At 62.6% G+C, this 55,969-nt stretch carries 53 protein-coding genes, 1 tRNA gene, 2 pseudogenes and 1 riboswitch (1 of these 57 only partly in view); of the genes and pseudogenes, 21 read left to right on the top strand and 35 right to left on the bottom strand.

Going from position 1 to position 55,969, the window contains the following annotated elements; all coding sequences use genetic code 11:
- Positions 1–171 precede the first annotated feature (171 nt).
- Positions 172–256, bottom strand: a tRNA-Leu gene (locus QTJ18_RS12745).
- 185 nt (positions 257–441) lie between these two features.
- Here QTJ18_RS12745 and lipB point away from each other — a divergent pair.
- The 8 genes from lipB to sugE all read left to right on the top strand — a co-directional run bounded on the left by lipB (position 442) and on the right by sugE (position 7,440).
- Positions 442–1,167 (top strand): lipoyl(octanoyl) transferase LipB, encoded by a 726-nt coding sequence (lipB, locus tag QTJ18_RS12740; RefSeq protein ID WP_252754609.1) that lies wholly within the window; start codon positions 442–444, stop codon positions 1,165–1,167.
- A gap of 163 nt (positions 1,168–1,330) precedes the next feature.
- On the top strand, positions 1,331–2,260 hold the full coding sequence (locus QTJ18_RS12735; protein ID WP_252754610.1) for a DMT family transporter: 930 nt from the start codon (positions 1,331–1,333) through the stop codon (positions 2,258–2,260).
- Positions 2,261–2,346: 86 nt separating this feature from the next.
- Positions 2,347–3,474 (top strand): S-(hydroxymethyl)glutathione dehydrogenase/class III alcohol dehydrogenase, encoded by a 1,128-nt coding sequence (locus QTJ18_RS12730; RefSeq protein WP_252754611.1) that lies wholly within the window; start codon positions 2,347–2,349, stop codon positions 3,472–3,474.
- A gap of 107 nt (positions 3,475–3,581) precedes the next feature.
- Positions 3,582–4,811 carry a methyltransferase domain-containing protein gene (locus QTJ18_RS12725; RefSeq protein WP_252754612.1) on the top strand — a complete coding sequence of 410 codons (1,230 nt, stop codon included), beginning with the start codon at positions 3,582–3,584 and terminating at the stop codon, positions 4,809–4,811.
- Between the two features lie 4 nt (positions 4,812–4,815).
- Complete coding sequence (locus tag QTJ18_RS12720; protein ID WP_252754613.1) at positions 4,816–5,289, top strand: YaiI/YqxD family protein; 474 nt, start codon at positions 4,816–4,818, stop codon at positions 5,287–5,289.
- The gene (locus QTJ18_RS12715; RefSeq protein WP_252754614.1) at positions 5,286–5,948 is read left to right on the top strand and encodes a DUF1345 domain-containing protein; all 663 of its coding nucleotides are present in this window, start codon (positions 5,286–5,288) and stop codon (positions 5,946–5,948) included. Before QTJ18_RS12720 ends, QTJ18_RS12715 begins: the two co-directional genes overlap by 4 nt.
- A gap of 23 nt (positions 5,949–5,971) precedes the next feature.
- Positions 5,972–6,805: an S-formylglutathione hydrolase gene (gene fghA, locus QTJ18_RS12710; protein ID WP_252754615.1), complete on the top strand. Its 834-nt coding sequence runs from the start codon at positions 5,972–5,974 to the stop codon at positions 6,803–6,805.
- A gap of 320 nt (positions 6,806–7,125) precedes the next feature.
- Positions 7,126–7,440 (top strand): quaternary ammonium compound efflux SMR transporter SugE, encoded by a 315-nt coding sequence (gene sugE / locus QTJ18_RS12705; protein WP_252754616.1) that lies wholly within the window; start codon positions 7,126–7,128, stop codon positions 7,438–7,440.
- Positions 7,441–7,548: 108 nt separating this feature from the next.
- Here sugE and QTJ18_RS12700 read toward each other — a convergent pair whose 3' ends face one another.
- The 6 genes and pseudogenes from QTJ18_RS12700 to crcB form a co-directional block, all read right to left on the bottom strand.
- Positions 7,549–8,037: a hypothetical protein gene (locus tag QTJ18_RS12700; protein ID WP_252754617.1), complete on the bottom strand. Its 489-nt coding sequence runs from the start codon at positions 8,035–8,037 to the stop codon at positions 7,549–7,551.
- A 122-nt stretch (positions 8,038–8,159) separates the two neighbouring features.
- Entirely contained in the window at positions 8,160–8,948 is a 789-nt protein-coding gene (locus QTJ18_RS12695; RefSeq protein WP_252754618.1) for an ATP12 family chaperone protein, read from the bottom strand.
- Between the two features lie 10 nt (positions 8,949–8,958).
- Positions 8,959–9,618 carry an HAD-IA family hydrolase gene (locus QTJ18_RS12690; RefSeq protein ID WP_252754619.1) on the bottom strand — a complete coding sequence of 220 codons (660 nt, stop codon included), beginning with the start codon at positions 9,616–9,618 and terminating at the stop codon, positions 8,959–8,961.
- A pseudogene (locus QTJ18_RS12685) lies at positions 9,615–10,328 on the bottom strand (RluA family pseudouridine synthase); the annotation flags it as partial. The pseudogene QTJ18_RS12685 and the gene QTJ18_RS12690, both read right to left, overlap by 4 nt.
- 119 nt (positions 10,329–10,447) lie before the next feature.
- Positions 10,448–10,771: pseudogene (locus QTJ18_RS12680) on the bottom strand (RluA family pseudouridine synthase); the annotation flags it as partial.
- Between the two features lie 121 nt (positions 10,772–10,892).
- Entirely contained in the window at positions 10,893–11,270 is a 378-nt protein-coding gene (gene crcB, locus QTJ18_RS12675; protein WP_252754621.1) for a fluoride efflux transporter CrcB, read from the bottom strand.
- 113 nt (positions 11,271–11,383) lie between these two features.
- Here crcB and QTJ18_RS12670 point away from each other — a divergent pair, with 113 nt between their 5' ends.
- Positions 11,384–11,659: a hypothetical protein gene (locus tag QTJ18_RS12670; RefSeq protein ID WP_252754622.1), complete on the top strand. Its 276-nt coding sequence runs from the start codon at positions 11,384–11,386 to the stop codon at positions 11,657–11,659.
- A 38-nt stretch (positions 11,660–11,697) separates the two neighbouring features.
- Here QTJ18_RS12670 and QTJ18_RS12665 read toward each other — a convergent pair whose 3' ends face one another.
- Together QTJ18_RS12665 and QTJ18_RS12660 are read right to left on the bottom strand one after the other, a co-directional pair.
- Positions 11,698–12,714: a copper chaperone PCu(A)C domain-containing protein gene (locus tag QTJ18_RS12665; RefSeq protein WP_489667259.1), complete on the bottom strand. Its 1,017-nt coding sequence runs from the start codon at positions 12,712–12,714 to the stop codon at positions 11,698–11,700.
- A gap of 143 nt (positions 12,715–12,857) precedes the next feature.
- A complete protein-coding gene (locus tag QTJ18_RS12660) occupies positions 12,858–13,229 on the bottom strand; it encodes a hypothetical protein (protein ID WP_252754624.1) in 372 nt (123 codons plus the stop codon).
- 220 nt (positions 13,230–13,449) lie between these two features.
- Positions 13,450–13,537: riboswitch (glycine riboswitch) on the top strand.
- Between the two features lie 157 nt (positions 13,538–13,694).
- Here QTJ18_RS12660 and gcvT point away from each other — a divergent pair.
- The 4 genes from gcvT (at position 13,695) to QTJ18_RS12640 (ending at position 18,765) form a co-directional block, all read left to right on the top strand.
- Complete coding sequence (gene gcvT / locus QTJ18_RS12655; protein WP_489667254.1) at positions 13,695–14,846, top strand: glycine cleavage system aminomethyltransferase GcvT; 1,152 nt, start codon at positions 13,695–13,697, stop codon at positions 14,844–14,846.
- A gap of 77 nt (positions 14,847–14,923) precedes the next feature.
- Positions 14,924–15,286 (top strand): glycine cleavage system protein GcvH, encoded by a 363-nt coding sequence (gene gcvH, locus QTJ18_RS12650; protein ID WP_252754625.1) that lies wholly within the window; start codon positions 14,924–14,926, stop codon positions 15,284–15,286.
- Entirely contained in the window at positions 15,286–18,150 is a 2,865-nt protein-coding gene (gcvP, locus tag QTJ18_RS12645; protein ID WP_252754626.1) for an aminomethyl-transferring glycine dehydrogenase, read from the top strand. Before gcvH ends, gcvP begins: the two co-directional genes overlap by 1 nt.
- A 246-nt stretch (positions 18,151–18,396) precedes the next feature.
- Positions 18,397–18,765 carry a flagellar basal body protein gene (locus QTJ18_RS12640; protein WP_252754627.1) on the top strand — a complete coding sequence of 123 codons (369 nt, stop codon included), beginning with the start codon at positions 18,397–18,399 and terminating at the stop codon, positions 18,763–18,765.
- Between the two features lie 111 nt (positions 18,766–18,876).
- Here QTJ18_RS12640 and QTJ18_RS12635 read toward each other — a convergent pair whose 3' ends face one another.
- The 4 genes from QTJ18_RS12635 to QTJ18_RS12620 all read right to left on the bottom strand — a co-directional run bounded on the left by QTJ18_RS12635 (position 18,877) and on the right by QTJ18_RS12620 (position 22,369).
- Complete coding sequence (locus QTJ18_RS12635; protein WP_252754628.1) at positions 18,877–19,695, bottom strand: ferredoxin--NADP reductase; 819 nt, start codon at positions 19,693–19,695, stop codon at positions 18,877–18,879.
- A 160-nt stretch (positions 19,696–19,855) separates the two neighbouring features.
- Positions 19,856–20,359 (bottom strand): DUF934 domain-containing protein, encoded by a 504-nt coding sequence (locus QTJ18_RS12630; protein WP_252754629.1) that lies wholly within the window; start codon positions 20,357–20,359, stop codon positions 19,856–19,858.
- Between the two features lie 16 nt (positions 20,360–20,375).
- A complete protein-coding gene (locus QTJ18_RS12625) occupies positions 20,376–22,046 on the bottom strand; it encodes a nitrite/sulfite reductase (protein WP_252754630.1) in 1,671 nt (556 codons plus the stop codon).
- Between the two features lie 8 nt (positions 22,047–22,054).
- A complete protein-coding gene (locus QTJ18_RS12620) occupies positions 22,055–22,369 on the bottom strand; it encodes a DUF2849 domain-containing protein (RefSeq protein WP_252754631.1) in 315 nt (104 codons plus the stop codon).
- A gap of 295 nt (positions 22,370–22,664) precedes the next feature.
- Between QTJ18_RS12620 and QTJ18_RS12615 the strand changes: the two genes are divergently transcribed.
- The 3 genes from QTJ18_RS12615 to QTJ18_RS12605 are packed head-to-tail and all read left to right on the top strand — an operon-like array spanning position 22,665 to position 24,950.
- On the top strand, positions 22,665–23,252 hold the full coding sequence (locus tag QTJ18_RS12615; protein WP_252754632.1) for a deaminase: 588 nt from the start codon (positions 22,665–22,667) through the stop codon (positions 23,250–23,252).
- A 22-nt stretch (positions 23,253–23,274) separates the two neighbouring features.
- A complete protein-coding gene (gene mazG, locus QTJ18_RS12610; protein WP_252754633.1) occupies positions 23,275–24,171 on the top strand; it encodes a nucleoside triphosphate pyrophosphohydrolase in 897 nt (298 codons plus the stop codon).
- A complete protein-coding gene (locus QTJ18_RS12605) occupies positions 24,168–24,950 on the top strand; it encodes a hypothetical protein (RefSeq protein WP_252754634.1) in 783 nt (260 codons plus the stop codon). Before mazG ends, QTJ18_RS12605 begins: the two co-directional genes overlap by 4 nt.
- Before the next feature lie 40 nt (positions 24,951–24,990).
- On the opposite strand, the gene hflX is transcribed toward QTJ18_RS12605, so the two are convergent.
- The 6 genes from hflX to QTJ18_RS12575 form a co-directional block, all read right to left on the bottom strand.
- A complete protein-coding gene (gene hflX / locus QTJ18_RS12600; RefSeq protein ID WP_252754709.1) occupies positions 24,991–26,331 on the bottom strand; it encodes a GTPase HflX in 1,341 nt (446 codons plus the stop codon).
- 361 nt (positions 26,332–26,692) lie between these two features.
- On the bottom strand, positions 26,693–26,935 hold the full coding sequence (hfq, locus tag QTJ18_RS12595; RefSeq protein WP_046792193.1) for an RNA chaperone Hfq: 243 nt from the start codon (positions 26,933–26,935) through the stop codon (positions 26,693–26,695).
- Between the two features lie 165 nt (positions 26,936–27,100).
- Complete coding sequence (gene trkA, locus QTJ18_RS12590) at positions 27,101–28,477, bottom strand: Trk system potassium transporter TrkA (protein WP_252754635.1); 1,377 nt, start codon at positions 28,475–28,477, stop codon at positions 27,101–27,103.
- A 52-nt stretch (positions 28,478–28,529) separates the two neighbouring features.
- Positions 28,530–29,894, bottom strand: coding sequence for a nitrogen assimilation response regulator NtrX (gene ntrX, locus QTJ18_RS12585; RefSeq protein WP_252754636.1), 1,365 nt, complete (start codon positions 29,892–29,894; stop codon positions 28,530–28,532).
- Positions 29,884–32,151, bottom strand: a complete 2,268-nt coding sequence (locus tag QTJ18_RS12580) for a sensor histidine kinase NtrY-like (protein ID WP_252754637.1) — start codon at positions 32,149–32,151, stop codon at positions 29,884–29,886. Before QTJ18_RS12580 ends, ntrX begins: the two co-directional genes overlap by 11 nt.
- A gap of 358 nt (positions 32,152–32,509) precedes the next feature.
- Positions 32,510–33,394 carry a helix-turn-helix domain-containing protein gene (locus QTJ18_RS12575; RefSeq protein WP_252754638.1) on the bottom strand — a complete coding sequence of 295 codons (885 nt, stop codon included), beginning with the start codon at positions 33,392–33,394 and terminating at the stop codon, positions 32,510–32,512.
- A 241-nt stretch (positions 33,395–33,635) separates the two neighbouring features.
- Here QTJ18_RS12575 and QTJ18_RS12570 point away from each other — a divergent pair, with 241 nt between their 5' ends.
- The gene (locus QTJ18_RS12570; protein WP_252754639.1) at positions 33,636–35,429 is read left to right on the top strand and encodes a methyl-accepting chemotaxis protein; all 1,794 of its coding nucleotides are present in this window, start codon (positions 33,636–33,638) and stop codon (positions 35,427–35,429) included.
- A 75-nt stretch (positions 35,430–35,504) separates the two neighbouring features.
- On the opposite strand, the gene ntrC is transcribed toward QTJ18_RS12570, so the two are convergent.
- The 3 genes from ntrC to dusB are packed head-to-tail and all read right to left on the bottom strand — an operon-like array spanning position 35,505 to position 39,096.
- Positions 35,505–36,956, bottom strand: coding sequence for a nitrogen regulation protein NR(I) (gene ntrC / locus QTJ18_RS12565; RefSeq protein WP_252754640.1), 1,452 nt, complete (start codon positions 36,954–36,956; stop codon positions 35,505–35,507).
- The gene (locus QTJ18_RS12560; RefSeq protein WP_252754641.1) at positions 36,953–38,101 is read right to left on the bottom strand and encodes a two-component system sensor histidine kinase NtrB; all 1,149 of its coding nucleotides are present in this window, start codon (positions 38,099–38,101) and stop codon (positions 36,953–36,955) included. The genes ntrC and QTJ18_RS12560 overlap by 4 nt, the downstream gene beginning before the upstream one ends.
- Entirely contained in the window at positions 38,098–39,096 is a 999-nt protein-coding gene (dusB, locus tag QTJ18_RS12555; protein ID WP_252754642.1) for a tRNA dihydrouridine synthase DusB, read from the bottom strand. The genes QTJ18_RS12560 and dusB overlap by 4 nt, the downstream gene beginning before the upstream one ends.
- Before the next feature lie 326 nt (positions 39,097–39,422).
- Here dusB and QTJ18_RS12550 point away from each other — a divergent pair, with 326 nt between their 5' ends.
- Positions 39,423–40,619, top strand: a complete 1,197-nt coding sequence (locus QTJ18_RS12550; protein ID WP_252754643.1) for a bifunctional 2-C-methyl-D-erythritol 4-phosphate cytidylyltransferase/2-C-methyl-D-erythritol 2,4-cyclodiphosphate synthase — start codon at positions 39,423–39,425, stop codon at positions 40,617–40,619.
- A complete protein-coding gene (locus tag QTJ18_RS12545; protein ID WP_252754644.1) occupies positions 40,616–41,116 on the top strand; it encodes a CinA family protein in 501 nt (166 codons plus the stop codon). Before QTJ18_RS12550 ends, QTJ18_RS12545 begins: the two co-directional genes overlap by 4 nt.
- A gap of 62 nt (positions 41,117–41,178) precedes the next feature.
- Here the strand turns inward: QTJ18_RS12545 and QTJ18_RS12540 are convergent, their stop codons facing one another.
- Complete coding sequence (locus tag QTJ18_RS12540) at positions 41,179–41,631, bottom strand: type II toxin-antitoxin system RatA family toxin (protein WP_252754645.1); 453 nt, start codon at positions 41,629–41,631, stop codon at positions 41,179–41,181.
- A 243-nt stretch (positions 41,632–41,874) separates the two neighbouring features.
- Here QTJ18_RS12540 and QTJ18_RS12535 point away from each other — a divergent pair, with 243 nt between their 5' ends.
- Positions 41,875–42,045 (top strand): hypothetical protein, encoded by a 171-nt coding sequence (locus QTJ18_RS12535; protein ID WP_252754646.1) that lies wholly within the window; start codon positions 41,875–41,877, stop codon positions 42,043–42,045.
- Positions 42,046–42,168: 123 nt separating this feature from the next.
- Here the strand turns inward: QTJ18_RS12535 and lipA are convergent, their stop codons facing one another.
- The 11 genes from lipA to kdsA all read right to left on the bottom strand — a co-directional run bounded on the left by lipA (position 42,169) and on the right by kdsA (position 52,905).
- Positions 42,169–43,146, bottom strand: a complete 978-nt coding sequence (lipA, locus tag QTJ18_RS12530; protein WP_252754647.1) for a lipoyl synthase — start codon at positions 43,144–43,146, stop codon at positions 42,169–42,171.
- A 36-nt stretch (positions 43,147–43,182) separates the two neighbouring features.
- Positions 43,183–43,431, bottom strand: a complete 249-nt coding sequence (locus QTJ18_RS12525; RefSeq protein WP_252754648.1) for a GlsB/YeaQ/YmgE family stress response membrane protein — start codon at positions 43,429–43,431, stop codon at positions 43,183–43,185.
- 80 nt (positions 43,432–43,511) lie between these two features.
- Positions 43,512–44,957 (bottom strand): dihydrolipoyl dehydrogenase, encoded by a 1,446-nt coding sequence (gene lpdA, locus QTJ18_RS12520; protein WP_252754649.1) that lies wholly within the window; start codon positions 44,955–44,957, stop codon positions 43,512–43,514.
- A 90-nt stretch (positions 44,958–45,047) separates the two neighbouring features.
- On the bottom strand, positions 45,048–45,314 hold the full coding sequence (locus QTJ18_RS12515) for an HP1242/YdcH family protein (RefSeq protein WP_252754650.1): 267 nt from the start codon (positions 45,312–45,314) through the stop codon (positions 45,048–45,050).
- A 92-nt stretch (positions 45,315–45,406) separates the two neighbouring features.
- Complete coding sequence (locus QTJ18_RS12510) at positions 45,407–46,045, bottom strand: SGNH/GDSL hydrolase family protein (protein ID WP_252754651.1); 639 nt, start codon at positions 46,043–46,045, stop codon at positions 45,407–45,409.
- A 16-nt stretch (positions 46,046–46,061) separates the two neighbouring features.
- The gene (locus tag QTJ18_RS12505) at positions 46,062–47,471 is read right to left on the bottom strand and encodes a pyruvate dehydrogenase complex dihydrolipoamide acetyltransferase (protein ID WP_252754652.1); all 1,410 of its coding nucleotides are present in this window, start codon (positions 47,469–47,471) and stop codon (positions 46,062–46,064) included.
- Positions 47,472–47,486: 15 nt separating this feature from the next.
- Positions 47,487–48,941: a pyruvate dehydrogenase complex E1 component subunit beta gene (locus QTJ18_RS12500; RefSeq protein WP_252754653.1), complete on the bottom strand. Its 1,455-nt coding sequence runs from the start codon at positions 48,939–48,941 to the stop codon at positions 47,487–47,489.
- Between the two features lie 18 nt (positions 48,942–48,959).
- Positions 48,960–50,000, bottom strand: coding sequence for a pyruvate dehydrogenase (acetyl-transferring) E1 component subunit alpha (pdhA, locus tag QTJ18_RS12495; protein WP_252754654.1), 1,041 nt, complete (start codon positions 49,998–50,000; stop codon positions 48,960–48,962).
- 145 nt (positions 50,001–50,145) lie between these two features.
- Positions 50,146–50,463: an FtsB family cell division protein gene (locus tag QTJ18_RS12490; RefSeq protein ID WP_252754655.1), complete on the bottom strand. Its 318-nt coding sequence runs from the start codon at positions 50,461–50,463 to the stop codon at positions 50,146–50,148.
- A gap of 157 nt (positions 50,464–50,620) precedes the next feature.
- Positions 50,621–51,895 carry a phosphopyruvate hydratase gene (gene eno, locus QTJ18_RS12485; RefSeq protein ID WP_252754656.1) on the bottom strand — a complete coding sequence of 425 codons (1,275 nt, stop codon included), beginning with the start codon at positions 51,893–51,895 and terminating at the stop codon, positions 50,621–50,623.
- Positions 51,896–52,053: 158 nt separating this feature from the next.
- Positions 52,054–52,905 (bottom strand): 3-deoxy-8-phosphooctulonate synthase, encoded by an 852-nt coding sequence (kdsA, locus tag QTJ18_RS12480; protein WP_489667255.1) that lies wholly within the window; start codon positions 52,903–52,905, stop codon positions 52,054–52,056.
- A 263-nt stretch (positions 52,906–53,168) separates the two neighbouring features.
- On the opposite strand from kdsA, the gene lexA reads away from it, so the two are divergent.
- On the top strand, positions 53,169–53,888 hold the full coding sequence (lexA, locus tag QTJ18_RS12475; protein ID WP_252754657.1) for a transcriptional repressor LexA: 720 nt from the start codon (positions 53,169–53,171) through the stop codon (positions 53,886–53,888).
- Here the strand turns inward: lexA and QTJ18_RS12470 are convergent.
- Positions 53,869–55,969: the 3' portion of a ComEC/Rec2 family competence protein gene (locus tag QTJ18_RS12470; protein ID WP_252754658.1), read on the bottom strand. 554 nt of this gene lie beyond the right edge of the window; 2,101 of the gene's 2,655 nt are visible here — the last part of the coding sequence; its start codon lies off the right edge, out of view — the gene reads right to left on this strand; it ends in the stop codon at positions 53,869–53,871. The genes lexA and QTJ18_RS12470 overlap by 20 nt on opposite strands.

The raw sequence follows: 55,969 nt of genomic DNA, 5'->3' as shown, positions 1-55,969 counted from the left end.
CTCCATGGTGTCGACGACGGATCACCAGGCGGATGCCAGCCGGCCATCCAGGGTTGGAAATCACGCGCTTCAGCGGACCCATCTGCAAGATGCAGAGGCTGAGCCTGGGGACCCTAAATCCTTGGAAAATAACGTTGAGACAACAAAAAACCCGGCACGAGGCCGGGTTCTTGGTGCGGTCGAGAAGACTCGAACTTCCACGGGTTGCCCCACAGCGACCTCAACGCTGCGCGTCTACCAATTCCGCCACGACCGCATCGTGGTAGGCCGTCTTGCGTCGGCGAGGGAGCATCTAGCAAAGGGATTTCCCCCGCGCAAGTGCGCCGTGACAGTTTTTTGAAAGATAAAATTTCGCGAGGAAGTCCTATATAGGGAAAGTCTTGATTTGCAGGTGCTGCGCCTGTGGATAGATGCCTTGCCCATGACCGAAGAGTAGACCCCATGCTGACCCGCACCGACCTTGATCACACCATGTTCGCCTCCATCGGCTCGCCTGCGGTGCGCTGGCGCATTTCCGATTCCCTCATCCCCTATGACGAGGCCATGGCGGTGATGGATGCGGAGGTGGCGAAGATTGCCGATGGCACGGCCGATGAACTGGTCTGGCTGCTGGAGCATCCGCCGCTCTATACGGCCGGAACCAGTGCCGATTCGGCCGACCTGATCGAACCGGACCGGTTTCCCGTCTACGCCACCGGCCGCGGCGGCGAATATACCTATCATGGGCCGGGACAGCGCGTGGCCTATGTCATGCTGGATCTGAAGCGCCGGCGGCAGGATGTCCGCGCCTATGTCGCTGCCCTTGAGGAAGTCATCATCCGCTGTCTTGGCGCCATGAACGTGCGCGGCGAGCGGCGCGAGGATCGCGTCGGCGTCTGGGTCCGGCGGCCGGACAGGCCGCACCTGCCGGATGGCACGATGGCGGAGGACAAGATCGCGGCGCTGGGGATCCGCCTGCGCCGCTGGGTGAGCTTCCACGGTCTTTCGCTGAACGTCGATCCCGATCTTAGCCATTTTACCGGCATCGTCCCCTGCGGCATCTCGGCCTATGGCGTCACCAGCCTGATGGATCTCGGCCTGCCGGTCATGATGACCGATGTCGACATCAGGCTGCGCCAGGCTTTCGAAGAGGTCTTCGGTCCGACGGTCAGCGACGGCACGTCCTAGATCGGTTCCGCGCTCACACGTCCGCCATTTCCTTCGCCATTCCCTTCGGCATCCTTTTGTCAGTATTCGGCATGCGGGCGTACCGGCAAAGGCCGCGACGCCTTGTCGATGGCCGGCCCGCCGTGATTGATAGGGGCGCCGCAGGTGCCACAGGAATCGCATCATGACCATCGTCGCCCCCTCTGCCGAAACATCCGTCAAAGGCATGGCGATGATGGCGTCATGCATGATCGTCCTGCCGATGATGGATGCGATCGCCAAATACATGGCGACCTTCGAGACCATGTCGCCCGGCCAGGTCACCTTCTATCGATTCTTCGTCCAGCTCGTCGTGCTGGCGCCTCTGTTCTTCTGGACGGTCGGATCCTTTGACAAGGTCCGGCGCCCGTGGATGAACATGCTGCGCGGCGCGCTGCATGCCGCCGCCAGCCTGATGTTCTTCACGGCTGTGAAATACATGCCGCTGGCGGATGTCTTCGCGATCTATTTCGTCGAGCCCTTCATGCTGACCATCATGTCCGCGCTCTTCCTCGGCGAAAAGGTCGGCTGGCGACGCTGGCTGGCCATCCTGGTCGGCTTCGGCGGCGCCATGATCGTCATCCAGCCCAGCTTCGAGATCTTCGGCTGGACCTCGCTCCTGCCGATCGCCTGCGCCCTGCTCTTCACGCTCTACCTGTTTCTCAACCGCGCGCTCGGCGACGGCGATTCGCCGTTGACCATGCAGATGATGTCCGGCATCGGCGGCACGCTGTTGATGGGCGTGGTGCTGGTGGCCGGAAGCCGTCTCGGCACTGCCGATTTTGAGATGTCGCTGCCGGGATCGAGCCTCGGCCTGGTGCTGCTCCTCATCCTCGGCTCCCTGTCGGGCTACGTCCATCTCCTGGTCGTGAAGGCCTTCCGCATGGCATCGGTCTCGCTTCTGGCGCCGTTCCAGTATTTCGAAATCATCTCTGCCACCATTCTCGGCTACCTGCTGTTCGCCGATTTCCCGACGCCCTCGAAATGGCTGGGCATTTCGATTATAGTGGCTTCCGGCCTCTTCATCATCTGGCGCGAGCAAAGGCAGAACAGGCTGGTTGAAACGCCGGCATGACGCAACGTGATGCGTTCGTCACTTGAGACAGGCTGCAGCGCATGCCACAACCGGTGCCGGAATCACTGAACTGAGGGAGAAATTCCATGGATGTCCGCGCTGCTGTCGCCGTTCAAGCCGGCAAACCGCTTGAGATCATGACCGTACAGCTCGAAGGGCCGAAGGCCGGCGAAGTTCTGGTGGAGGTCAAGGCCACCGGCATCTGTCACACGGACGATTTCACCCTGTCCGGCGCCGATCCGGAAGGCCTGTTTCCAGCCATCCTCGGGCATGAAGGCGCCGGCATCGTCGTCGACGTCGGCCCGGGCGTCACCTCCGTGAAGAAGGGCGACCACGTCATTCCGCTCTACACGCCCGAATGCCGCGAATGCCCCTCCTGCCTGTCGCGCAAGACCAATCTGTGCACCGCCATCCGCTCGACGCAAGGCCAGGGCGTGATGCCGGACGGAACCTCGCGTTTCTCCATCGGCAAGGACAAGATCCATCACTATATGGGCTGCTCGACCTTCGCCAATTACACGGTCCTGCCGGAGATCGCGGTGGCCAAGGTCAATCCCGACGCGCCGTTCGACAAGATCTGCTATATCGGCTGCGGGGTCACCACGGGCATCGGCGCGGTGATCAATACCGCCAAGGTGGAGATAGGATCGACTGCGATCGTGTTCGGCCTCGGCGGCATCGGCCTCAACGTCATCCAGGGCCTGCGGCTGGCCGGGGCCGACATGATCATCGGTGTCGATCTCAACAATGACAAGAAGGAATGGGGCGAGCGCTTCGGCATGACGCATTTCGTCAATCCGAAAGAGGTCGGAGACGATATCGTGCCCTATCTCGTCAACATGACCAAGCGCGGTGCCGACCAGATCGGCGGCGCCGATTACACGTTCGACTGCACGGGCAATACCAAGGTCATGCGCCAGGCTCTGGAAGCCTCGCATCGCGGCTGGGGCAAATCGGTGGTGATCGGCGTGGCCGGCGCCGGCCAGGAAATCTCCACCCGCCCCTTCCAGCTCGTCACGGGGCGCAGCTGGATGGGCACGGCCTTCGGCGGCGCACGCGGCCGCACGGATGTGCCGAAGATCGTCGACTGGTATATGGAAGGCAAGATCGAGATCGACCCGATGATCACGCACACCATGCCGCTCGAGGACATCAACAAGGGCTTCGAGCTCATGCATGGCGGCGAGAGCATTCGCAGCGTCGTCCTCTACTGACAAGGCTCTGCGCTGGCGCCCGCGCTCTAAAGTGCGGGAGGTAGCGCAGGCGCCAAACGTCAGGGCAGCAGATGGCGTCGTTCAGGCGGCGCGCAACAGGAGCCGTCATGTCGGAGCGCATCGTATCAGGGTCGGTCAGGGGAGATGGAAGCACCGCGCAGGGCCATGGCTTTCACGTCTCCAGAAAATCCTGCGGGCACTATCTGGTGGTCTTCCAGCCGCCGCTGCACATCGTCAGGCGCGGCGACGTGCAGTTGATCGGCGATCGGCACGGCTCCTCCCTCTCCGCCGTGCTGCGCTCCTATGACGGGCTGCATGCTCTGATCGAAGTCGCGGCGGCGGACGGAGCGGCTCAGGATGCGGATTTTTCCTTCGTCTTCTGCGGTCAGGCCCATTCTGCGCGCGGCGATCTGGCGGGACAAGGCGTCGGCGGGACCATGAATGTGGTTGCCGATCCGGCGATCGGCAGCCCGCCTCCGGTGCTGAACTTCCCGCCGCATGACCGCTCGCCGCAAGCTTCGACCGGCGATCGCAGCTGGCCGGTCCATGCCGAACCCCTGGTTGCCGCCCAGCAGGAACAGATCGCCCGCCTGCAGGCAATGATGCGCGACGTCTTGCAGCCACTGCAGGCCGAGAACAAGATGCTGCGGTCACGTCTGTCGTTGCTCAAACAGCAGAAGGGCGAGGCACCGCCGCCGGCCAGCGATCGCCTGCCGGTAACCTATGGCCTGCCGGCGGCGCTCGCACTGGCGAAGCTCTTCGACAGATTCGAGTTTGAGACGGTTCTCGACCTGGGTCCAGGCTGGCAGGAGCGTGCCGCTGCCATGCTGGCAGCCGGCCGCGCGGTAACCACCGTCCTCCCGGAAGAGGCGGAGGCCGACGGTGCACCGCAGGCGCTGTCCATCCGGCGGGGCACGATCCATTCAGCGCTTCTGCCGGTCAGCTTCGATTGCATCATTGCCGCCCATGTCCTGCATCGCGAGCGCGATCCGCAGCGTTTCCTGCGCCGGCTGCACGATCTTCTGCCCGAGCGGTCCATCCTCGCCATCACGGTGCCGGCGCTGCGTTACCCGATGCTGCATGGCGAGCTGTCGATCTGGAGCGCCGGCCTGCTTCTCTACCACCTCATTCTCGCGGGCTTCAATTGCGGCGAGGCGAAGGTCCTGACGCAAGGTGAGGAGATTTCCGTGATCCTCGAGAAAGAGACGATCGAGGCTTGGGGGAACGGCGATCCGCTGCCGCCGCTTGCCAGCCTGCGCCGTTACCTGCCGTCCCGGGTCGATTTCGTTCTGGATCCCGCCTGTTTCAACGGCGATATCGTCAATCTGGACTGGTGACGCGATGATCTATGTCGATGCCGATGCCTGCCCGGTCAAGGCCGAGATCCTGAAGGTTGCCGAACGCCACGGCATTGCCGTGACCTTGGTTGCCAATTCCGGCCTGCGGCCAAGCCGTGACCCCATGGTGATCAACGTCATCGTCTCCGGCGCCTTCGACGCCGCCGACGACTGGATTGCCGAACGCGCAGGCGCGGGCGATATCGTCGTCACCGCAGACGTGCCGCTTGCATCGCGCTGCGTGGCCGCCGGTGCGCTCGTCACCGGTCCTTCCGGCCGCGTCTTCGACGAAACCAATATCGGCATGGCAAGCGCCATGCGCGATCTCGGCGCCCATCTGCGCGAGACCGGCGAAAGCAAGGGTTACAATGCCGCCTTCACGGCCCGCGACAGGTCAAGCTTCCTCTCCACGCTCGATCGCCTCTGCCGCCGGGCCAGATCCGTCTCCGGCGCGGCAAGCCCGGACCCACGTCCATGACCAATGTCCTCGGCCGCTTTCGTCATCGGCGGCAAAGCCCTTTCTACGCCGCCGGCCTGGCGGCAATTCTCGCCCTTCCCCTTCTGCTCGCGGTCACGCCGCGCTTTGCCGTTGAAATTGCCGCCATCCTGTTTTTCCTCGTCTACCTCTCCATTGTCGCCTTGCGCATGCCTCACCTGACAGCGGATCGGCTGAAGACGAGCCGGGAGCGCGACGATGCGCCGGCCTATTCCATCCTGGCGGTCACGGTGCTGGCCGTGGTGGTGGCGATCGGCGCCCTGTTCAACGCCATCAACAGGGCCAATCAGCGCAGCCTGTTCGAGGTCGCCCTCGCCTTTGTTTCGGTGATCGGCGGCTTTCTCACCATCCACATGATGTTCGCCATGCATTATGCCCATCATTATTGGCGCCACGTGGCGGATGAGACGGGGGGCCTGCATCTGCAGGGCGGCCTGAGCTTTCCGGAAACGCCCGAACCCTGCGGCTATGATTTCCTCTATTTCTCCTTCATCATCGGCATGACGGCACAGACCTCCGACGTCACGATCACCGCAACGGCGCTCCGGCGGATCAACCTGCTGCACAGCCTCCTGTCGTTTTTCTTCAATACCGTTCTTGTCGCTGCCGCCGTCAATGCGGTCATTTCGCTCGGCAGCTGATCACCAGAAGAGGACCTTCCACCATGAAAATCCTGTCGCAGAACACCGCCTTCGGCGGCATGCAGGGTGTCTTCCAGCACGATTCGCAGGCCTGCCATTGCGAGATGACATTCGCCGTCTTCGTGCCGCCGCAGGCGATCCACGAAAAGCGGCCGGTCCTGTGGTATCTGTCCGGCCTGACCTGCAGCCATGCCAATGTGATGGAAAAGGGCGAATATCGCCGGCTCGCCGCAGAGCTTGGCCTGATCATCGTCTGCCCGGATGTGAGCCCGCGCGGCGACGATGTGCCGGACGAGAAGACCAATTGGCAGATGGGCAAAGGCGCCGGCTTCTATCTCGATGCGACGCAGGCCCCATGGGCCGAACATTATCAGATGTATCGCTATGTCACGGAGGAACTGCCGGAGCTCGTGGCGCAGCAATTCCGGGTCGACATGGACCGCCAGGGCATATTCGGCCACTCCATGGGCGGTCATGGCGCGATGACGATCGCACTGAAGAACCCCGAGCGGTTCCGCAGCTGCTCCGCCTTCGCCCCGATCGTGGCGCCGATGACGGCCGACTGGTCGGAGCCGGCCTTCGAGAAATATCTGGGGCCGGACCGCAGCGCCTGGCGTGCCTATGACGCCTGCGCGCTGGTGGAAGATGGTGCCCGCTTCCCGGAATTCCTGATCGACCAGGGAACGGCGGACGGTTTCCTCGACAAGGGCCTGCGGCCCTGGCTGTTCGAGGAGGCGGTCAAGGATACGCAGATCAAGCTGACCTTGCGCATGCAGGAGCGCTACGATCACTCCTATTACTTCATCTCGACCTTCATGGACGACCATCTCCGCTACCACGCGGAACGGCTCGCCTAGGGACCGGTGGACACTTTGCCATCAGGGTCGGCATGAGCACGGCCACGCAGCCGGCCGGGGATGCAAGCGGGTAATGCCCAGCGGCTGATGACGGTTTCTGGCGGCGGCTGGCGGCGGCTGACGACAGGCGCTCCCTTCAAGCCCGAGCCGGCGGCGCCTGCCTTGCGCCGCCCAAAATTTTTCGCTCCGGCTCATCTTGAAGGCGGGAGCCGATGTCCCACATCAGGGGCACGCGGACGACCGCGGGCGCCGGAGAAATGCAATCCGGAGCAATCCTTCGGCGGGGACGACCCTGCTCCATCGAGACGGAGCACATGTTCATGCCCTGGTTTTATCTTATCGTCGCGGGACTTCTCGAAACGGGCTGGGCCATCGGCCTCAAATATACCGAAGGCTTTACCCGGCCGCTTCCCACCATCCTCACCATCACCGTCATGGCGGCCAGCATCGCCCTGCTCGGTATCGCGGTGCGCGATCTGCCGGTCGGAACCGCCTATGCCGTGTGGACGGGGATCGGCACGGTTGGCGCCGTCATCCTCGGAATGGTGCTTTTCGGCGATCCCGTACATCCGCTGCGCCTGGCTTGTCTCGGCCTGATCCTTGCGGGAATCATCGGCCTCAAACTCGCCGGCTGAGGATCGACAAGGAAGCTGCCGGATGCCTGTCCTCGCAATGCCGGGCATCCTCCTCAAAATCCATGGCCTCCGGCTTTCGTCGTGAGGCCAGCCCCTGCCGTTGAGGGATCAGGGAAACAGGGCGCTGGCGAGAGTGGATGAGGATGTCGTGTCCAGCCGGAACTCCCGCGCGACCCTTTCGGCAATCCGCTCGGCCAGCCGCTGATCGGCATGCTGCCCGCTGAAAGCAAAACTCGACACCGTGAAAGTGCCGGCGGCCAGCGGCTCTCCATTGCCGACGGCGGTCGCCTTGACGAAGATCTCGGCTTCGAACCGGCCGCCGATCACCAGGGGAACCTGCCGGGTCTTGAGAATGCGCACTGTCAGAATGGCGCGCAGCAGGAGATTTTGGCGGAAGGTCGCCCTGATCGCTTCGTCCACCAGTCGGTCGGTCCGGCCGATCAGGCCCGCCGACACGTCGGCCCGTGCCGTGACGAGAGCACCCCGCACATCATAAAGCAGAGGCTCTGCCGGGCGATCCCCTGCGGCCATGCGGAAGCTGCTCAGCAGCATGAGGCTCAGGACAAGGATGGTCGATCGGACGAGCAAGAGCGACATGGAGCACCTGGACAGGATTGTCCCGATGATCCGAAAACAGCGTTAGAATAGCGTTAAGATCGGCCCCAGCGCACACGACGCTGCGTTAATTCTCCGGCGGGCGGGCGTCCTTAACCGCAGCTTCAGCGCGCCGGGCGAAGCGCCGAGAAGACCGCGACGGCAGCCTGCAGTTCCAGCAGCCGCTTCTGCCGGCGCGCCTCCGCCTCCAGATCCGTTCCCCAGTGTTCGTTCGTCCAGTCTTCTTCCAGATGCGCCAGGTGCCAGACCTCGTCGGCCGACAGGAATCCTTTTGCAAAGGCAAGGGTCAGGAGGGCCGAGCCGGACAGGGTGGTGATCATGTGCAGGGCCGCAAGTTCCAGCGGCGTCGCGTAGGACTTCAAAGCTTCAGCCAGCGCCGCGACGGCCTCGGCAGGCTGTTCCTGCGGCATGACGCCCTCGATCAGGATGAAGCGGGCGCCCAAGGCCTCCGCCGCCCAGTCGAGCACGGGATCCCACATCTGTGCCTGCCTGGCCACAAGTTCGGCCGGAGTTTCGGCGCGGTAGCAGAGCATGTCGCTTCCCGAGAAGCGAACAATGTCGTCGAAGACAGACTGCGGATCATTGGCGACGCCATCCAGCGCCGTGTTGACGAGGCGCGTCACCGGCATGGTCAGCGGGTCGATCACCTCCGCCTGCGCGGCCCATTCGTCGACGAGGATCGCGCCAAGCTGCGACGTCGGAACGACAAGGGCGTTCTTGGCCGGCGTCTTCACCGGTTTGCCGTCGAGATGGATGGCATGCCCCTCGTCCAGCGCGCGAAGCGTGACATGGGTATAGAAGCGCTTGGGCAGCGGCTTGTGCATCTGTATCTGCGCCCGGCGCGTCGGATCGGGATGGCTCAGGCCCTGGGGCAGATCGAACAGGTCTCGCATGAGATCAAGATTATCCTTGCAGAATATGGCTCAAAAGGGCGCGGGGATGATCGACGATCGCGTCGGCGCCTGCATCTTGCAACTGCGCAACGGAGGCGTAACCCCAGGACACGCCAAGGGCGGTCGCGCCGGCTGCCTTGGCCATCTGCATATCGTAAATCGCATCGCCAATGACAAGGGTCTGTTTCGGACCGATGCCCATCTCCTCGCAGCATTCGCTGACCATTGCGGGGTGCGGCTTGGACGGGCAATCATCGGCCGTGCGCGCCACGACGAACCATTGGCCGAAGTCATGGGTCTTCAGCACCAGATCAAGCCCGCGGCGAGACTTGCCGGTCACCGCACCGACAATGATATCGTCTCGTGGCCCGATCGTCTCGATTACGTCCCGGATGCCGTTAAACAGCGGCTCGCGGAAATTCATGTCGGTGCGCACCGTTGCAAACAGCGACTTGTAATAGGCCATCATCCGCACGGCCTCGTCATCCGCATGCGGCTTGCCCTGCAGCCGCGCAATGGCGATGTCGAGCGTCAGGCCAATGATCGACTTGGTCTCCTCGATCTGCGGCGTGCGGTAGCCGAAATGGGCGAAGGTCCGGCACATGGTTTCGTGGATCAGGGCCGCACTATCGACCAGCGTGCCATCGCAGTCGAAAAGAACCAGTTTCATGCATCATCCCCCTCGCCCAGGCTCTGATCGAAACCGAGCAGGTTCCAGCTCTGCACCATGTGCGGCGGCAAAGGCGCGGTCACGCGCAGGCGTCCGCCGGAGGGGTGCGGGATATCGATATGGCGCGCGTGAAGATGCAGACGCTTCTGGATGCCGCCCGGAAAATCCCAGTTCGGGTCGTCGATGAAATATTTCGGATCGCCGATGATCGGATGGCCGAGATGCAGGGCATGCACACGCAGCTGATGGGTCCGCCCGGTATAGGGCTCCATTTCCAGCCAGGCCAGGCGCTGGGCCGCCGTCTCGAGGACGCGGTAATAGGACACGGCGTGATCGGCGCCCTCCTCGCCATGCTTTGCGATCCGCATGCGATCGCCGTCGGGCGTCTGCTCCTTCACCAGCCAGGTGGAGAGCTTGTCCTCATGCTTGCGAGGCACGCCGCGCACCAGCGACCAATAGGTCTTCTTCGTGTCGCGTTCGCGGAAGGCGGCCGTCAATTTCTGCGCAGCGCCGCGCGTGCGGGCGATGACGAGGACGCCGGACGTGTCGCGGTCGATGCGATGCACGAGCCTCGGCTTCTCGCCTTTCGGACTGACGAAGGCATCCAGCATCTGGTCGATATGCCGTGTCACGCCGGAACCGCCTTGCACCGCAAGGCCCGCCTTGTTGAGGACGATCACCTTGTCGTCCTCATGCAGGATCATCCGCGCGAAGTCGAAATGCGATGTTTCACGAGCCTCGGCTTCTCGCCTTTCGGACTGACGAAGGCATCCAGCATCTGGTCGATATGCCGTGTCACGCCGGAACCGCCTTGCACCGCAAGGCCCGCCGGCTTGTTGAGGACGATCACCTTGTCGTCCTCATGCAGGATCATCCGCGACAGAAGTTCGAAATCGCCGGAATGTTTCAGATCGCGCCCGGCAATCGGCCCGGTTTTCTTGGCATCCACATCGAGGGGCGGAACGCGCACGACCTGGCCCGGCTGAACCCGCGCATCGGATTTCACCCGTCCGCCATCGACACGCACCTGGCCGGAGCGCAGCAGTTTCTGCAAGGGTCCGAAACCGAGGCCCGGATAGTGCACCTTGAACCAGCGGTCGAGGCGCATGCCGGCTTCATCCGCCTCGACGCGAATATGCTCGATGCCTGCCATAAGATCTCTTTCGTTCTGGATTGGCCGTCTGGCGGCCTTGGGCCCAGCCTTTAGATGATTTTGCCGGCAAAGGGAAAGCAGAAATGCGCCCCGAACGGCCTGCCAACCCGACGGAACCGCGCTATAGCATGGCGCGGCCGACACCCAGACCGGCGAATGTTGCCAGAAGCGACAGGATAACGCTTGTCGCAATATAGGCGAATGCGGCCGTCGCGGCACCGCGCTCGATCAGTGCCACCGTATCCAACGAGAAGGAGGAGAACGTGGTGAACCCGCCCAGTACGCCGACGACGATGAAAAGGCGCATCTCCATCGAGGCGTTCAGCTTGCGCGCAATCAGTTCGCTCAGGAAGCCGATGGCGAAGGATCCGAGGATATTCACCGTCAGCGTGCCCCAGGGAAAGGACAGACCCAGGAGCCGCGTCATCAAAATTCCGGTCAGATAGCGGAAGACGGAGCCGATTGCCCCTCCGGCCGCCACGAGAAGAATGTTTACCATGATCTGACCCGGCACTGAAAAAAGCAGAGTTGTGTCGCATTCGAGCGATTGACTTAAGCCGCGCCCAAGACGCCGGCCTCTATCCTGTCTTATCGAAGGAGAAGAGAGATGTCATGACCCAGGTGCTGTCGGTATCGGCTTTCACGGCCGCCTATGCGATGGAAGCGGCCAAACCGGCCCGCCGCGTCTCGACGGCCGACCAGGTCAAGGATGCGCGCATCGAAGCCGAGAAGAACGAGATTCGCAAGGCGGGAGCCGATGCGGCCGATGTCGCGGGCCTGATCCCGGCCGTTGCCCTGGCGCTCGATGTGAGTGACAGCCGCAATGGAGCGACCCAGCAGCAGCATATGACGCCAAGGCAGGCGGAAGACGCCTATCGCGAGATTTGAGCGCGCGGCAGGCATGACCCCGCCGCGCGCTCCTTATGCTACTTGCGTGCCGGCCCTGCGGCTGAGACTGGAAGATCGACCTCGACCTGGCCGGCTTTTTCGAAGCTGAAGGTGACGGGAACGGTCTGCCCCTGCTGGAAAGCATCCTTCACCTTCATGAACATCATGTGCAGGCTGCCCGGCTTCAGTTCGACCGTGGCGCCGGCGGGGATTTCAATCCCCTTGTCCAGCTGGCGCATGACCATGACGTCGCCATTCATCGCCATTTCGTGCAGTTGCACCTCGCCGGCACGCGGAGAGGATGCGGCGACGAGGCGATCCGCCTCCTTGCCGCTATTGGTGATCGTCACATAGCCGCCGCCCACCGGCTGCCCCGGCAGCATGGCCTTGAGATAGCCGGCCGACAGGCTGAGCGCGCCGAGCTGCGTCACTGCCATGGCCGAGCCGGCCTCAGCAGCGGGAGCGGCCTTGTCCGTCGCCGCACCGTGATCCATGCCGGCATGGGCCGAATGATCCATGCCCGCATGCGGGTCGCTTTCGGCCGTGTCACCTGCGGCGATCATCAGAACCGGTGCCGGATCCTTCAGTGCATGCGGATCGGCGCCCGGTGCAGCAACCTCATCCCACCGCTCGGTCTCGGTTCCACAATATTGCACGGTCTTGAACGGCAGGGCGGTGCCCGCCGCCACGCCGGACAATTTGCCCTGGATCTGGAACACATCGTAATTGTCATCCGGCAGATTGCCGTTCTTCCACCGGATCTCGATGGGGCCGGAAGCGACCGACTTGCCGTGATTGTCATAGGGCTTGGCATAATCCCCCTTGACGATCTCGATCTCCCAGCCGGCCTTCGGCTGGGGCTTTGCGCCATAGAAGCCGTCGGGAAGGCTCACCCGAACCTCATTGGTGGGCTTGCCGGCGCAACCATGCGGCACCTGCAGCTGAATGACCACATAGCTCTCCGGCTTGGCCGGACCATTGGCAAGGGTGACATGCGCCGATGCGCTGCCGGCCATGCCAAGCACTGCCGTGCCGAGCGCCAGGGCCCGCTTCATCAGTGTCATCGTCTTTGGTGTCGTCGTCTTTGGTGTCATTGTCTGTAGGTTCATTGTCTGCGATTTCATTGTCTGTCCTCCGCGGCGAGGCGCACGGCCTCCAGCCGCTCTGATCCTGGTTTACTGTCGATTGAAAAGTCGGATCAGGCCGCAACAGGGGGCGCGCGGCAGCGGGGCGCGGGTATGGACGATCCGCCGATGACCGCGGCGATCTCCGGTAAGGCATTGAGAAGGCTCGAAGCATGGCAGGCCAGGCTCGCCTGCGTTGCTGGCGCCGGCAGCATGGCGGAAGCGCAAAGCAGGCAGACCTCGCACAGGACGCCCTTCAGCGGCCTGTCATCCTCCCCCGCCTGCGTGCAGAGGGTTGCGAAGCTGCCATCCGGCAGGGCGTAATCCGCATCCTGCGTGATGGCCGCGGCGAGCGGCGGCGCATGATGGGCAAGACCGAGCGACAGGAAGACGGCGGCGCATAAAAGCCGCAGCAAAATCTCCCATCTTCGAATCGTGATCCGCATCGTCATCCCCTTGAGACGAGACACCCTTAGGACAAAAAAATCGCGCATGCAAAGGCAGGAATGTCGCGCCCCCCAAGCGTCGCTGAGCTGCTCCCTGGGCCCGCTCGACGAGCCCTCTCCCGGCCCGCAAAATCGTCCAGGGCCTAGACGAGGAGCGGTGGAATTCGTGTCCGTGGCGGTTTTTGCCTCTTGCCAAGCCGGGGGCCTCTCCCATAATGAGCGCGACCCGCTGGGAGAAACCGCTTCGATGCGGCGCCGAAGGAGCAACCGCCCCGGAAACTCTCAGGCAAAAGGACCAGCGGGACGACAGGACTCTGGAGAGAAGCCCTTGAATTGCGGGGGGCTCGCCGAAGGGATAACAATCTCAGGCGCGAAGGACAGAGGGGGCTCACACCGAAGGCGCAGCCGCGCCAGACACTGAGCCCGTGCGACCTTCGAGGTGCGCACATGACCTGGAGGCGTTTCTTGACCGATCAAGGCCCACTCTCTGCCACTCCCCTTTCCACCACGCCTCTTCATGCGCTTCACCTGGCGCTCGGCGCGCGGATGGTGCCCTTTGCAGGCTATGACATGCCGGTGCAATATCCCGCCGGCGTTCTGAAGGAGCATTTGCAGACCAGAACCAAGGCCGGCCTGTTCGATGTGTCGCATATGGGCCAGGTCATCGTGAAGGCCGCATCGGGCTCCTATGCCGATGCCGCTCTGGCGCTGGAAAAGCTGGTGCCGGTCGATATTCTCGGTCTGCGGGAAGGCCGCCAGCGCTACGGCTTCTTCACCAATGAGACCGGCGGCATCCTGGACGATCTGATGATCACCAATCGCGGCGATCATCTTCTCGTCGTCGTCAACGCCGCCTGCAAAAGCGCCGATCTTGCCCATATGCAGGCCAACCTTGCCGGCTGTGCGGTGACGCTTCTCGAAGATCGGGCGCTGATCGCGCTTCAGGGTCCCGCGGCCGAGGCGGTGCTGGCCTCGCTTGCTCCCGAGATTGCCGCGATGAAGTTCATGGATGTGCGCGACGTGACGCTTGCCGGCGCGGCCTGCATCGTTTCCCGCTCCGGCTATTCCGGTGAAGACGGTTTCGAGATCTCCGCACCCTCCCATCAGGCCGAGGCGCTGGCCAGGGCCTTGCTGGATCATCAAGACTGCGAGGCGATCGGCCTTGGCGCCCGCGATTCGCTTCGCCTGGAAGCCGGACTGTGCCTCTATGGCAATGATATTGACGAGACGACGAGCCCGATCGAGGCGTCGCTGGAATGGGCGATCCAGAAGGTCCGTCGCGCGGGCGGCGAGCGCGCGGGCGGCTTTTCGGGTGCCGAGCGCATTCTCGCCGAGCTTGCCGATGGTCCGGCAAGGCGTCGGGTCGGTCTGCGGCCGGAGGGCAAGGCACCGGTGCGTGCGCATGCAAAGCTTTTCGCCGATGCCGAGGGCCGCGAGGAACTGGGCGAGGTCACGTCCGGCACCTTCGGGCCGTCAGTCGAAGCGCCCGTTGCCATGGGTTACGTGCCGGTGGCCTATTGCGAGACCGGCCGGCAGATTTTCGCCGAAGTTCGCGGCAAGTATCTACCGGTGACGGTTGCCGCTTTGCCCTTCATCACGCCGACATACAAGCGGTGACGACCCGGAAGGGTCCTGCCGCGGCTTGCTTCCTGCTCAACAAGACTACCGAATTTCCTTCAGAGAGGTCCCATATCATGCTGAAATTCACTGCGGAACACGAATGGCTGAAGCTTGAAGGCGATGTCGCAACCGTTGGCATTACGAGCCATGCGGCCGACCAGCTGGGCGATCTCGTTTTCGTCGAACTGCCGGAGGTCGGCGCGAGTTTCGACAAGGACGGCGAAGCTGCAACGGTGGAAAGCGTGAAGGCGGCCTCCGACGTCTATTGTCCGCTGGCTGGCGAGATCGTCGAAATCAACGAGGCGATCACCGCCGATCCGTCGCTGGTCAATTCCGATCCGCAGGGCAAGGGCTGGTTCTTCAAGCTGAAGCTCAACAATGTGGCCGATGCCGACAATCTCATGGATGAGGCCGCCTACAAGGAGTTGATCGGATAATGTCTGACACTCGCGATTTTCATTTCACCGACTACCAGCCCTATGACTTCGCCAACCGGCGTCATATCGGTCCCTCGCCGTCCGAAATGGCAGAGATGCTGAAGGTCATCGGCTATTCCTCGCTCGATGCCCTCATCGATGCCACGGTGCCCGCCTCTATCCGCCAGCGCGAGCCGCTGGCCTGGGGCGCGGCGCTGACGGAGCGCGAGGCGCTGGATCGGCTGCGCGAAACCGCCAACAAGAACCAGCCGCTCACCTCGCTGATCGGCCAGGGCTATTACGGGACCATCACGCCGCCGGTCATCCAGCGCAACATTCTGGAAAATCCCGCCTGGTACACGGCCTATACGCCCTATCAGCCGGAAATCAGCCAGGGCCGGCTGGAAGCGCTTCTGAACTTCCAGACGATGATCTGCGATCTCACCGGGCTTGACGTCGCCAATGCCTCGCTTCTCGATGAGGCGACGGCGGCGGCAGAAGCCATGGCGCTCTGCCAGCGCCAGGCCAAGTCGAAGGCCACCGCCTTCTTCGTGGATTCCGCCTGCCATCCGCAGACCATCGCGCTGATCGAGACCCGCGCGGCGCCGCTCGGCTGGACCGTGGTGGTCGGCAACCCGTTTACCGATCTCGATCCCGTCGACGTGTTCGGCGCCATCTTCCAATATCCGGGCACGCACGGGCACGCCCATGACTTTTCCGGGCTGATCGCCCGCCTGCACCAGACCGGTGCCGTCGCGGCCATGGCATCGGATCTTCTGGCCCTGACGCTTCTGAAGTCGCCGGGCGAAATGGGCGCCGATATTGCCATCGGCTCCTCGCAGCGCTTCGGCGTTCCCATGGGCTATGGTGGTCCGCATGCGGCCTTCATGGCCGTCAAGGATGCGCATAAACGCTCCATGCCGGGCCGTCTCGTCGGCGTTTCGGTGGATGCGCGTGGCAACCGCGCCTATCGTTTGTCGCTGCAGACGCGCGAACAGCATATCCGCCGCGAAAAGGCGACATCGAACATCTGCACGGCGCAGGTTCTGCTGGCGGTCATGGCCTCCATGTACGGCGTCTTCCATGGGCCGGAGGGCCTCAAGGCGATCGCCCAGCAGGTGCACCGCAAGGCGGTCCTGATGGCCAAGGGGCTGGAAAAGCTTGGCTATACCGTTGAGCCGGAAACCTTCTTCGACACGATCACCGTCGAGGTCGGCCATATGCAGGGCCTGATCCTGCGGGCGGCCGTGGCGGAGGGCGTGAATCTTCGCAAGGTGGGGACGACGAAGATCGGCATGGCGCTGGACGAGCGGACCCGGCCGGTCACGCTGGAAGCCGTGTGGCGCGCCTTTGGCGGCAATTTCAAGGTCTCCGATTTCGAGGCCGACTACCGCCTGCCGACCGAGCTCCTGCGCAAGAGCGCCTATATGACGCATCCCATCTTCCATATGAACCGGGCGGAAAGCGAGATGACCCGCTATATCCGCCGGCTCTCGGATCGCGATCTCGCGCTTGACCGCGCGATGATCCCGCTGGGGTCCTGCACGATGAAGCTCAATGCCACGGCGGAAATGCTGCCGATCACCTGGCCCGAATTTTCCGACATGCACCCCTTCGCGCCTGTCGATCAGGCCGCGGGCTACAAGGAAATGATCGAGGATCTGTCGGCAAAGCTCTGCCAGATCACCGGCTATGACGCATTTTCGATGCAGCCGAATTCGGGTGCGCAAGGCGAATATGCAGGCCTGCTGACGATCCGCAACTATCACATTGCCCGCGGCGATACGCATCGCGACGTCTGCCTCATTCCGACCTCGGCACATGGCACCAATCCGGCCTCCGCGCAGATGGTCGGCATGAAGGTCGTGCCGGTCAAGGCGAGGGAGAATGGCGATGTCGACCTTGACGATTTCCGCGCCAAGGCCGAACAGCATGCCGCCAATCTCTCGGCCTGCATGATCACCTATCCGTCGACGCATGGCGTGTTCGAGGAGACGGTGCGGGAAATCTGCGAGATCACCCATCGCCATGGCGGCCAGGTCTATCTCGACGGCGCGAACATGAACGCCATGGTCGGCCTGTCGCGGCCGGGCGATATCGGCTCGGATGTCAGCCATCTCAACCTGCACAAGACCTTCTGCATTCCGCATGGCGGCGGCGGTCCCGGCATGGGTCCGATCGGCGTGAAAGCCCATCTGGCTCCCTATCTGCCCGGCCATCCCGAATGGGAGGGACGCGAGGGCGCGGTTTCGGCGGCGCCTTTCGGTTCGCCGTCCATCCTGCCGATCTCGTGGTCCTACTGCCTGATGATGGGCGGCGAGGGTCTGACACAGGCGACCAAGGTGGCAATCCTCAATGCCAACTATATCGCCGCCCGGCTCGCCGGTGCCTATGATGTGCTCTATAAGTCGGCAGCCGGACGCGTGGCGCATGAATGCATCATCGATACGCGCCCGCTCAATGCGTCGGCCGGCGTCTCCGTGGACGATATCGCCAAGCGCCTCATCGATTGCGGCTTCCATGCGCCGACCATGAGCTGGCCGGTGGCCGGCACGCTGATGATCGAGCCGACGGAATCGGAAACCAAGGCCGAGATCGACCGGTTCTGCGATGCCATGCTCGCCATTCGCGACGAGGCACGGCAGATCGAGGAGGGCAAAATGGATCGGGAAAACAACCCGCTCAAGCATGCTCCCCACACAGTGGAGGATCTGGTCGGCGAATGGAACCGCCCCTATTCCCGCGAGCAGGCATGTTTCCCGCCGGGCTCCTTCCGCGTCGACAAATACTGGTCGCCGGTCAACCGCATCGACAATGTCTATGGCGACCGCAATCTTGTCTGCACCTGCCCTCCCATGGAGGATTATGCGGAAGCGGCCGAATAGGCCCGCAGGCGCGAATGCTGCAGCGGATTGATCCTGCAGAACCCCCTTGCTTCCTTGCGAGGGGGTTTTTTCATGCCATCAGCCAGTGGATACTTCTGGAACAGGGCATTGCGATCCGGTTAACCGCGCGCATGCAATCTTCTCGCCCTTTACCCTCCATCAAGAGTAAGGCGCGATGCGGCGCGACAGGCTGCGCGCCTTCCCTATAGTGCGCATCAGGCAGATTTGCCTGGAGAGGTGGAAACGATGAGCATCAGCGCTGTTACGACGACCGCACTGTCAGGCATGCAGGCACAGGCGACGCGCATCGCAGCAACGGCAAGCAATATCGCAAACGCCGGCACAGCCGGCGCTTTGCGCCTCTCCACCCAATTCACCGCCCTGCCCTCGACCGGTCCGGCCAGTGGTGGCGTGACGGCCAGCGTTCACGCAAAGCCCGTCGATGCGGGGCCCATCTCTCCAGAACCCTTGTCTGACGCCAGTCTGCCGGGCGCCGGTTTCGGCCGGGACATGACGGACCTGATCAGCGCAAGCCTGGAATACAAGGCGAATGCCATAGTCTTCGATACCGGCGCGGATCTGTGGGATCTCCTGGCAAGCATCCGGCGCGACTGATGCGCGCCAGGGCTCAATAAAAAAGGTCCGGCGCATGGCCAGACCTTCATGTTCGGCGTCGAAATTTCAAGTCCCGCACCGAATATCGGTTCCGCTCACCGATCTTTTGTATCAGCCGACAAAAGCGCGTTCGATGACGAATTCGGCCGGCTTGTTATTGGCACCTTCGGTCAGGCCGGCTTTCTCCAGCAATTCCTTGGTGTCCTTCAACATGGCGGTCGAGCCGCAGATCATGCCGCGATCGACAGCCGGATCCAGCGGCGGTACGCCGAGGTCGGTGAAGATCTTGCCGGTCTCGAGGAGATCGGTGATGCGACCCTGGAAGGGATAATCCTCCCGCGTCACGGTGGGATAATGCTTCAGCTTGTCGCCAACGATCTCGGCCAGAAATTCATGGTTGCGGATCTCATCCATCAGGTCAAAGCCGTATTTCAGCTCGGCAACCTCGCGGCAGGTATGGGTGAGGATGACTTCCTCGAACTTCTCGTAGGTTTCCGGATCACGGATCAGGCTGGCGAAGGGAGCGATGCCGGTGCCGGTCGAGAACATGTAGAGACGCTTGCCGGGCGTGAGCGCATCCAGCACCAGAGTGCCCGTCGGCTTCTTGCGCATGAGCACCGTGTCGCCCGGCTTGATCTTCTGAAGATGCGAGGTCAGTGGACCATCCGGGACCTTGATGGAGAAGAATTCCAGCTCTTCATCCCATGCGGGGCTGGCAATCGAATAGGCGCGATAGATCGGCTTTTCGCCAACCATCAGGCCGATCATGGCGAACTCGCCCGAGCGGAATCGAAAGCCGGCGGGACGCGTCATCCGGAAGCGGAACAGATGCTCCGTATAATGCTCGACAGCCAAAACCGTCTCGGCATAGACGCCATCGGGAATGGGCGCCTTGGCGGCAAAATCTTCTGTCTTGGCGGAAACGTTCATGCCTGTCGTCTCGTTTCAAATGTTCTTGTTGCGCCTGCGATTATACCATCTCGGCGTCTTTTTGAAGGGATCCGCGTGGATATGCCGCGCCCCCCGGTCAAAAAGAGGGGAAGAGCCATCATGTTTTCCAGAAGGCTCCCGTCGATTGTTCTGATCGCGCTCAGGCCGTGCGCCGGCGCCAGCTATAGCCCTGCCCGCCTGCCGCGGATCGCGCAGCCGGCTGATAGTGCTCGTTGATGCCCGGCAGCCGATTGTCCGCCAGCCGCTTCAAAGCGGTCTCGTTGGTCACGGCGAAACTGTCGAAGCCGCAGCGCAGCATCAGCGGAATCTGGTCGATCAGCACGTCGCCGATCGCGCGCAACTCGTTGCGATAGCCGAGCCGGTCGCGCAGCAGCGAGGCGTGGCTGAAGCCACGCCCATCGTTGAAGGCGGGAAATTCGACGGCGACCGTCTCCAGGCGATAGAGATAGGGCTCCAGCCGGGACACGTCGTCCGACGGCTTCACCAGAACGCCGAAGCTGACATCATTGCTGGCATCCGCCTGCTCTATCAGTTGATCGAGCGACAAGAGCGGCCGCTCGTCGCCCTCCGCCTTCTTCTCCTCGGTTTCGATGACCCAGGGATCGTTCTCGACGAAGCCGGTTTCTTTCCAGATGCGCGTCATGTCCGTATTCCCTTCCTCAGGCCGCTCTTGCCGCTTCGCCATAAAGCGCGTCCTTGAACGGCTGCGGCCCGACGCGACGATAGGCGTCGAGGAAGGTCTCCTCCTTCGACAGGCGAAGGCCGAGATAGGTATCGACCACTTTTTCCACGGCATCGGTGACCTTGTCCGGCTCGAATCCGCGGCCGATGATCTCGCCGATCGAGGTGTTCTCGTCGGCGGAACCGCCGAGCGTAATCTGGTAGAGTTCGGCACCCTTCTTCTCGACCCCCAGAAGGCCGATATGGCCGACATGGTGATGGCCGCAGGCATTGATGCAGCCGGAGATCTTGATCTTCAGCTCGCCGATATCGGCCTGGCGTTCGAAGGAGCCGAAGCGCTGCGACAGCGATTGCGCGACGGGAATGGAGCGCGCATTGGCCAGTGCGCAGTAATCCAGCCCGGGACAGGCGATGATATCGGTAATCAGGCCGGCATTGGCCGTCGCAAGACCCTGTGAGACAAGAGCGCGGTAGACCGGCTCCAGATCCGCCAGCGCCACATGCGGCAGAACCACATTCTGCTCATGGCTGATGCGGATCTCGTCATGGGCATACTCCTCGGCAATATCGGCGATCGCCTCCATCTGCCGGTCGCTGGCATCGCCCGGAATACCGCCGATCGGCTTCAGCGAAATCGTCACCATGCCATAATCGGGATGCTTGTGCGGCTGCACATTCTGCTGCACCCAGCGGGCGAAATTCTCGTCCGCCTTCTTCCAGCCGGCCAGCTGTGCCCAGCCTTCCGGACGCTCCGGCAGCGCCGGCGGCTCGAAATAGGCGGCGATCGCCTGGATGTCGGCATCCGGCAGCTTCAGTTCGCTGCCCTTCAGATGGGCGAATTCCTGCTCGACCTGGCGAGCAAGTTCCTCGGCGCCTGTCTCATGCACCAGGATCTTGATGCGCGCCTTGTATTTGTTGTCACGCCGGCCGTGCAGATTGTACACGCGCATGATCGCCGTCGTGTAGGACAGAAGGTCCTCCTCCGGCAGAAAATCGCGGATCTTCTTGGCCACCATGGGCGTGCGGCCCTGGCCGCCGCCGACATAGACGGCAAAGCCGATAGCGCCCTCGTCATTGCGCTTGAGGTGCAGGCCGATATCGTGGACCTGGATGGCGGCACGATCTCGCTCGGCGCCGGTCACCGCGATCTTGAACTTGCGCGGCAGGAACGAGAATTCGGGATGGACCGACGACCACTGCCGCAGGATTTCCGCATAAGGCCGCGGATCCGCCACCTCGTCGGCGGCAGCCCCGGCGAAATGATCGGCCGTGACATTGCGGATGCAATTGCCAGATGTCTGCAGGGCATGCATTTCGACCGAGGCAAGCTCGGCGAGAATGGCCGGCGTATCCGAGAGTTTAGGCCAGTTATACTGGATGTTCTGGCGCGTGGTGAAATGTCCGTAGCCGCGGTCATAGGTGCGCGCGATATGCGCCAGCATCCGCATCTGGCGGGCGTTCAGCGTGCCATAGGGAATGGCCACCCGCAGCATATAGGCGTGAAGCTGAAGATAGACGCCGTTCATCAAACGCAGCGGCTTGAACGCATCCTCCGCCAGTTCGCCCGAAAGTCGCCGCTCCACCTGATCGCGGAACTGGTCCACGCGGGCGGAGACAAAGGCGTGGTCGAATTCGTCATAACGGTACATGGAGGTCCTCAGGCTGCGATAAAGGCTGGATCGGCGGCGGCGAAACCATCGGCATAATCCATCGTGGGACCGGCCGCCCGGATGCGCTCGCGCAGCCGAAGGGGCCTGATCTGCCCATTGACCTCTTCCACTTCAATGACATTCACGTCAACGACCAGATTGGCGGAGAAATCACGCTTGCCGATCGCCTCAAGCGAGGCGGCCGCCTCGGCATGGCGCGCCACAAGAGCGTCCTGCAGACGTTCCGTCCATGCGCCGCTCGCATCCAGCCAGACTGCGATCCCGTCGGTGAGCCGGTTGGCCGTCAAAACCTTCTCCGTCATATCTTCCGTCTTTCCTGTCAGTCGACGGCCGGCCTTTGCGAGGCGCAGCCGCAGTCACGATTGCCGACACTATGCCAGAAGCGCGGCCGAACTTGAAGGAACGCCAATCCTTTGAGCCGCAAAGGCTTGCATTTCTGTTCCGGCTATTCCCGAAGGCTGAGAAAATGACACCCCCTGCCCGCCAGCGCCGCCTATCCACACCTGTCGCTTCCGGCAAGCGATGCGAGGGATTTATCGCACGCGCCCCAGGCACTAAGATCGAGTCTCGTCATCATTGCGGCAGGAGCCAGAACACGTGAGCAGCAGAACCATCGCCCCCACCCTTATGGACGTGATCGAACAGGATATCATTCCGCTCACCGACCGGGGCGTGCGCCAGGGAAACAAGGTGTTCGGCGCGGCCATCCTGCGCAAATCCGATCTCTCGCTGGTGCTTGCCGAGACCAATAACGAGCTCGAGAACCCGCTCTGGCATGGCGAAGTGCACACGCTGAAGCGTTTCTACGAAATGGGGGAGCGTCCGGAAACGAAGGATCTGATCTTCCTGTCGACCCACGAACCCTGCACCATGTGCATGTCGGCCATCACCTGGGCCGGTTTCGACAATTTCTACTACTTCTTCAGCCACGAGGAATCGCGCGACGCCTTCTCGATCCCGCACGATCTGAAGATCCTCCACGAGGTCTTCGGTCTGGAGCCCGGCGGTTATCGCCGACGGAATGCATTTTTCACCGCCTTCTCGATTGCCGATCTTGTGGAGAGCGAGGATCCGGCCGAGCGCGAGGCGCTGCGCGCCCGCATGCTCGCCATCCGCCAGCGCTATGACAGCCTCTCCGCAACCTATCAGGCCAGCAAGGCCGATAATTCCATTCCGCTGAACTGAGTTGAACCCGAAAGGACCGACCATGGAACCCTCCAAGGAGATCGCTCGCCTTCTCGATTTGATGGCGGCCCTGCGCGATCCAGTATCCGGCTGCCCATGGGATGTCGAACAGACCTTCGAAACGATCAAGCCCTACACGATCGAAGAAGCCTATGAAGTGGCAGACGCGATCGAGCGCCGCGATCTGGACGACCTGAAGGACGAGCTGGGCGACCTGCTGTTTCAGGTGGTCTTCCATGCGCAGATGGCATCGGAAATTGGGGAATTCTCCTTCGGCGATGTGGTCGAGGCGGTGATGACGAAGATGATCCGCCGCCATCCGCATGTCTTTGCCCGCGCCGATGCAAGCTCGCCCGATGCGGTCAAGCGGCAATGGGAGACGATCAAGGCGGAGGAAAAGCGCGAGCGGGCGACACGCCGGGCAAGGCGCGGCATTACCGAGGATTTCAAGGCCGGCCATCTGGGCTCCGTGCCGCGCAGTCAACCGGCGCTGACGGAGGCGCTGAAACTGCAGGAGCGTGCCGCGAAAGTCGGCTTCGACTGGTCCGAGCCCGAACCCATCCTCGACAAGATCGAGGAGGAAATCGCCGAATTGCGCGAAGCGCTGAAGGCGGGCAGACCGGAGAAGGTGACGGACGAATTGGGGGATCTGATCTTTGCCCTGGTCAATATCGGCCGGCATGTTAAGGCGGATCCGGAACAGGCACTGCGGGGAACCAATACCAAATTCCGTCGTCGTTTCAGCCACATAGAAGCATGTCTTGAGAAAGATGAAGTTCCACTTGAAGCGGCCGGCCTGGAGCGGATGGACGCGCTTTGGGACGATGCCAAACGTCTGGAGCGCCTGGAGCTCACAGAACCCAGGGAGGATGCGAGCGCCTCCGAGCCTTCCCGCCCGATGCGCGCCGAGAAAGAATGACCGGGATCTTTCGCCGCATACCGGTTCTCGGCGCCGCCATTGCGCAACTCCTCGGCCTTGCCGCGGGAGCCGCCGGCGTCATGCTGGTGACACCCACTCTCGGGCCACAGGCGGCAAGGCTTGCAGGTCTTGCCCTGCACTGCGCCGTCGCACTCGCCGCCACGCACCGGCTCGGCCTGCCGCGCTGGTGGCTCTGGATTGCGGTGCTGTTTCCGCTGCTGGTGCAACTGGCTCTGTCCTTCCAGAACAGTCCCGCCTGGCCCTTTGGCCTGGCTTTCCTCGTGCTTGCCCTGTTTTTCTCCAATACCGCGCTCGGCCGCGTGCCGCTCTACTTGAGCAATCGGCAAACGGTCGACGCCCTGAAAGCGCTGATGGCGGAGAAAGCGGCGACGCGTTTCATCGATCTCGGCTCCGGCCTTGGCGGTGTCGTTCGCGCGCTCGATGGAGATGGTCGATGCGCCCGGGGCGTCGAGACGGCTCCCATGAGCTGGTTGATCGGCTGGTGCCTGTCGCGCCTGCAGGGTCGCGGCGAGATCCTGCGGCAGGACCTCTGGAGCACCGACCTTGCGCAGGAGGATATCGTCTATGCCTTCCTATCGCCCGAACCGATGCCGAAGCTCTGGGAGAAGGCGAAACGCGAGATGAAGGCGGGAAGCCACTTCGTCTCCAACAGCTTTGCCGTTGACGGCATTGATCCCGACGAGGTCTGGGAACTCGCCGATCGGCGCGGCACCCGGCTTTTCATCTACCGGATGAGCGCCGAGCACCACCTGCCGTGACAGCAATTCGTCACGACAGGATCGCACGGCCGTGGCGGCCTTACCGCTCCCAGTCTTCCTTTGCCGGCACGGGGAACAGGCCGAGCTTGCGCTCCAGCGCATTGGCCTGGCTTTCCGACAGACGAAGATCGAAGGCGACCGAACCGTCCTCGCGATCCTCACGCGCCTCAACCATGGCATTTTCATAGACCCAGGACATCAGGGACAGCTGATCCGGCGACAGGACGATCGTCGCTTCGGTCAGGACGCCCGACAGCCGGCGTGAGATCTCCGCCATCAGGGCGTCGATGCCTTCCCCGTTGATCGCCGAAACGGCCATGACATTGCTGCGCCCTGCCGCCTTCTCCGCCATGGCGTCATGCGCTTCCGGCTCCAGGCGGTCGATCTTGTTCCAGACCTCGAGAATGCGCTCTTCGCGTTCCTTCTCGTCGATGCCGAGATCGTCGAGAATGCGCAGGACATCGCCCGATTGCGCCGCATTGTCCGGATCGGACATATCGCGCACATGGAGCACCAGGTCGGCCTCGAGCACTTCCTCCAGCGTGGCGCGGAAGGCCGCCACCAGATGCGTCGGCAGATCGGAAATGAAGCCGACCGTATCGGACAGGATCACGGTGCGGCCATGCGGCAGCTTCATGCGGCGCAGCGTCGGGTCGAGCGTCGCAAACAGCATGTCCTCGGCCAGCACGCCGGCGCCGGTGATCCGGTTGAACAGCGTGGATTTGCCGGCATTGGTATAGCCCACCAGCGCGACGATCGGATGGGGCACCTTGCGCCGCTTGGCGCGGTGCAGCTGGCGCGTCCGCACCACTTGCTCCAGCTCGCGCTCGAGCTTCAGGATGCGCTCCTGCAGCAGCCGTCGGTCGGCCTCGATCTGGGTTTCGCCCGGACCGCCCATGAAGCCTGCGCCGCCGCGCTGGCGCTCCAAGTGGGTCCAGCTGCGGACAAGACGGCCCTTCTGGTAGTTCAGGTGGGCGAGATCGACCTGCAGCGTGCCTTCCTTGGTGGAGGCGCGCCGGCCGAAGATTTCCAGGATCAGCCCGGTGCGGTCGATGACCTTGGCCTGCCATTCCTTTTCCAGATTGCGCTGCTGCACGGGCGTCAGTGGATGATCGACGATGACGAGGCCGGCATCATGCTCATCCAGCAGGGCCTTGATCTCCTCGATCTTGCCCGTGCCGATCAGCGTGGCCGGCCGTGGCTGGCTGACCTGCACGATAATGCCCCGGACGATGGTCAGGTCGATGGCGCGTGCAAGGCCGGTCGCCTCTTCCAGCCGGCTCTCATCCGACCGCCGCGGCGCCGGCGTGAGAGCTTCACCGGATGCAGAGGCTGACGCTCTGGGCTGTTTGAGGACCGGCACCAGGACGAGCGCGCGCATATCGTCGCGGCGGCGCTCCATCTCGGGTACCAGAAAGTCTTGTGTCGTATCGCGTGTGGTGGTTATGACCGTCGTCCCGTAAAAACGTCCGGCTCAGCCGGATCTCTGACCTGCGGGCGGAATGGCGAAGGATGGAAGCGGCGTTCGCCGCAAACCGTGCTCTGGCCGCTCGCCTGCCCGCTCCTATCGTTGATCGCAGCGATGGCTCTTGATCGACCCGACCAGACGACACCACGATCCAAACGCCAGAACCGCCGACACTGTCGGCGGTGTTCCTCTGCGGCGGGCCGTCTGCAATCGACGCCCGCACTGACTAGATGGAGATTGTGGGCCGTCGAATCAACCGGGAAGGATCATTCGATCAGGCTGCATTTTCCTCGGTCTCGAACATCTGCAGGGGCTGGCCCGGCATGATGGTGGAGATTGCATGCTTGTAGACGAGCTGCGAATGCCCGTCCCGACGCAGCAGGACGCAGAAATTGTCAAACGAGGTCACCACTCCCGTCAGCTTGACGCCGTTGATCAGAAAGATGGTGAGAGAAATCTTCTGCTTCCTGACCGTGTTGAGAAACAGATCCTGAAGATTTTGAGAACGTTCCGCCATAGCGCCGCTTTCTTCTTTGTTGCCGGCCATTGGGCCGGGATATTGATCACGCTCGGAAGGACAACGCGAAACCCTCTCCTGCCCTCGTCGCCCGAAATCTGGTTAGCAAATCGATCCATTTTCCGCAACGTCGAATAACGGCGCGCGGTTGACCATGCACCGGGATCAGAAATATTGGATCGAGACTCGAAACAGCTGCTCGACATCCTTGACCGATTTGGAAGTGGCAAACAGCACCACCCGGTCACGCGCCTTGATCTTGGTATCGCCATCCGGCCGGATGACGGTGTTGTTGCGGAAAATGGCACCGATGCGGATGCCGGCCGGCAGTTCGAGCTCCCGGAATGGCCGACCGACCAGCGGCGAGGTTTCCAGTGCCTCGGCCTCGATGACCTCGGCCACGCCGTTCTGCACCGCATAGACCGAACGTATCCGGCCTTTGCGGACATGCTGGAGAACCCGCGAAATGGTGACTGCGCGCGGATTGATCAGCGAATCGATATTCAGCGAATTCGACACTTCGCCCAGCGAAGACGAGTTGACGAGGACGAGGTTGGACTTGCAGCCCAGCGCCTTGGCCATCACGGCGCTCAAGACGTTCACCTGATCGCTATTGGTGAGCGTCACCATCAGGTCGGCATCCTGGATATCGGCCTGCTGGAGGATATTCTGATCCAGGGCCGAGCCATGCAGCACCACCGTATGGCGCAGCTTTTCCGACACTGCGGCAGCGCGATCGCGTTCATGCTCGATGATCTTTACGCGCGTCTTCGGCTGCATTTCCTCGATCCGCCGCGCGACATATTGGCCGATATTGCCGGCACCGGCGATGACGATCCGCGCCGCCTCCTGCTCCTCATGCCCGAACAGGCCCAGAGTGCGCCGCGTATGGTCGCGCTGGCAGATGACATAGGCCAGATCGCCGGCCTGCAGCTGGTCGGAAGAGCGGGGCACCGTCAGCCGGCCCTGGCGGAAAATGCCGACGACGGTCGCAATCAGATCGGGAAACAGCTTGCTCAGCTGCTCCAGCGGGGTGTTGATGACCGGGCAGTCCTCCATGCATTCGATGGCGACCATGGCCACATGGTCGTCGGCAAACCGCACGACATCGGTCGCGCCGGGAAAGGAGATGCGCCGCAGCACCATCTTGCCGACCTCGATCTCCGGCGAGATCGTCACGTCGATCGACATGTTCTTGCTGCTGAAGAGATCCGCATATTCCGGCAGAAGATAGCTTTGCGCCCGGATACGGGCGACCTTGGTCGGGACATTGAACAGCGCATGCGCCACTTCGCAGGCGACGATGTTCACCTCGTCGTAGAGTGTCACGGCGATGATCATGTCGGCCTGCTCGGCGCCGGCCTTCGACAGGATATCCGGATGCGCACCGTGCCCGACATAGCCGCGCACATCCAGCGTATCGGTGATGACATTGATGAGCGCCGCCGAGGTATCGATCACCGATACATCATTGTCCTCCTGGGACAAACGCTCGGCAATGCCGTAGCCAACTTGCCCGGCGCCGCAAATGATGACTTTCATGCTCTGCCTTCCTGTGCAGGAGGATGCGCGCCCGCTCGTCGGCGAAGATGGCTCAAACGCCGAGCGACTTCAACTTGCGATGCAGGGCCGAACGCTCCATCCCGACAAATTCCGCCGTGCGGGAGATATTGCCGCCGAAGCGATTGATCTGCGCCACCAGATAGTCACGCTCGAACATTTCGCGGGCCTCGCGCAGCGGGAGTGTCATGATATGATGATCACCCTTTGTCGAGACCTTCGGCAGCATATCCCCCAGATCCTGCGGCAGCATATCCGCCGAGATCGGCGTATCCGGCCCGTCGGTGCGCGCGAGGATCATCAGCCGCTCGATATTGTTGCGCAATTGCCGGATATTGCCGGGCCAATCATGCGCCTGCAGCACGGCCATGGCATCCTCACCGATCTTGCGCGGCCGAATGCCGGCCTGTTCGGAGATCTGCCGCATGAACATGTCCACCAGGAAGGGCACGTCCTCGCGCCGCTCGGCCAGCGCCGGCACCTTGACCGGAACGACCGCCAGCCGGTGATAGAGGTCTTCGCGGAAAATGCCTTCGGAGATCAGGTTTTCCAGATTGTAGGCGGTGGAGGAGATGATCCGGACATCGACCTTCACGCGCTTGCTGCCGCCGACGCGCTCGAACTGCTGGTCGACGAGAACGCGCAGGATCTTGTTCTGCGTTTCGCGGGGCATTTCGCCCACTTCGTCGAGATAGAGAATGCCGCGATGGGCCTCTTCCAGCGCGCCGATCTTGCGCGGCTGGCCCGGGCCGCCCTCGGTGCCGAAAAGGGCGATCTCCATGCGGTCCGGCGTGATGGTCGCGGCATTCAGCGCCACGAAGGGTCCGGCGGCGCGCGCCGACTTCTTGTGGATCATGCGTGCCACGAGCTCCTTGCCGGAGCCGGATGGGCCGAGGATCATGATGCGGCTATTGGTCGGCGAGACCTTCTCGATCGTCTGGCGCAGCTGCGAGATCGCCACCGACGTGCCGATCAGTTCGGCGGCATCGCCGGTCCGTTTCTTCAGCTCGAAGACCTCGCGCTTCAGCTTGGAATTTTCCAGCGCGCGCTCGGCAATCAGGATCAGGCGATCCGCCTTGAACGGCTTTTCGATGAAATCGAAGGCGCCGCGCTTGATCGCCGAGACGGCCGTTTCGATGTTGCCGTGACCGGAGATCATCACCACCGGCAGTTCCGGATGACGGTTGCGGATTTCATCGAGCAGCGCCAGGCCGTCCAGCTTGCTGCCCTGCATCCAGATGTCGAGAAAGACCAAGCGCGGCACGCGATCCGAGATTGCCGCAAGGGCGCTGTCGCTATCATGCGCGACCCGGGTTTCGTGGCCTTCATCGGAGAGTATGCCTGAAACGATGTCGCGGATATCGGCTTCATCGTCGACGACGAGAATGTCAGACGCCATATGCAACTTCCTTATTGTCTGTTTCGGCGACCCGGGCCGTGTGGGAGTGCGGCAGGATGACCCGGATCATGGCGCCCTTGCCATGATCGAAATCCACGGGCGCATCATGCAGCTCAAGCTGGCCGCCATGTTCCTCAATAATCTTCTTCACGATCGCGAGTCCGAGGCCGGTGCCCTTCTCCCGCATCGTCATATATGGTTCCAATATGCGGTGACGGTTTTCCACCGGAAGCCCGTTGCCGTTGTCAATCACATCGACGCAGAACTGCTCGCGCGCCGCGTCGAAGGCGGACCGCACCAGGATCTTGCGCCCATCCCGTTCCGCACCGGTCGGAACGGCCTCGATGGCCTCCACGGCATTCTTGATCAGATTGCCGAAGGCCTGCCCCAGCATGCGGGAATCGAACATGCCGATCAGGGGTGTGTCGCCCAGCTCGCGCAGGAACTGGACGTCGCTTGCACCCATTTCCCGCAGGAAAATGGCGTCGCGCAGGATGTCCCGCAGATCCGCCGTTTCCTTGGCCGGTTTCGGCATGCGGGCGAAGGAGGAGAACTCATCGACCATGCGGCCGATATCGCCGACCTGCCGCACGATCGTGTCCGTGCACTGGTCGAAGACGGCCCGGTCGTTTTCGTCGATCTGGCGGCCGTAACGGCGCTTCAGCCGTTCGGCCGAGAGCTGGATCGGCGTCAGCGGGTTCTTGATCTCATGTGCGATCCGGCGCGCCACGTCGGCCCAGGCGGTGGAGCGCTGGGCGATCACGAGGTCGGTAATGTCGTCGAGCGTGATCACGTAGGAATCGGCGCTGGTGCGGCTCTCCTCGCGCGTTACCTGAACGCTCAGCGTCCGTTCCTTGCCGCGCCGCATCAGATTGACCTCCTTGCGGAAATCGCTGCGCGACCGGCCGGTTGCCTCCTTCAGCACCTGCTCGATCTCCGGCGCGACATCGACCAGTTCGGCGCCCAGCAGCGTTTCCGCCGGAAGGCCGAGGAATTCCTCGGCGGACGGATTGACGATGCTGATGCGATGATCGTCCTCCACGCCGATCACCGCCGCCGTGACGCCGGACAGGACCGCCTCGATGAACCGGCGCCGGTCGTCCACCTCGTCCTTGGCAACCAGGATCTCGTCCCGCTGGCTGCGGATCTGCGAGATCATCTTGTTGAAGGTCCGCGACAGGTTGCCGACATCGCCATCGGCGGCGCGCACGGGCACGACGACATTGAGATTGCCGGTCGCGACATTATCGGCCGCCGAGATCAGCAGCCGGATCGGCCGCACGATCCGGTCCGCCACGGCGATCGCCGTCCAGATGGCGGCCAGGAGCACGATCAGCGCAAAGCCGAGATAGAGAACGGCGAAAGCGATCTGCAGGCTCATGCGGCCCGCTTCCATCGCCTTGTACTCGGCGCGATTGTCCTCCATCAACCGCATTGCCGCCATGACCTTCGGATCGACGGCGCGAATGGTATAGAGAAAGGCGCCGGGAATGGCGTCCAGCTTGATGATGGCGCCGACCAGGTTGGTGACGCCCGGCGGGATCAGCGTCGGCTGGCCGGCTGCCGAGGATGCCAGGGCATCGGCGGGAACGGCGGGCAGCGGCCGCTCCGTCATGATGTCGGCCTGGGCGATCGCTGCGCCATCCTCGCGCACCAGGAAGGCGCCGAGCATGCCGCGACCGCGCGCCTGGCGCGTCATCAGGTCCACGAAGCCGGTGCGGTCCAGGTAGAAGGTCGCGCGGTTGCGCTCCAGATCGTTTGCCATGGAGACCGTCTGGCCCTGCAGATAGCTGGCATTTTCCAGCATATAGGCGCGCGCCACATCGAGAGAGGACTGGACGATGGACTGGGTGCGCAGCGAGAACCAGCGATCAAGGCCGACATTGAGGGTGAGGCTGGCAAAGATCGCCACGAGTACTGCCGGGGTGATCGCGACGATCGAGAACAAGACGACGATTCGCACATGCAGGCGCGCTGCCGCGCGGCCGCGCTTGCGCGCCTTCAACAGGCGTCCCACTTCGCGGCCGATCAGATAGATCAGGCCCAGCACGAAGACGGCATTGAGGGCGGCGGAGGCGATGACCACATTGGTGGTCGGCGCGATCGGCGTGACGCCCATCAGCACGAAGAGAGTCATGATCGCGCATAGAAGCGCGCCGCCGGCCAGAAGCAGGCCAGGCAAGGCGAAGACGGCCCGGCGATCCTGCACGGATACCGCGACCTCGTCGCTGGCTGCCGTCGGCGAAGAATCGGTCATCCGCAAAACTTCCCTTCCCGCTGGGTTCGACCTTCGATGCTGCGATTTCGACAAGCCTGGCTCGTCAGGCGCATTTCCGATGCTTGGCGCGCGCCGCAGGCTCCGCACCGTCGATCATGCTTCAGCCGGAGAAGGGCTGGCGCCCTCATACCTACCGCCTGCGTGACGATTGAGCAACACTTTGTGGCGAAAATGCAACGAGCGCCGCAAGGGTGTCAAGGGCTGCGCATCCCCCGGTAACCTCGGGAGGATGCGATGTCACCCGCTCGCACTGGTTGTGAGCCGCTGCGAAGGACCCTTGCCGTTGCCTGTCCGGGCGCGATGCACGGATAGCGTGACCGGATCCGCCGTCCGCCACTCACGCGGTCTTGCGGAAGGCCAGGGGTGTGCGCCCGACCAGGTTGCGGAAAATCCGCCCCAGTTGCGCTGCATTGCTGAAGCCGCAGGCCAAAGCCACGTCGTGGACCGACAGACGCGTCTGCGCCAGCATGAGTTTCGCGCGCTCGACACGCTTGCGCAGAACCAGCTGATAAGGCGCTTCGTGGAAGCTCGCCTTGAAGGCGCGAGAGAAGTGAAACCGGCTGAGGCCGGCAAGCGCCGCGAGGTCGGAAAGGCCGATCTCTTCAGCAAGATGCTCCTCGATATAATCCAGCAATTGCCGGCACTGGGCCTGGCTCAGTTGCGCTGGCTGGCCCTTCCTGCGGCTTTGCCCGAAATTGATTCGCAAAAGCTCCAGCGTCGCGGTCAGGCTGACCGTTTCGAGATAGAGGCTCGACGCCGCCTGAAGCGGATTCGCCATCAAGCGCGCCAGCTTGCTCATGGTCGCGCCGAGGTCGAAATCCTGGAAATAGATCTGCGGATGAGGCTCGAATGCGGCGAATTCGCTTTCCAACTCAGTGCGGACGATCCCGGGATCGAAACAGAGGACGGTGAATGCATTGGGACGATCGACGGGCTTCGCCCAGCCCTTGATCGTCTGGCCCTGCGGCACATAGGTCATGCGGTCGCGCAGATCGCCGCCGGCAATTGGCGTTTCGCCGAGAACCTCCATCTCGCCATCCGCCAGAATCAGATCGTGATACGCGAGATAATGGCCCTGCCCTTCCCAGGCGAACTCGTATTCCGCCGGAAGATGGAGCCGCGAATATTGCAGGCTGATGCCGCGGAAATTGCGGATCGCGTGGATTTCGGTCGAGCGAACCGGATCGGCGAAAGTGAGTCGAAGTTCGTCTTGCTGTCCCATGCCCTCCACCTACACACTCAAGATTGCAGCAGGCTTACATTGATCGCATTACAATAGGGACCGGAGCGCAGGTAAAGCAAAAAAACGCGAAAACCAGCAGGATAAGCTAATATGCATCGGTAATGTTGATGCTCTGTAAAGGTGTCTGCCCCAAGAATTGGGACATGAGACATTATCTTGCTTGGGCGTCGCGGATACCGCCGGACCTCAAAGCAGCGCTGCAAGGCACGAGGAGGCTAAGATGCGAATATGGGGCGGAGCGGACGACAGGGCAGTGCTTGAGGCAGTCGGCAAGTCGCAGGCGATCATCGAATTCAAGCTGGACGGCACGATCCTGACGGCGAACGAGAATTTCTGCAACGCCCTCGGCTATCGGCTGGAGGAAATAATCGGCAAGCATCATCGCATATTCGTTGAGCCGTCCGAGGCCGCCTCGGGCGATTACACCCAGTTCTGGGCCAAGCTTGGCCGCGGCGAGTATGATCGCCGCCAGTACAAGCGGATCACCAAAAGCGGCGCGGAGGTCTGGATCGAAGCCTCCTACAATCCTGTCTTTCGCGGCGGCAAGCCCTACAAAGTGGTCAAGTTCGCAACGGACATTACCGCGCACAAACTGCGATCGGCGGAAGATGCCGGCAAGCTGGACGCAATTTCCCGCGCTCAGGCGATGATCGAATTCACGCCCACCGGCGAGATCCTCGGGGCGAACGAAAACTTTCTGTCCGCACTCGGGTATCAACTTGCCGATATCAAGGGCCAGCGGCATGCAATGTTCTGCGACCCTGCCTATGTGCAGAGCGCGGAATACCAGCAGTTCTGGGCAAAGCTTGCCGCGGGGATCTTCATTGCCGATGAATTCGAACGCATCGGAAAAGGCGGCCGGAAGGTCTATATCCAGGCCTCCTACAATCCGATCTTCGACATGAATGGCAAGGTCTTCAAGGTGGTGAAATTTGCCACCGATGTGAGCGAGCGGGTGACCAATGTCCGCCAGCTTGCCGAGGCCCTGCAGGCCATGTCGGATGGCGATCTGACGCAGGAATTGGCAAAGCCGTTCCTGCCTGCGCTCGATCAATTGCGCCAGGATTACAATGCCACTGCGGCCAAGCTCCGCGGTACGCTGGAGACGATCCTGGAAAATGCCGGCGCCATCGCGGCTGCCTCGCAGGAAATCCAGACGGCCTCCAACGATCTCGCCCGCCGAACGGAACAGCAGGCCGCTTCGGTGGAGGAAACCGCCGCCGCGCTCGAGGAGATCACCACGACCGGTGCCGATTCCAGCAACCGGGCGCAGGAAGCAGGTCGCCTCGTGCGCCGCACAAAGGAAAACGCGGAATATTCGGGTCAGGTCGTGCGCCAAACCGTGGACGCCATGGGGCGGATCGAGCAATCGGCAGGCGAGATCGGCAATATTATCGGCGTGATCGATGAAATTGCCTTTCAGACCAATCTTCTGGCGCTGAATGCCGGTGTCGAGGCCGCACGCGCCGGCGAGGCTGGCAAGGGCTTTGCCGTCGTGGCGCAGGAGGTGCGCGAACTCGCCCAGCGATCGGCCAAGGCAGCCAAGGAGATCAAGGCACTGATCTCGGCCTCCAATGACCATGTGAAGAACGGTGTGACACTGGTGGGCGATACGGGCAAGGTGCTGCAGGAAATCGTTGCCCAGGTGCTGCAGGTCGACAGCAATGTCGGTGCGATTGTCGAAGGCGCCCGCGAGCAGGCAACCGGCCTGAAGGAAATCAATATCGCCGTCAACACGATGGACCAGGGCACGCAGCAGAATGCGGCCATGGTGGAGCAAACCTCCGCCGCCGCCCATAGCCTGGCGCGCGAGGCCGAGCGCCTGTTCGAATTGATCGGTCAGTTCGATATCGGCCATGGCAGCGCCTCGGCCGGACGGACGGGCGGTGCTGCAGCGGGGTCGCGGCGCCCTGCGCCCAGATCCTCAGCGCCTGCGGCAAGCTACGGCTCCAGACTGCCGCTTTCAACGCGCGGCAACGCGGCACTCAAGACCGAGAACTGGGAGGACTTCTAGGGCCTTTAGCGTCGGGCGAATAACCGGAAACGGCCCGCCGCTACGGAGTCTTTTCTCGACGCACCGCGTGCGGGACTAAGTCGTTCTCGAGCTGCGATAGACCGAGACACCGAGTTCCCTGATCTTCTTGCGCAGCGTGTTGCGATTCAATCCCAGAAGATCAGCAGCCTTGATCTGATTGCCGCGGGTGGCCGTCAGGGCCGCCAGGATCAGCGGGTATTCCATTTCCGTCAGCACGCGATCGTAAAGGCCGGGCGGCGGCAGATTGTCGCCGAAGCTGGCGAAATAGGAGCGCATATTCTCCTCGACCGCCTGAGCAATGGTGAGATTGCCCTGCCGGGCGCCCATCTTGTCGATCGGGCTGTCGGGCACATCCGAACGCAGCTCCTGATCCATGATCTCGCGCGTGATGACGTCCTGCGGATAGAGCGCCATCAGGCGGCGGACGAGGTTTTCCAGTTCGCGAACATTGCCCGGCCAGGCATAGGCCTTCATGATCTCCAGCGCCTCATTATCGAAGCGCTTGGTTTCGAGCCCCTCCTTCTCGCCCTGCTGCATGAAGTGCCGGACAAGATCGGGAATATCCTCGGCCCGGTCCCGCAGGGGCGGCAAGCGCAGCGGCACGACGTTCAGCCGGTAATAGAGATCCTCGCGAAACAGGCCCTGATTGATCAGCTGCTTCAGATCCTTGTTGGTCGCTGCGACAATCCGGACATCGGTGCGGATCGGCGTCCGACCGCCAACCGTCGTATACTCGCCCTGCTGCAGAACCCTGAGGAGCCGGGTCTGCGCATCCATCGGCATGTCGCCGATTTCGTCGAGAAACAAGGTGCCGCCTTCGGCCTGCTCGAAACGGCCGGTAGAACGGTTCTGCGCGCCGGTAAAGGCACCCTTCTCATGGCCGAACAATTCCGACTCGATCAGATCTCGCGGAATGGCAGCCATATTGATGGCCACGAAAGGACCGTTGCGGCGCTTGCCGTAATCATGCAGCGCGCGCGCCACCAGCTCCTTGCCCGTTCCCGATTCGCCGGTGATCATCAGCGTCAGATCCGTCTGCATCAGCCGGGCCAGAACGCGGTAGATCTCCTGCATGGCCGCAGACCGGCCCACCAGCGGCATCCCGTCCTGCGAATCATCGTCCAGTTTCGCCGGCTTGCGCTTGGGTTCGGCAAGCGCCCGTCCGATGATGGCGATCAGCTCCGTCAGGTCGAAGGGTTTGGGAAGATAGTCATAGGCGCCCTTTTCCGAGGCCTTGATCGCCGTCATGAACGTGTTCTGCGCGCTCATGACCAGGACCGGCAGCTCCGGCCGCGCCTTCTTGATCCGCGGCAGAAGGTCGAAGGCGTTTTCATCCGGCATCACGACATCCGTCACCACCAGATCGCCGTCCCCCGCCGAAATCCAGCGCCACAGCGTCGCCGCGTTCGAGGTGATACGGACATCATAGCCGGCACGGGTGAGCGCCTGGTTCAAGACGGTGCGGATGGCCGCATCATCGTCGGCGACAAGGATCGTAGCGGTCATTTCAGGCTTCCTGTCGTAGTCATGGAACGGCTATCTTCGCTCGAACCGCCATCCTTGTGCATCGGCATGAGGACGCGGAAGACGGTGCGGCGGGCCTGGCTGTCGCATTCGATGATGCCGCCATGTCCGCCGATGATCTTGGCCACGAGCGCCAGACCAAGGCCTGAGCCATTGGTCTTGGTGGTGATGAAGGGGTCGAAGAGATGCGGCAGCAGATCGGGCGGAACGCCCGGCCCGTTATCGATCACGCAGAACTCCAGCGGCAGGGAGATCTTTTCGCGGGTGCCGGCGACGGAGAGCCTGATGCCCGGACGATAGGCCGTGGTGAGGAGGATCTCGCCATCCGGCTGGCCGCCGATCGCTTCCGCGGCATTCTTGATGAGATTGAGGAAGACCTGCACAAGCTGGTCGCGATTGGCATAGACGGGCGGCAGAGACGGATCGTAATTTTCGACGATCTTGATGTCGCGCGCAAAGCCGGCCTTGGCCACGGCCTTCACATGATCCAGGATCGCGTGAATGTTCAAGGGTGCGCGATCCACCGGACGCTCATCGGAAAAGACCTCCATACGGTCGACGAGCGAGACGATCCGATCCGTCTCGTCGCAGATGAGCCGCGTCAGAGAGCGATCTTCATCGGCAACGGAGGTCTCCAGAAGCTGCGCCGCGCCGCGAATGCCCGATAGCGGGTTCTTGATCTCATGCGCCAGCATGGAGGCAAGCCCGGTCACGGAGCGTGCCGCGGCCCGGTGCGTCAGCTGACGGTCGATCTTGTCGGCCATGCTGCGTTCCTGAAAGACCACCACCACAGAGCCCGGCTCGCTGACGACCGGCGCGACGTACAGATCCACCAGCTTGTCCTGCCCGAGGCGCGGCGATGAGAGATCGACGCGATATTCGTTGACGGGGGCCTTGCGCTCGCGCACCTGATCGATCAGCGCCAGAAGCGGGCTGCCGAAGGGAATGAAGGTGGAGATCTTGTTGCGCGCCAGATGCGTGGTGCTGGCGCCGAAAAAGGCTTCCGCCTCCCAATTGGCAAACGCGATCCGCCCCTCTTCATTGACGAGAATGACGGGATTCTGGACGGAATTCAGGACCGCCATGGCCAGCGCATTGCCGCCCTGATCACCCTCAGTTGCACTCATGCGGCCTCCCTGGACGCTTGTCCGGCATTTCCTGCAATTTCCTGCTGAAGCACCTGCAAGACCCTGTCAGGATCTCGTTGCGTCATGACAGCCGCCTTGACGGCGGGGGCCAGATCAGCGGCATTCCGATCGAGATACCAGCCGACATGTTTGCGGGCGTGGCGCAGCCCGGCCTCGCGGCCGTAGAATTGCAGCATCATCTCATAATGTTCGCAGGCAATATCGGCGCGCTCCTGCGCTCCCGGCTCCGGCGCGCCGGCCAGCACGCCGCAATGCCAGGGGCGTCCCTGTGCGCCGCGGCCGACCATCACGGCATCGGCTCCGGACCGGCGCAAGATCTCGGCTGCATCCTCGACGGTCTCGACGTCGCCATTGGCGATGAGCGGGATGCGGATGGCGTCCCTCACCTGGCGAATCGCGTCCCAATCGGCGCGGCCCTCGTAGAATTGCATGCGCGTGCGGCCATGCACGGTGATCAGGCTCACGCCGGCGCTTTCGGCGCGCGCGGCAATGTGCGGCGCGTTGATCGACTGCTCGTCCCAGCCGAGCCGCATCTTCACGGTGACGGGCACGCTGACCGCTCCCACAACCGCCTCGATCAGCGACAGGGCGTGATCGGGATCCCGCATCAGGGCCGAGCCGGAATAGCCGCCCGTCACTTTCTTGGCGGGACATCCCATGTTGATGTCGATGATATCGGCGCCATTGGCTTCGCAGATCCGCGCCGCCTCCGCCATGTAATGCGCCTCCCGGCCCGCAAGCTGCACCATATGCGGCGAGATACCGGTGCCTTTCAGCCTTTCCCAGGACTCGCCCTTATTATGCGCCAGCTCGCGGCTTGCCACCATTTCCGTCACCACCAGGCCTGCGCCGTAGCGCCAGGCGAGCTGCCGGAACGGCAGGTCGGTGACGCCTGACATGGGCGCAAGCACGAGCCGGTTCCGGATGGGAACCGTCGCGAGAGCAAAGGGGGATGCAAGATCGGCAGGACTCAATTGATGATCTTTCGGGCAGGCGGTATTTCTGCCCTATTTTTATTCACTGTTTCCGCATTTGCCAAGAGCTAATCCCTCGGACAGGATTTTGTCGCGGCGCTTCTGGAAATGATGCTTTTCTGTCTATAGGGATCTCATGTCAATTGCACGGGACATCCGGCCGCAGGGGGATGGATCGCAGCTCTTTCAACCAGATCCGCCAAAGCCGACCAAGGGCCCCGCCCTGTATGTCGTGATCCTTTCATGGCTTGGCCCTGCATGGCCAGGACCTATATGGCGTGGAAATGGTGGACCGGACAGGAAGACGGGGAAACAAGCGGACGGACATGATCATCGGAACAGTCATCGTTGCCGCCGGACGCGGCGAACGCGCGGGGAGCCCCGAAGAAGGGCCGAAACAATATCGGCCGATCGGCGGCGAGCCGGTGATCCGCCGCACCTTGCGCGAGGTTTTGAACTGGCCGCGGCGGGGGCCGGTCGTGGCCGTCATCCATCCCGATGACGAGAGCCTGTTTGCCAGCGCCTGTGCCGGACTGAGCGGTGCTTCCGATCTGCACATCACCCATGGCGGCAGTACCCGCCAGCAGTCCGTTCTGTCCGGCCTCAGGCGGCTGCGCGACAGCGAGGCCACGCATGTGCTGATCCATGACGCCGCCCGCCCCTTTCTCGACCACGCCCTTCTCGACCGCGTCGCCGGCGCCTGGGAGGCGGGTCTTGCCGCCGTCATTCCGGCTCTGCCGGTGACGGATACGCTCAAGCGTGCGACGCCTGCGGCAATGATCGAGGACACGGTGCCCCGCAACGGGCTCTGGGCCGCCCAGACCCCGCAAGGCTTCGTGCTGGCGGACATTCTGTCGGCCCACGAGGCCGCCTTCCGATCCGGCCGAAGCGATTTCACCGATGATGCCTCGATCGCCGAATGGGCGGGAATGCCGGTGCATCTGGTGGAAGGCTCCGCCGATAATGTGAAACTGACCCTGAAGCGAGATATTGCCATGGCCGATGAGAAACTGTCCCGCCAGCCACTGATCCCCGACGTGCGGACCGGCAACGGCTATGACGTGCATCAACTCGTGCCGGGCGACGGCGTGACCCTGTGCGGGGTCTTCCTTGCCCACGACCAGGCGCTGAGGGGCCATTCGGATGCCGATGTCGCACTGCATGCCCTGACGGATGCTCTGCTTGCCACCTGTGGCGCTGGCGATATCGGCGATCATTTCCCGCCCTCCGATCCGCAGTGGAAGGGCGCGCCGTCGCGCATCTTCCTCGCCCATGCCGCCAAGATCGTCCGGCAAAATGGCGGGATCATCACCAATGCGGATGTGTCGATCATCGCAGAGGCGCCGAAGATCGGGCCGCACCGCCAGGCCATGCGGCAGAACCTTTCCGACATTCTGGAGATTTCCATCGATCGTTGCTCGATCAAGGCGACCACCAATGAGACGATCGGCTTTGTCGGACGGCGTGAAGGCATTGCCGCCATCGCCACGGCGACGGTCGTTTACGGAGCGATCACCCCATGAGCGATCCAAACAGCGAAAACCTGCACCTTGCTCGTCAGGTGATCGAGACCTATTGCCAGAAGGGCTGGATGGTCACCGCCGCCGAATCCTGCACGGGCGGGCTGATTTCGGCCGTGCTCACGGAGGTGGCGGGCTCATCCGCCGTCGTCGATCGCGGCTTCGTCACCTATAGCAACGAGGCCAAGATGGACCTGCTGGGCGTGATGCCGGCAACGCTCAACGCCTTCGGCGCCGTCTCCCGCGAAACCGCGCTGCAGATGGCGCATGGCGCGCTGATGCGCTCGCGCGCCACGTCCGCCGTGGCCGTAACGGGTATTGCCGGCCCCGGCGGCGGCTCCGCCGACAAACCGGTGGGACTGGTGCATCTGGCAGGCCTCGGGCGCGGCGGGCGCCTCATCCACCGTGAGATGCGCTATGGCGATCTCGGCCGCTCCGGCATCCGCCTTGCCACCGTCGAGACAGCGCTCAAGATCCTTCTGGATCTGGCCAAGGCCTGACGTTCACCGGCCGGAGGCCCCGCAATCGCCCGGCCCGCCATTGCCCGGCGGCTATCTCCCCGTCAACGCGGCTGCGCGTAAATCTTGTCGGCACGCTGTTCGAAGGCTTCGGCAAACATGCGAAAGGCGCGGTCGAACATCGATCCCATGACGGCGCCGAGAATCCGGCTCTTGAATTCGTAGTCTATGTAGAAATCGACAACACAGCCCTCCGGCGCCGGCTGAAAGCGCCAGCGATTGTCGAGGTATTTGAAGGGGCCTTCGATATATTTGACATCGATCGTCAGTTCCGCCGGGTTCAGCAGGACCTGCGTGGTGAATGTCTCCCGGATCGCCTTGTAGCCGACGGTCATATCGGCGAGCAGCAGGGTCTTGCCATCGCGCTCCTTGCGGGAGCGAATGGTCAACGCATCGCAGAGCGGCAGAAATTGCGGGTATTTCTCGACATCGGCGACAAGCGCGAACATGTCTTCCGGAGAGTGTCGAACGGGGCGGTGGTTTTCAAACTTCGGCATGGTGTTCAGCTAATGGCGGGAGGCGGATTTGGCAAGGGACACATCGTCGCCCCAGGGCAGGCGAGATCGATCGCGCGGCTGCCGGCTTGACCGGCCAATCGTCTTCTGGAAAAACCTGGGCCGCCCGATGCCAAAGTCTCCGGCCCCGCTTTCCCGGCCGGGCCTTTTCGCCGCCGGGCCTTTTTTCGATGCCGGCACATCCTGGCCGGCGACCGCCAAGGATGAAGACGAAGGTTGATCGACATGGTGGATGACTTCTCGCAGATCATGCAATTGCTCGAGGCCGCCCGGCAGCTTGCGGACGTCAACGAATTGCCCATGCTGGCCTATCTCGTGGGCATGGCCAAGGACGAGGCACGCGCCAATCGCGGCACGCTGAAGGAAAACCGGCACGGCAGGATCAAGCCCTCCTGAGGCGCATCCGGCGCCTCTCAAAGCAGGGCGCCGGCCGGGGATGCGCTTTTTCAAACCCGCGCTTGCCGCACCTTTCGCGCCGGGGCCGGGATCCGCACGATCAAAGACCGTGCGGCGCGAACCTCACTCTGCCGCGACGAGAAGCTTGCGCTCGCGGGCAGCCTTCAGCCTGGCGAAATCATCGCCGGCATGGTGCGAAGACCGCGTCAGCGGGCTGGACGACACCATCAGGAAGCCCTTGGTGTAAGCCACCGTTTCATAGGACTTGAATTCCTCCGGTGTGACGAAGGCCTCGACCTTGTGGTGCTTGCGGGTCGGCTGCAGATATTGGCCGATGGTCAGGAAGTCGACATCCGCCGTCCGCAGATCGTCCATCAGCTGCAGCACTTCGTTGCGCTCCTCGCCAAGCCCGACCATGATGCCGGATTTGGTGAACATGGTGGGGTCCAGTTCCTTCACCCGCTGCAGCAGGCGGATCGAATGGAAATAACGCGCGCCCGGCCGCACGGTGAGGTAATTGCCGGCCACGGTCTCCAGATTGTGGTTGAAGACATCGGGCTTGGCGGCCACGACCCGCTCGAGCGCGCCCGGCTTCTTCAGAAAGTCCGGCGTCAGGATTTCGATCGTGGTGAGCGGCGAGGCTGCGCGAATGGCGAAGATCACCTTCTCGAAATGCTCGGCGCCGCCATCCTCCAGATCGTCGCGGTCGACGGAGGTGATGACGACATGGCTCAGGCCCATCTGCCGCACGGCCTTGGCGACATTCTCCGGCTCATCCAGGTCCAGCGCATTGGGACGGCCCGTCGCCACATTGCAGAAGGCGCAGGCGCGGGTGCAGATCTCGCCCATGATCATGAAGGTTGCGTGCTTCTTGTCCCAGCACTCGCCGATATTCGGGCAGCCCGCCTCCTCGCAGACGGTGACGAGCTTGTGCGACCGGACCAGCTCGCGCGTCTCCTGATAGCCTTTGGAGGTCGGAGCCCGGACACGAATCCATTCCGGCTTGCGCAGCACGTCCGTATCGGGCCGGTGCGCCTTTTCCGGATGGCGAACGCGCTTGGCCTCATCCGGCAAAGACATGCGATCAAGAATGGTGACCATGATGAACCTGCTTTCCAGCCGCCCTGCGATGGCGGATTAGCGTCTTACGATTTTGGCGATGAATAGCAGAGCACAGGCGCCGATGAAACCGCTCACCAGTCCGCCCCAGGCACCCGGTTCAATCCAGATGCCGGCGCGCTGCAGGATGGCGCTTGCCAAAGCCGCGCCCACCACGCCGATAACGATGTTCATGAACACGCCGAAGCGCAGGTCCATCAACATGCCGGCCAACCATCCGGCCAAGCCGCCGATGATGATCGTGCCGAGAAAACCCAAACCTTCCATGACCGTCCTCCATGCTTCGGACACCCATATGGTTGCCCGCGCGGCCGGCCACAATGGCCGGCGCGGGGCAAGGCACAGCATCAGGCGTTCAACACCCTGCCATAGGCGTCGAGAACGCTTTCCTTCATCATTTCAGACAGGGTCGGATGCGGGAAGATGGTATGCATCAGCTCTTCTTCCGTTGTCTCCAGGTTCATGGCGATGACGAAACCCTGGATGAGCTCGGTCACCTCTGCCCCGACCATATGCGCGCCGATCAGCTCACCGGTCTGCTTGTCGAAGATCGTCTTGACCATGCCCTGGTCTTCGCCGAGCGCGATGGCCTTGCCATTGGCCGCGAAGGAATAACGGCCGACGCGAATGTCGCGCCCTGCTTCCTTCGCCTTGGCTTCGGTCAGGCCCACCGAGGCCACTTGCGGATTGCAATAGGTGCAGCCCGGGATCTTCGCCTTGTCCATCGGGTGGACGCCCGGCACGCCGGCGATCTTCTCCACGCAGATGACACCTTCATGCTCGGCCTTATGGGCAAGCATCGGCGGGCCGGCCACATCGCCGATCGCATAGAGGCCTTCGACATTCGTCTTGCCGTAGCCATCGATCACGATGCAGCCGCGTTCGGTCTTCACGCCGAGCGCTTCCAGGCCCAGATTCTCGATATTGCCCTGCACGCCGACCGCCGAGATCAGACGGTCCGCCGTGATCTGGCTGACCTTGCCGTCCTTCGTCTCGACATGCGCGGTGATCGAATCGGAGCTCTTGTCGACCTTGGAAACCTTCGCCCCCGTGATGATCTTCAGGCCGCGCTTCTCAAGCTGCTTGCGGGCAAAGGTGGAGATCTCCACGTCTTCGACCGGCATGATATTGTCCATCAGCTCGATGACCGTCACGTCGACGCCCATGGACAGGTAGAAGGACGCAAATTCGATGCCGATGGCGCCGGAGCCCATAACGACGATGGATTTCGGCAGGGACTCCGGCTTCATCGCTTCGAAATAGGTCCAGATCAATCTGCCGTCTGGCTCTATTCCGGGAAGCGCGCGCGGCCTTGCGCCGGTTGCCACGATGATGTGCTTGGCACTATAGGTTCCCTCGCCCAGCACGCCCTTCGGGACCGGATTCTGCGGCTGCACGACCGGCTTGGACATCTTGCCGACGCTGATCTCGCCCGGCTTGGTCAGCTTAGCCTCGCCCCAGATCACGTCGACCTTGTTCTTTTTCATCAGGAAGGCGACGCCGCCGTTCAGCCGGGCGGATACGCCGCGGGAGCGCGCGACCACGGCCTTCACATCCGCCGTCATGGTGCCGTCCAGCGTGAGGCCGAAGGATTTGGCATGATGGGCATGATCGAGGATTTCCGCCGACCGGAGCAGAGCCTTGGTCGGGATGCAGCCCCAATTCAGGCAGATGCCGCCGAGATGCTCGCGTTCCACGATGGCGGTCTTCAAGCCGAGCTGTGCGGCCCGGATCGCCGTCACATAGCCGCCTGGGCCGGAGCCGATGATGATGACGTCATAGGATTGAGCCATGGGCGCTTCCACTCCTTCCAGAACTTCGAACGGCCGTCTCAGCCGCTCTTTTCCATTGGTTTCAGGAATGGAGGCGCCGGTTGCCGCTTGCTAGACCTCGTTCTCCTCGGTCGACGGCTCTGCCCGCATCAACATCCCATAAATTTCGTCTTTCAGGGCCAGGCGTTGCTTGCGCAAGCCGACCATATAGGCATCGTCACAGGGTTCTACATCCGTCTCTGCCAGATGGATGCGATGATTGACATCCTCATACTGAGCGCAGATCCGGTGAAAGTGCCCGTCTCTTTCCCGCAGGCGGCGCATCTGCACGAGGTGCGCCGGAAATTCCTCGGCGAGCTGATGTGGCGTATGTGACATGATCTTTTCTCCGTCGTCGTGACTTCGATCATCATGCTACTCCCGCCGCCCGCTCTTCCTCCTTGATCCTGATCAACCCCGCCCTGGCGGGATCAGACGCCCAGCATCATGCGGACGATCGGCTCGATACCCCGGCCGATGGCCCGCGTGTTTTCCGCATCCAGATGGATGCCGTCCAGCGGTGTCGTGGTTGCGACCGACCCCGCATCGAAGAAGCCGCAGGCCATTTCGTCGGCCAGATCGCGGTAGAGGCTCGCCAGCATGGCCGATTCCTCCAGCGAACCGCGAAACATGGCGGCGAACGGCGCATTGGCGGTTTCGCATGTCTTCGGCGGCGCGACGAGGAGAATATCCGGCGCCTCAAAGTCGAAGCCCCAGACATGGTGACGGATCAGCTGCACCAGCCGCTTCATGCCATTCGTCGCCAGCGTCGCCGATCCGGCAATGCCGCGCTTCATGTCATTGGTGCCGAGCATGACGATCACCAGATCCAGCGGCTTGTGGGCCTCCAGAACGCTCGGGAGCAGCGCTGCGCCATTGCGATTGCAATCGGCCAGATGATCGTCATAGGCGGTGGTGCGCCCGTTCAGTCCTTCGGCGATCACGGTGACGCCCGGTCCGAGCGCTGCTGCGAGCACGCTCGTCCAGCGATCGGCGTAATCGTGCCGACCGAGGGATACGGGATCGTATCCCCAGGTCAGGCTATCGCCAAAGCACAGAACGGATTTCATCCATCCGCCTCCCGGATCACACCAGCATGCCCATCGGGTTCTGGATATGCCGCTGGAAGGCCGCTGCCAGTTCGGCGCCGAGCGCACCGTCGATCACCCGGTGATCGAAAGCGAAGGTGGCCGTCATGACGGTTGCGATCTTGATCTCACCCCCCTTGACCACCGGCTTTTCGATGCCGGCGCCGATCGAGACGATCGATGCATGCGGCGGGTTGATGATCGAGGTGAAGTTCGACACACCGAACATTCCGAGATTGGAGACGGCCGTGGTGCCGCCCTGATACTCGTCCGGCTTCAGCTTCTTGTCGCGGGCGCGGCGGGCCAGATCCTTCATCTCGTTGGAGATGATCGACAGGGTCTTGGTTTCCGCCTTCTTGATGATCGGCGTGATCAGCCCATCGGGAATGGCCACGGCAACTCCAACATCGGAATGCTTGTGCTTCACCCTCGCCGTCGATGTCCAGGAGGCGTTCGCCATGGGCACGTCGCGCAGAGCAAGAGCCATGGCCTTGATGACGAAATCGTTGACGGACAGCTTGTAGGCCGGAACCTCGCCCTTCTCCGTCTTGATCATCGGCGCGGACTTGTTGATCTCGGCCCGCAGAGCCAGAAGCGCATCCAGTTCGCAATCCATCGACACGAAATACGAGGGCACGGTCTGGCTCGATTCGGTCAGACGCGCGGCAATCGTCTTTCGCATGCCGTCATGCGGCAGAAGCTCATAGGAGCCTTCTGCGAAGAGCTTGAGAACGGCGTCATCCGCCATGCCCTTGGCCATCGGAGCTGCGGGAGCCGAGGCGCCGGTGGAAGCCGCGCCGGCACTGGCAGCCGGGCTGGCCGCCTTGCCTTCAGCAGGCTTGGCCGAGCCGCTCGCCACGGCCTTGTCGACATCCGACTTGACGACGCGGCCCTTCGGTCCGGATCCGGACAGCCTGGAGAGATCGATGCCGGCTTCCTTGGCCAGGCGACGCGCCAGCGGCGAGGAAAAGACGCGCTCGCCGGAGGCGGAGGACGCTGCCTCCGCGGTGTCCGCCTTGGCGGGTGCCTTCACGTCTGGCGTCTCCTGCCGCTCGGCCGGTTCGGCCTTCTGGACCTCCGCCTTTGGCTCTTCCTTGTTGCCGGTCTCGGCCTTCGGTGCCGAGGCGGCCGAGCCGCCACCCGCGGCGGCAGCTGCGACATCCTCACCTTCTTCGGCGAGAATGGCGATCAGCGCATTGACCTTCACGGCCTCGGTGCCGGCCGCAACCACGATCTTGGCAACAATGCCTTCATCGACGGCTTCGACTTCCATCGTTGCCTTGTCGGTCTCGATCTCGGCAATCACATCGCCGGACTTGACCGTATCGCCTTCCTTGACGAGCCACTTGGCAAGATTGCCCTCTTCCATGGTCGGCGAGAGGGCGGGCATGGTAATGTTGATCGGCATGAGCCTGCCCTCCTCTTACTTGTAGCAGACGGCTTTGACGGCCTGGACCACTTCGCCGACATTCGGCAGTGCGAGCTTTTCGAGATTGGCCGCGTAAGGCATCGGCACATCCTTTCCGGCAATCGTCAGCACCGGTGCATCGAGATAGTCGAAGGCTTCCCGCTGCACGCGATTGGCGATGAAATCGCCCACCGAAGACTGCGGATAGCCTTCCTCGATGGTCACCAGCCGGCCGGTCTTCTTGACCGATTCGACGATGGCGGGGAGATCCATGGGACGGATGGTCCGCAGGTCGATCAGCTCGACATCGATCCCTTCCTTCTCCAGCTCGGCAACGGCCTTGACCGCATAGGTCATGCCGATGCCCCAGGACACAAGGGTGATATCCTTGCCGCTGCGGTGAATGCGGGCCTTGCCGATCGGCAGAACGAAATCGTCGAGCTTGGGCACTTCGAAGGACTGCCCGTAGAGGATTTCGTTCTCCAGGAAAATGATCGGATTGGGATCGCGGATCGCCGCCTTCAGCAGGCCCTTGGCGTCTGCCGCCGTATAGGGCTGGATCACCTTGAGACCGGGCACGTGGCTGTACCAGGCCGCATAATCCTGGCTGTGCTGCGCGGCCACGCGGGCGGCCGCACCGTTGGGGCCGCGGAACACCATGGGTGCGCCCATCTGACCGCCGGACATATAGAGCGTCTTGGCAGCCGAGTTGATGATCTGGTCGATCGCCTGCATGGCGAAGTTGAACGTCATGAATTCGACGATCGGCTTCAGACCTGCCATGGCAGCACCAACGCCGACGCCGGCAAAGCCATGCTCGGTGATCGGCGTATCGATCACCCGGTTGGCGCCGAATTCCTGGAGCAGGCCTTGCGTGACCTTGTATGCACCCTGGTATTCGGCGACCTCCTCGCCCATGACAAAGACATCCGCATCGCGACGCATCTCTTCCGCCATGGCATCGCGCAGCGCTTCACGCACCGTCATCGTCACCATCTCGGTGCCGGCCGGGATGTCCGGATCGGCGGCGACCTCGGTCTTTGGCTGAGCCGGAACCTTGTTGTCGGCCGAGGAGTTCGGCTCGGCCGCGGCCTCGCGGGCCTTGCCGCCAGCTGCCTCCGATGTTGCCGCCGGCGTATCGGCATCAGCCTGCTCCGCATCGGCGGTCGCTGCGTCGGCCTTCGCTGCATCGGCCTTCGGCGCGTCAGAGATGGCATCCGCGCTTTCGCCTTCCTGCAGCAGAACGGCGATCGGCGTGTTGACCTTGACGTTTTCGGTGCCGGCATCGACCAGAAGCTTGCCGATGACGCCTTCGTCAACCGCTTCCACTTCCATCGTCGCCTTGTCGGTTTCGATTTCGGCGATCACGTCGCCGGAGGTGACCGTGTCACCTTCCTTCTTCAGCCACTTGGACAGCGTGCCTTCTTCCATGGTCGGAGAGAGGGCGGGCATCAGGATATTGATTGGCATTAGGGTCCCTCCCCGAAATCAGAGCAGAATGTCGGTGTAGAGCTCGGATACATCCGGCTCCGGATCGTTCTGGGCAAAATCGGCACTGTCGGCCACGACATCGCGAACATCCTTGTCGATGGTCTTCAGCTCGTCTTCCGAGGCCCAGCCTTTGTCCATCAGGCGCTGACGGACCTGCTCGATCGGGTCATGCTCCGAGCGCATCTTCTGCACTTCGTCCTTGGAGCGATACTTGGCCGGATCCGACATGGAATGGCCGCGATAGCGATAGGTCATCATTTCGAGAATGATCGGGCCCTTGCCGGAGCGGCAATGCGCCACGGCCTCGTCGGCGGCAGCCTTGACGGCGCGCACATCCATGCCGTCCACCTGCAGCCCCGGAATGCCGAAGGAGGCGCCGCGCTGGGAGAAATCGGTCTGGGCGGAGGCGCGCGACACCGATGTGCCCATGGCATAACGGTTGTTCTCGATCACGTAGATGACCGGGAGCTTCCACAGCTGCGCCATGTTGAAGCTCTCATAGACCTGGCCCTGATTGGCCGCGCCATCGCCGAAATAGGCGAGCGAGACATTGTCATTGCCGCGATATTTGTTGGCAAAGCCAAGGCCGGTCCCCAGCGAGACCTGCGCGCCGACGATGCCATGGCCGCCGTAGAAATTCTTTTCCTTGGAGAACATGTGCATCGAGCCGCCCTTCCCCTTGGAAAGACCGCCGCGGCGTCCCGTCAGTTCCGCCATAACGCCGCGCGCACTCATGCCGCAAGCGAGCATATGGCCGTGATCGCGGTAACCGGTGATGACCTGGTCACCGTCCTTCAACGCCATCTGCATGCCGACGACGACGGCTTCCTGGCCGATGTAGAGATGACAGAAGCCGCCGATGAAGCCCATGCCGTAGAGCTGGCCGGCCTTTTCCTCGAAACGGCGAATGAGCAGCATTTCGCGATAGGCCTTGAGTTCCTCGGCCTTGTCGAATTCGGCAATGGCTCCGCCATTGGATTTTGCAGGCTTTGCCGCCGTCTTCCGACCGGCTGCCGACGCGGCTTGCTTGGGCGCCATTCATAACCTCCCTGCGTGTTTGTTTGGTTATGAACACCATAGGCAAGAAAGGAGGGGCCAGCAATGCCCTAAATGCATGGCTCACATGAATATTAAGCAGCTGTATTTATTAATGAATTGGAACCTTAACCGGATTTCGGTTAATTCAGAAGTAGTTGTTGAAGATCACAATTTCATCGCCGCGCGACACGTTGAGCTGGTAGCGCGCGATCTCGTCAAGCATGTCCTTTTCAAGCGATCCATCGCTGAGCAGTTGCACCTGCCGCTCCAGCGCCTCTCGCTTCTTTACCAATTTGGACAATTCCGCTGCACGTTCAACCCGCGTGCGCTCGAATTTCTCCGTGGCGACGAGCCCGAGATTGCCGTGCACCGAGTGATAGCCGAAATAGGAGACGAAAGCGACGGTGATGGCGGGGATGACCAGCCGGCCGAATTTTCGTTTTTTGTGATGTCTCGTCCACATGCGAGATTATGCCCTGTAACGCAGTACCTGAGCGTCAAGGTGACAGAACATGCTTAAGCAATGGTTGATCCTCGTCGAAGTCCGATCGCCTGTCAGAAAAGAGAAATGGCGGCGCCTCGCAGCACCGCCATCCTGAATGCAACCGCGAGGGAGCCGATCAGCCCTTCAGGATCGAGCGGCCGGCAAAGCCCGCCTGCGGACCGAGGAGCTCCTCGATGCGGATCAGCTGGTTGTATTTGGCAATCCGGTCCGAACGGGACAGCGAGCCGGTCTTGATCTGCCCGCAATTGGTGGCGACGGCGAGATCGGCAATCGTCGAATCCTCCGTCTCGCCCGAGCGGTGCGACATGACTGCGCTGTAGCCGGCCTTGTGGGCGGTTTCGACGGCATCCAGCGTCTCGGTCAGCGAGCCGATCTGGTTCACCTTGACGAGGATGGAATTGGCGACGCCCATCTTGATGCCGTCGCGCAGGCGGGCGGAATTGGTGACGAAGAGATCGTCGCCCACCAGCTGCACCTTGTCGCCGATCTTGTCGGTCAGATATTTCCAGCCGTCCCAATCATCCTCGGCCATACCGTCTTCGATCGAGATGATCGGATATTTGCCCGCCAGTTCGGCAAGATAATCCGCCATGGCTTCCGGCTCCAGGCTGCGGCCCTCGCCTTCCATGGCATATCTGCCGTCCTTGAAGAACTCGGTCGAAGCGCAGTCGAGCGCCAGATGAATGTCGTCGCCCGGACGGTAGCCGGCCTTTTCGATCGACTTCATGATGAAATCGAGCGCTTCCGGCGCGCTTTTCAGGCCTGGTGCGAAGCCGCCTTCATCGCCGACATTGGTGTTGTGGCCGTTCGCAGCCAGCTCCTTCTTCAGCACGTGGAAGACTTCCGCGCCCATGCGCACGGCGTCGCGGATGCTCTCTGCGCCGACCGGCATGATCATGAATTCCTGGAAGTCGATCGGATTGTCGGCATGCGCGCCGCCATTGATGATGTTCATCATCGGAACCGGCAGAAGCCGCGCATTCGGGCCGCCGACATAGCGGAACAGCGGCAGGCCCGATGATTCGGCGGCCGCCTTGGCGACAGCGAGAGACACGCCGAGAATGGCGTTGGCGCCGAGGCGCGACTTGTTCGGCGTGCCGTCCAGCTGGCACATCAGATTGTCGATCAGGATCTGGTTTTCCGCATCATGGCCACCGATCGCGTCGAAGATCTCGCCATTGACGGCTTCGACCGCCTTTTCCACGCCTTTGCCGTGATAACGCGATCCGCCATCCCGCAATTCAACGGCTTCATGCGCGCCGGTCGAGGCGCCCGAGGGAACCGCGGCGCGGCCCATGCTGCCGTCTTCCAGGTGAACATCGACTTCGACGGTCGGGTTTCCGCGGCTGTCGAGAATCTCGCGCGCGACGATATCGGTAATGGCTGTCATGAGCTTTTCCTGCTGGTAAGTGCGGTGGAAATCACTGCCTGTCTTATCCAAAGGCACAGAAAATACAATGGCAGGAGCATGACAGCCCGACCCCGTCCTGCGGATGGCGATGGCAGCACGCCATCCGCGCCGAAGACGGCTATCCAGCCGGCCTCTGCTCAGACCGTCTTGGCGACCGTGTCGAGCGCCATCAGCCGCTCCAGCAGGCGTTCCAGATCCGCCAGGCGGACCATGTTCGGGCCATCGGACGGCGCGTGATCGGGATCGTCATGCGCCTCGATGAACAGGCCGGCCACGCCGACCGCGACGGCTGCGCGGGCAAGGGTCTCGACGAAACGCCGCTCGCCGCCGGTCGAGCCGCCCTGCCCTCCCGGCTGCTGCACCGAATGTGTCGCATCGAAGATGACCGGAGCGCCGAGATCGGCCATGATCGGCAGCGACCGCATGTCGGAAACCAGCGTGTTATAGCCGAAGGATGCGCCCCGCTCGCACAGGAGCACATTCGGATTGCCGCTTTCGGTGAACTTGGCCAGCACATTCTTCATGTCCCAGGGCGCCAGAAACTGCCCCTTCTTGACATTGATGACACGGCCGGTCGCGGCGGCGGCGACCAGGAGATCGGTCTGCCGGCACAGAAAGGCGGGGATCTGCAGCACGTCCACCGTCTCGGCAACGATCGCGCATTGCTCCTCGGTATGGACGTCGGTGAGCACCGGGAAGCCGAATTCCTGCTTCAGATCCGCAAAGATCTCCATCGCCTTTTCCAGGCCGATTCCTCGTTTGCCCGCGATCGACGTGCGGTTGGCCTTGTCGAAGGAGGATTTGTAGATCAGGCCGATGCCGAGCCGGTCGCAGATCTCGCGGATGGCGCCGGCCATCATGAAGGCGTGGTCGCGGCTTTCCATCTGGCAGGGACCGCAGATCAGCGAAATCGGTGCCTGATTGGAAAAGCGGACCTGGCGCGCCCCGTCGCCGACCACAATCTCGGAATTGGCCTTGACCGTCATCATCAAATCCTCACATCCGTTCGCCGCAAGCGGGCGGCGCGCCGCGGGGCGCTTTGCGCGCCGGCCCGGCCTGTTTGTCTTTCCTGACGCTAGCCCTTAGCAGCGGCCAGTATCTCTGTCACCGACAGATCGGCATGGCGGGGCGCATTTGCAAATCGTCAAGCCCGCCGCGCATTTTTGGGCCAGAAAGCAGCATCACGGCTTGCGGAACACATGTGGAACAGATAGTGTCCGTTCTGGATTTGTTTCCATTGGGGCTTTCGACGATGCTGACTCGCAAACAACAGGAACTGCTTCTGTTCATTCATGAACGCATGAAGGAGTCCGGTGTACCTCCATCCTTCGATGAAATGAAGGATGCTCTCGATCTCGCGTCGAAATCCGGCATTCATCGCCTGATCACCGCGCTGGAAGAGCGCGGCTTCATTCGCCGGCTTCCGAATCGCGCCAGGGCGCTTGAAGTCATCAAGCTTCCCGATGCCTATACCCCGCCGGCGCAGCCGCGGCGCGGCTTCTCGCCCAGCGTGATCGAAGGCAGCCTTGGCAAGGCGCCGCCGAGCAAGCCGGCCGCACCGCAAGCGCCGGTGGACGACCAGCGCTATTCGGCCAATGTGCCGGTGATGGGCAGAATCGCTGCCGGTGTGCCGATCTCCGCCATCCAGAACAACACGCATGAGATCAGCGTCCCCATCGAAATGCTGGGCAATGGCGAACATTACGCGCTTGAGGTCAAAGGCGATTCGATGATCGAGGCCGGCATTCTCGACGGCGATACGGTGATCATCCGCAATGGCAGCACGGCCAGCCCGGGCGATATCGTGGTGGCGCTGGTGGATGATGAGGAAGCGACCCTGAAGCGGTTCCGTCGAAAGGGCGCCTCGATTGCCCTGGAGGCGGCCAATCCCGCTTATGAGACGCGGATTTTCTCGTCGGACCGGGTCAAGGTCCAGGGCAAGCTCGTGGGTCTCATCCGCCGTTACCATTGATCAGGCGCCGGAGATGGTCCGGCAGGTGATTGTCGAAGCTGCGCGTGGTCCAGGCATAGGTGCGGTGGATCTGCCAGGGACGGAGTTGCTCCGTCTCGACGGGCATGGCGGCTGTCATCGACCAGGCTTTGCGATCGGCACTTCCGCCAAACTTCAGCGTCACGGCTCCCAGTCGACGCAGGTGATCACCGGTGATCAGGACGGCGCCCGAGCGGCAGGCCTGCATTCGCGATCGTCGTGCGATGACGAGATCGGCGCTGTCGCAGGCGGAGCCGACATAACGGGCATCCTCGAGAAGCACGATGCGCACGCCGTCGCTGGTCCGAATGAGGCAGGCCTTGCCCCGGAGGCAGCTGAAATGACGGCCGTCGCTGCGCTGAAGCCAATGGCTGAGCTGTGCCTTCATTGACGTCAGCTGATCATGCGTCAGCACCTCCTTCACCCGCGGCTTAGCGGAGGGCTTATCCTTCTCCCGCGGCCTTGCGCCGCCTCGATGGTCCCGGCGAGCTTCGGCGGCAGACGTCCTGCTATTGTCCGTCACCTCTTCTGCCGGTCTCGTCGTGGTGATGCGGTAGGCATTCTGCCATTGCCGATAGAGGAATTCCGGTGCGTGCGCGCGGCTGATCATCGCCTCCTTATCTGAGAGAACGGCCGCCAGTGTGCCATCCTCCGAAATCAGCAGGTCGGGCGGCGGCATCACCCGGGCCAATCCGGCCAGAGCGAGGGCCGCAGCCAGGACAGGCAGGCCGATCAGCTTCAGCTGGGTGCGCAGGAGGACAAGGCAGGTCAGGCCGAGGGAGGCCAGCGGCAGAAAAAGCGCCGGCGGCTGTCCCGTGGCCGCGATGCCGCCCCAACTCGCCACATGCGTGGCAATGGCGATCACCATATCGACAGCCACGCCCATGAGGGAGAAGACGGGGCCGTCCAGGCCAAGCGGCATGGCCAGCATGCCGATCAGGGCAGCGGGCATGACCACAAAGGAAATCAGCGGCATGGAGGCCAGATTGGCCGCTAGGCCATAGGTGGTGATCTGATGAAAATGCCCTGCCGAGTAGATCGTGGTGGAAAGTCCACCGATCAGCGAGGTCATGAAGGCCTCCAGCAGCAGCACCCACGCAAAGCGGCCCGCCGTTGCCACCAGCCACAGGAGCCCGGGTCGACGCGGCTGCCGGCCCATCTGCGGCGCCCGCCGGCGCTGGGCGCGCGTATAGACGGCCACCAGCGCCCCAGTCGCGGCGAAGGACATCTGGAAGCTCGGCCCCATCAGCGCCGAGGGCGCGATCGCCATGACCAGAATGGCCGAGAGGGCGACCGTGTGCACGCTCACGGAGGGGCGATCGACGAAGATCGCGAGCAGCATGACCGCCATCATCAGATAGGCGCGCTCGGCAGAGACGCCGAAGCCGGAAATCAGGTAATAGGCGGTGACGAGCAGCAGCGCGCCGCCTGCGGCGATCTTCTTGATCGGCCATCGCTGCGCAATCACCGGCGCCAGAGCGAGAAGCCGGCGCAGGCCGACAAAGCAGATTCCCGCCGCCAGCGCCATGTTCAAGCCGGAAATCGCGACGATATGCGAGAGCCCGGCCAGTCGCAGAGCCTCGACCGTATCCGGGCTGATGGCGCGGCGCTCATCGGTGACGATAGCTGCAGAAAAGGCGCCCGCATCACCGGGGACGAGGCTGCGGATCCTGTCGCCGATGCGGCTCCGCAGATCGAAGACGGCGATCTTGGCGCGCTGCAGCCAGGTTTCGTGAAGATCATCGCCGCTGTCCGGGCCGCCAGGGTGGCCGACCCTGTCCCGCAGCCGCTGCGGCAGGCCAAGGGCAAAGCCCGTCGCACCGATTCCGTCATAATAGGCGGCGAGAGTAAAATCGGTCATCCCGGGCAGAGCGGGGCCGGAGGGCGGCGACAGACGCGCGCGCCCCGCAATGATCATGCCGGGATCGAAAGGCGTTGCCTGTCCCCTGACGAGCAGGGTGATGCGCGTAGGCGGGCGAAGCAGATGCGGATGCGCCGTCTGGCGCAGGCGCACCGTATAGCGCCAACGATCCTCTCCTGCGGCCTCGCGGCGTTCCACCACG

The organism is Rhizobium sp. SSA_523, assembly GCF_030435705.1.
In the GTDB taxonomy this organism is placed as follows: domain Bacteria; phylum Pseudomonadota; class Alphaproteobacteria; order Rhizobiales; family Rhizobiaceae; genus Neorhizobium.
Note: the sequence above shows the minus strand (reverse complement) of the source record. Positions and strands in the feature narration are given on the sequence as shown.

What these genes read in the sequence shown, in the direction of transcription:
- QTJ18_RS12490 (WP_252754655.1), bottom strand. Translation starts at nt 50,463, where the DNA reads ATGTGGACGAGACATCACAAAAAACGAAAATTCGGCCGGCTGGTCATC.
- QTJ18_RS12630 (WP_252754629.1), bottom strand. Translation starts at nt 20,359, where the DNA reads ATGACGCGCATCTGGAAAGAAACCGGCTTCGTCGAGAACGATCCCTGG.
- QTJ18_RS12535 (WP_252754646.1), top strand. Translation starts at nt 41,875, where the DNA reads ATGGTGGATGACTTCTCGCAGATCATGCAATTGCTCGAGGCCGCCCGG.
- QTJ18_RS12715 (WP_252754614.1), top strand. Translation starts at nt 5,286, where the DNA reads ATGACCAATGTCCTCGGCCGCTTTCGTCATCGGCGGCAAAGCCCTTTC.
- gcvH (WP_252754625.1), top strand. Translation starts at nt 14,924, where the DNA reads ATGCTGAAATTCACTGCGGAACACGAATGGCTGAAGCTTGAAGGCGAT.
- lipB (WP_252754609.1), top strand. Translation starts at nt 442, where the DNA reads ATGCTGACCCGCACCGACCTTGATCACACCATGTTCGCCTCCATCGGC.
- QTJ18_RS12670 (WP_252754622.1), top strand. Translation starts at nt 11,384, where the DNA reads ATGACCCAGGTGCTGTCGGTATCGGCTTTCACGGCCGCCTATGCGATG.
- eno (WP_252754656.1), bottom strand. Translation starts at nt 51,895, where the DNA reads ATGACAGCCATTACCGATATCGTCGCGCGCGAGATTCTCGACAGCCGC.
- QTJ18_RS12570 (WP_252754639.1), top strand. Translation starts at nt 33,636, where the DNA reads ATGCGAATATGGGGCGGAGCGGACGACAGGGCAGTGCTTGAGGCAGTC.
- QTJ18_RS12605 (WP_252754634.1), top strand. Translation starts at nt 24,168, where the DNA reads ATGACCGGGATCTTTCGCCGCATACCGGTTCTCGGCGCCGCCATTGCG.
- QTJ18_RS12720 (WP_252754613.1), top strand. Translation starts at nt 4,816, where the DNA reads ATGATCTATGTCGATGCCGATGCCTGCCCGGTCAAGGCCGAGATCCTG.
- QTJ18_RS12730 (WP_252754611.1), top strand. Translation starts at nt 2,347, where the DNA reads ATGGATGTCCGCGCTGCTGTCGCCGTTCAAGCCGGCAAACCGCTTGAG.
- mazG (WP_252754633.1), top strand. Translation starts at nt 23,275, where the DNA reads ATGGAACCCTCCAAGGAGATCGCTCGCCTTCTCGATTTGATGGCGGCC.
- fghA (WP_252754615.1), top strand. Translation starts at nt 5,972, where the DNA reads ATGAAAATCCTGTCGCAGAACACCGCCTTCGGCGGCATGCAGGGTGTC.
- QTJ18_RS12695 (WP_252754618.1), bottom strand. Translation starts at nt 8,948, where the DNA reads ATGCGAGACCTGTTCGATCTGCCCCAGGGCCTGAGCCATCCCGATCCG.
- trkA (WP_252754635.1), bottom strand. Translation starts at nt 28,477, where the DNA reads ATGAAAGTCATCATTTGCGGCGCCGGGCAAGTTGGCTACGGCATTGCC.
- crcB (WP_252754621.1), bottom strand. Translation starts at nt 11,270, where the DNA reads ATGGTAAACATTCTTCTCGTGGCGGCCGGAGGGGCAATCGGCTCCGTC.
- gcvP (WP_252754626.1), top strand. Translation starts at nt 15,286, where the DNA reads ATGTCTGACACTCGCGATTTTCATTTCACCGACTACCAGCCCTATGAC.
- QTJ18_RS12700 (WP_252754617.1), bottom strand. Translation starts at nt 8,037, where the DNA reads ATGTCGCTCTTGCTCGTCCGATCGACCATCCTTGTCCTGAGCCTCATG.
- hflX (WP_252754709.1), bottom strand. Translation starts at nt 26,331, where the DNA reads ATGCGCGCGCTCGTCCTGGTGCCGGTCCTCAAACAGCCCAGAGCGTCA.
- QTJ18_RS12575 (WP_252754638.1), bottom strand. Translation starts at nt 33,394, where the DNA reads ATGGGACAGCAAGACGAACTTCGACTCACTTTCGCCGATCCGGTTCGC.
- lexA (WP_252754657.1), top strand. Translation starts at nt 53,169, where the DNA reads ATGCTGACTCGCAAACAACAGGAACTGCTTCTGTTCATTCATGAACGC.
- sugE (WP_252754616.1), top strand. Translation starts at nt 7,126, where the DNA reads ATGCCCTGGTTTTATCTTATCGTCGCGGGACTTCTCGAAACGGGCTGG.
- QTJ18_RS12625 (WP_252754630.1), bottom strand. Translation starts at nt 22,046, where the DNA reads ATGTACCGTTATGACGAATTCGACCACGCCTTTGTCTCCGCCCGCGTG.
- QTJ18_RS12500 (WP_252754653.1), bottom strand. Translation starts at nt 48,941, where the DNA reads ATGCCAATCAATATCCTGATGCCCGCCCTCTCTCCGACCATGGAAGAA.
- hfq (WP_046792193.1), bottom strand. Translation starts at nt 26,935, where the DNA reads ATGGCGGAACGTTCTCAAAATCTTCAGGATCTGTTTCTCAACACGGTC.
- ntrC (WP_252754640.1), bottom strand. Translation starts at nt 36,956, where the DNA reads ATGACCGCTACGATCCTTGTCGCCGACGATGATGCGGCCATCCGCACC.
- lipA (WP_252754647.1), bottom strand. Translation starts at nt 43,146, where the DNA reads ATGGTCACCATTCTTGATCGCATGTCTTTGCCGGATGAGGCCAAGCGC.
- kdsA (WP_489667255.1), bottom strand. Translation starts at nt 52,905, where the DNA reads ATGATGACGGTCAAGGCCAATTCCGAGATTGTGGTCGGCGACGGGGCG.
- pdhA (WP_252754654.1), bottom strand. Translation starts at nt 50,000, where the DNA reads ATGGCGCCCAAGCAAGCCGCGTCGGCAGCCGGTCGGAAGACGGCGGCA.
- QTJ18_RS12525 (WP_252754648.1), bottom strand. Translation starts at nt 43,431, where the DNA reads ATGGAAGGTTTGGGTTTTCTCGGCACGATCATCATCGGCGGCTTGGCC.
- QTJ18_RS12665 (WP_489667259.1), bottom strand. Translation starts at nt 12,714, where the DNA reads ATGAAGCGGGCCCTGGCGCTCGGCACGGCAGTGCTTGGCATGGCCGGC.
- QTJ18_RS12620 (WP_252754631.1), bottom strand. Translation starts at nt 22,369, where the DNA reads ATGACGGAGAAGGTTTTGACGGCCAACCGGCTCACCGACGGGATCGCA.
- QTJ18_RS12690 (WP_252754619.1), bottom strand. Translation starts at nt 9,618, where the DNA reads ATGAAACTGGTTCTTTTCGACTGCGATGGCACGCTGGTCGATAGTGCG.
- QTJ18_RS12505 (WP_252754652.1), bottom strand. Translation starts at nt 47,471, where the DNA reads ATGCCGATCAACATTACCATGCCCGCCCTCTCGCCGACCATGGAAGAG.
- QTJ18_RS12725 (WP_252754612.1), top strand. Translation starts at nt 3,582, where the DNA reads ATGTCGGAGCGCATCGTATCAGGGTCGGTCAGGGGAGATGGAAGCACC.
- QTJ18_RS12550 (WP_252754643.1), top strand. Translation starts at nt 39,423, where the DNA reads ATGATCATCGGAACAGTCATCGTTGCCGCCGGACGCGGCGAACGCGCG.
- QTJ18_RS12580 (WP_252754637.1), bottom strand. Translation starts at nt 32,151, where the DNA reads ATGACCGATTCTTCGCCGACGGCAGCCAGCGACGAGGTCGCGGTATCC.
- QTJ18_RS12540 (WP_252754645.1), bottom strand. Translation starts at nt 41,631, where the DNA reads ATGCCGAAGTTTGAAAACCACCGCCCCGTTCGACACTCTCCGGAAGAC.
- QTJ18_RS12545 (WP_252754644.1), top strand. Translation starts at nt 40,616, where the DNA reads ATGAGCGATCCAAACAGCGAAAACCTGCACCTTGCTCGTCAGGTGATC.
- lpdA (WP_252754649.1), bottom strand. Translation starts at nt 44,957, where the DNA reads ATGGCTCAATCCTATGACGTCATCATCATCGGCTCCGGCCCAGGCGGC.
- QTJ18_RS12640 (WP_252754627.1), top strand. Translation starts at nt 18,397, where the DNA reads ATGAGCATCAGCGCTGTTACGACGACCGCACTGTCAGGCATGCAGGCA.
- QTJ18_RS12560 (WP_252754641.1), bottom strand. Translation starts at nt 38,101, where the DNA reads ATGAGTGCAACTGAGGGTGATCAGGGCGGCAATGCGCTGGCCATGGCG.
- QTJ18_RS12735 (WP_252754610.1), top strand. Translation starts at nt 1,331, where the DNA reads ATGACCATCGTCGCCCCCTCTGCCGAAACATCCGTCAAAGGCATGGCG.
- QTJ18_RS12515 (WP_252754650.1), bottom strand. Translation starts at nt 45,314, where the DNA reads ATGTCACATACGCCACATCAGCTCGCCGAGGAATTTCCGGCGCACCTC.
- ntrX (WP_252754636.1), bottom strand. Translation starts at nt 29,894, where the DNA reads ATGGCGTCTGACATTCTCGTCGTCGACGATGAAGCCGATATCCGCGAC.
- QTJ18_RS12510 (WP_252754651.1), bottom strand. Translation starts at nt 46,045, where the DNA reads ATGAAATCCGTTCTGTGCTTTGGCGATAGCCTGACCTGGGGATACGAT.
- QTJ18_RS12635 (WP_252754628.1), bottom strand. Translation starts at nt 19,695, where the DNA reads ATGAACGTTTCCGCCAAGACAGAAGATTTTGCCGCCAAGGCGCCCATT.
- QTJ18_RS12660 (WP_252754624.1), bottom strand. Translation starts at nt 13,229, where the DNA reads ATGCGGATCACGATTCGAAGATGGGAGATTTTGCTGCGGCTTTTATGC.